The organism is Oerskovia enterophila, from assembly GCF_001692445.1.
Classification (GTDB): domain Bacteria; phylum Actinomycetota; class Actinomycetes; order Actinomycetales; family Cellulomonadaceae; genus Oerskovia; species Oerskovia enterophila.
On sequence record NZ_MAQA01000043.1, the window covers coordinates 1 to 40,690 of the forward strand.

34 protein-coding genes are annotated in these 40,690 nt (G+C 73.6%); 19 read left to right on the forward strand and 15 right to left on the reverse strand.

Features of this window, described 5'->3' with window-relative positions; all coding sequences use genetic code 11:
• Positions 1 to 198: 198 nt before the first annotated feature.
• The 3 genes from OERS_RS15410 to OERS_RS15420 all read left to right on the forward strand — a co-directional run bounded on the left by OERS_RS15410 (position 199) and on the right by OERS_RS15420 (position 2,954).
• On the forward strand, positions 199 to 798 hold the full coding sequence (locus OERS_RS15410; protein ID WP_056649184.1) for a hypothetical protein: 600 nt from the start codon (positions 199 to 201) through the stop codon (positions 796 to 798).
• Between the two features lie 525 nt (positions 799 to 1,323).
• Complete coding sequence (locus OERS_RS15415; protein WP_056649187.1) at positions 1,324 to 1,944, forward strand: DUF47 domain-containing protein; 621 nt, start codon at positions 1,324 to 1,326, stop codon at positions 1,942 to 1,944.
• A gap of 5 nt (positions 1,945 to 1,949) precedes the next feature.
• Positions 1,950 to 2,954 carry an inorganic phosphate transporter gene (locus OERS_RS15420; protein WP_056649191.1) on the forward strand — a complete coding sequence of 335 codons (1,005 nt, stop codon included), beginning with the start codon at positions 1,950 to 1,952 and terminating at the stop codon, positions 2,952 to 2,954.
• A gap of 209 nt (positions 2,955 to 3,163) precedes the next feature.
• On the opposite strand, the gene OERS_RS15425 is transcribed toward OERS_RS15420, so the two are convergent.
• The 5 genes from OERS_RS15425 to OERS_RS15445 form a co-directional block, all read right to left on the reverse strand.
• A complete protein-coding gene (locus OERS_RS15425) occupies positions 3,164 to 4,117 on the reverse strand; it encodes a PDDEXK family nuclease (protein ID WP_068626776.1) in 954 nt (317 codons plus the stop codon).
• Positions 4,118 to 4,593: 476 nt separating this feature from the next.
• Complete coding sequence (locus OERS_RS15430) at positions 4,594 to 5,619, reverse strand: NUDIX hydrolase (RefSeq protein WP_082848671.1); 1,026 nt, start codon at positions 5,617 to 5,619, stop codon at positions 4,594 to 4,596.
• Positions 5,616 to 7,949, reverse strand: a complete 2,334-nt coding sequence (locus OERS_RS15435; protein ID WP_083201519.1) for an RNA degradosome polyphosphate kinase — start codon at positions 7,947 to 7,949, stop codon at positions 5,616 to 5,618. The genes OERS_RS15430 and OERS_RS15435 overlap by 4 nt, the downstream gene beginning before the upstream one ends.
• On the reverse strand, positions 7,946 to 8,944 hold the full coding sequence (gene mshD / locus OERS_RS15440) for a mycothiol synthase (RefSeq protein WP_068626779.1): 999 nt from the start codon (positions 8,942 to 8,944) through the stop codon (positions 7,946 to 7,948). Before mshD ends, OERS_RS15435 begins: the two co-directional genes overlap by 4 nt.
• A 102-nt stretch (positions 8,945 to 9,046) precedes the next feature.
• Positions 9,047 to 10,345 carry an alpha/beta hydrolase gene (locus OERS_RS15445; protein ID WP_068626781.1) on the reverse strand — a complete coding sequence of 433 codons (1,299 nt, stop codon included), beginning with the start codon at positions 10,343 to 10,345 and terminating at the stop codon, positions 9,047 to 9,049.
• Between the two features lie 175 nt (positions 10,346 to 10,520).
• On the opposite strand from OERS_RS15445, the gene OERS_RS15450 reads away from it, so the two are divergent.
• Both OERS_RS15450 and OERS_RS15455 read left to right on the forward strand, forming a co-directional pair.
• Positions 10,521 to 11,834 (forward strand): NAD(P)-binding domain-containing protein, encoded by a 1,314-nt coding sequence (locus tag OERS_RS15450; RefSeq protein ID WP_248948609.1) that lies wholly within the window; start codon positions 10,521 to 10,523, stop codon positions 11,832 to 11,834.
• Positions 11,835 to 12,030: 196 nt separating this feature from the next.
• Positions 12,031 to 13,497 carry an MFS transporter gene (locus OERS_RS15455; protein WP_083201520.1) on the forward strand — a complete coding sequence of 489 codons (1,467 nt, stop codon included), beginning with the start codon at positions 12,031 to 12,033 and terminating at the stop codon, positions 13,495 to 13,497.
• Between the two features lie 238 nt (positions 13,498 to 13,735).
• Here OERS_RS15455 and OERS_RS15460 read toward each other — a convergent pair whose 3' ends face one another.
• On the reverse strand, positions 13,736 to 14,398 hold the full coding sequence (locus OERS_RS15460; RefSeq protein ID WP_083201524.1) for a GNAT family N-acetyltransferase: 663 nt from the start codon (positions 14,396 to 14,398) through the stop codon (positions 13,736 to 13,738).
• 160 nt (positions 14,399 to 14,558) lie between these two features.
• Here OERS_RS15460 and OERS_RS15465 point away from each other — a divergent pair, with 160 nt between their 5' ends.
• Positions 14,559 to 15,413, forward strand: coding sequence for a hypothetical protein (locus OERS_RS15465; protein ID WP_068626785.1), 855 nt, complete (start codon positions 14,559 to 14,561; stop codon positions 15,411 to 15,413).
• Positions 15,414 to 15,673: 260 nt separating this feature from the next.
• Here OERS_RS15465 and acs read toward each other — a convergent pair whose 3' ends face one another.
• A complete protein-coding gene (acs, locus tag OERS_RS15470) occupies positions 15,674 to 17,704 on the reverse strand; it encodes an acetate--CoA ligase (protein WP_082848888.1) in 2,031 nt (676 codons plus the stop codon).
• 357 nt (positions 17,705 to 18,061) lie between these two features.
• Between acs and OERS_RS15475 the strand changes: the two genes are divergently transcribed.
• From OERS_RS15475 to OERS_RS15495, 5 genes are read left to right on the forward strand one after another with little or no spacing between them, the layout of a single operon-like run.
• On the forward strand, positions 18,062 to 19,675 hold the full coding sequence (locus OERS_RS15475; RefSeq protein WP_211268492.1) for an ABC transporter substrate-binding protein: 1,614 nt from the start codon (positions 18,062 to 18,064) through the stop codon (positions 19,673 to 19,675).
• A complete protein-coding gene (locus OERS_RS15480) occupies positions 19,675 to 20,790 on the forward strand; it encodes an ABC transporter permease (protein WP_248948610.1) in 1,116 nt (371 codons plus the stop codon). Before OERS_RS15475 ends, OERS_RS15480 begins: the two co-directional genes overlap by 1 nt.
• The gene (locus OERS_RS15485) at positions 20,783 to 21,604 is read left to right on the forward strand and encodes an ABC transporter permease (RefSeq protein WP_068626789.1); all 822 of its coding nucleotides are present in this window, start codon (positions 20,783 to 20,785) and stop codon (positions 21,602 to 21,604) included. The genes OERS_RS15480 and OERS_RS15485 overlap by 8 nt, the downstream gene beginning before the upstream one ends.
• Positions 21,601 to 22,512, forward strand: a complete 912-nt coding sequence (locus OERS_RS15490; protein ID WP_068626791.1) for an ATP-binding cassette domain-containing protein — start codon at positions 21,601 to 21,603, stop codon at positions 22,510 to 22,512. Before OERS_RS15485 ends, OERS_RS15490 begins: the two co-directional genes overlap by 4 nt.
• Positions 22,512 to 23,174 carry an ABC transporter ATP-binding protein gene (locus OERS_RS15495; protein WP_068626793.1) on the forward strand — a complete coding sequence of 221 codons (663 nt, stop codon included), beginning with the start codon at positions 22,512 to 22,514 and terminating at the stop codon, positions 23,172 to 23,174. Before OERS_RS15490 ends, OERS_RS15495 begins: the two co-directional genes overlap by 1 nt.
• Positions 23,175 to 23,286: 112 nt before the next feature.
• Here OERS_RS15495 and OERS_RS15500 read toward each other — a convergent pair whose 3' ends face one another.
• Both OERS_RS15500 and OERS_RS15505 read right to left on the reverse strand, forming a co-directional pair.
• Positions 23,287 to 24,696, reverse strand: a complete 1,410-nt coding sequence (locus OERS_RS15500; RefSeq protein ID WP_068626795.1) for an NAD-dependent malic enzyme — start codon at positions 24,694 to 24,696, stop codon at positions 23,287 to 23,289.
• A gap of 414 nt (positions 24,697 to 25,110) precedes the next feature.
• A complete protein-coding gene (locus OERS_RS15505; protein WP_082608763.1) occupies positions 25,111 to 25,986 on the reverse strand; it encodes an HAD family hydrolase in 876 nt (291 codons plus the stop codon).
• Between the two features lie 169 nt (positions 25,987 to 26,155).
• On the opposite strand from OERS_RS15505, the gene OERS_RS15510 reads away from it, so the two are divergent.
• The 4 genes from OERS_RS15510 to OERS_RS15525 all read left to right on the forward strand — a co-directional run bounded on the left by OERS_RS15510 (position 26,156) and on the right by OERS_RS15525 (position 30,947).
• Positions 26,156 to 27,790, forward strand: coding sequence for an FAD-dependent oxidoreductase (locus OERS_RS15510; RefSeq protein ID WP_068626797.1), 1,635 nt, complete (start codon positions 26,156 to 26,158; stop codon positions 27,788 to 27,790).
• Between the two features lie 189 nt (positions 27,791 to 27,979).
• Complete coding sequence (ssd, locus tag OERS_RS15515; RefSeq protein ID WP_068626820.1) at positions 27,980 to 28,792, forward strand: septum site-determining protein Ssd; 813 nt, start codon at positions 27,980 to 27,982, stop codon at positions 28,790 to 28,792.
• Positions 28,789 to 30,369, forward strand: a complete 1,581-nt coding sequence (locus OERS_RS15520) for a TadA family conjugal transfer-associated ATPase (RefSeq protein ID WP_139107872.1) — start codon at positions 28,789 to 28,791, stop codon at positions 30,367 to 30,369. The genes ssd and OERS_RS15520 overlap by 4 nt, the downstream gene beginning before the upstream one ends.
• Complete coding sequence (locus tag OERS_RS15525) at positions 30,366 to 30,947, forward strand: type II secretion system F family protein (RefSeq protein WP_068626822.1); 582 nt, start codon at positions 30,366 to 30,368, stop codon at positions 30,945 to 30,947. Before OERS_RS15520 ends, OERS_RS15525 begins: the two co-directional genes overlap by 4 nt.
• Positions 30,948 to 31,216: 269 nt before the next feature.
• On the opposite strand, the gene OERS_RS21605 is transcribed toward OERS_RS15525, so the two are convergent.
• The 4 genes from OERS_RS21605 to OERS_RS15545 form a co-directional block, all read right to left on the reverse strand.
• Positions 31,217 to 31,528 carry a helix-turn-helix transcriptional regulator gene (locus OERS_RS21605; RefSeq protein WP_068626799.1) on the reverse strand — a complete coding sequence of 104 codons (312 nt, stop codon included), beginning with the start codon at positions 31,526 to 31,528 and terminating at the stop codon, positions 31,217 to 31,219.
• A gap of 288 nt (positions 31,529 to 31,816) precedes the next feature.
• Positions 31,817 to 33,094, reverse strand: coding sequence for an RNA polymerase sigma factor (locus OERS_RS15535; RefSeq protein WP_068626800.1), 1,278 nt, complete (start codon positions 33,092 to 33,094; stop codon positions 31,817 to 31,819).
• A 22-nt stretch (positions 33,095 to 33,116) separates the two neighbouring features.
• Positions 33,117 to 33,455, reverse strand: a complete 339-nt coding sequence (locus OERS_RS15540) for a YciI family protein (protein WP_083201525.1) — start codon at positions 33,453 to 33,455, stop codon at positions 33,117 to 33,119.
• Between the two features lie 12 nt (positions 33,456 to 33,467).
• Positions 33,468 to 33,863: a YciI family protein gene (locus tag OERS_RS15545; protein ID WP_056649246.1), complete on the reverse strand. Its 396-nt coding sequence runs from the start codon at positions 33,861 to 33,863 to the stop codon at positions 33,468 to 33,470.
• A 201-nt stretch (positions 33,864 to 34,064) separates the two neighbouring features.
• Here OERS_RS15545 and OERS_RS15550 point away from each other — a divergent pair, with 201 nt between their 5' ends.
• The 4 genes from OERS_RS15550 (at position 34,065) to OERS_RS15565 (ending at position 36,187) form a co-directional block, all read left to right on the forward strand.
• A complete protein-coding gene (locus tag OERS_RS15550) occupies positions 34,065 to 35,006 on the forward strand; it encodes an alpha/beta fold hydrolase (RefSeq protein ID WP_068626804.1) in 942 nt (313 codons plus the stop codon).
• 187 nt (positions 35,007 to 35,193) lie between these two features.
• On the forward strand, positions 35,194 to 35,406 hold the full coding sequence (locus OERS_RS15555; RefSeq protein ID WP_083201522.1) for a DUF4244 domain-containing protein: 213 nt from the start codon (positions 35,194 to 35,196) through the stop codon (positions 35,404 to 35,406).
• A 113-nt stretch (positions 35,407 to 35,519) separates the two neighbouring features.
• Positions 35,520 to 35,837, forward strand: a complete 318-nt coding sequence (locus tag OERS_RS15560) for a TadE family type IV pilus minor pilin (protein ID WP_248948611.1) — start codon at positions 35,520 to 35,522, stop codon at positions 35,835 to 35,837.
• Positions 35,834 to 36,187, forward strand: a complete 354-nt coding sequence (locus tag OERS_RS15565; protein WP_139107874.1) for an Rv3654c family TadE-like protein — start codon at positions 35,834 to 35,836, stop codon at positions 36,185 to 36,187. Before OERS_RS15560 ends, OERS_RS15565 begins: the two co-directional genes overlap by 4 nt.
• A 130-nt stretch (positions 36,188 to 36,317) precedes the next feature.
• Here the strand turns inward: OERS_RS15565 and OERS_RS15570 are convergent, their stop codons facing one another.
• Together OERS_RS15570 and OERS_RS15575 are read right to left on the reverse strand one after the other, a co-directional pair.
• Positions 36,318 to 39,056 carry a DEAD/DEAH box helicase gene (locus OERS_RS15570; protein WP_068626827.1) on the reverse strand — a complete coding sequence of 913 codons (2,739 nt, stop codon included), beginning with the start codon at positions 39,054 to 39,056 and terminating at the stop codon, positions 36,318 to 36,320.
• A gap of 288 nt (positions 39,057 to 39,344) precedes the next feature.
• Positions 39,345 to 40,679, reverse strand: a complete 1,335-nt coding sequence (locus OERS_RS15575; RefSeq protein ID WP_068626809.1) for a M18 family aminopeptidase — start codon at positions 40,677 to 40,679, stop codon at positions 39,345 to 39,347.
• Between the last annotated feature and the right edge of the window lie 11 nt (positions 40,680 to 40,690).

Below are 40,690 nucleotides of genomic sequence, written 5' to 3' on the forward strand. Positions count from 1 at the left end.
GGCTCCTTAGTTGCTGCAAGCAACGATACTCCGTGGTGGTTGCTGAGGGCAATAGTTGCAGGGGGCATCTTTTGGGGGCGTGGTGGGCGCGGTGGTGGAGACGTGCGCACCTGCGCGAGCCCCGCCGTCGGGCCCCGTGCGTACGATCGAGAGGTGAGCGAACAACCGACCCCCACCCACCGCCCGCGCCGCCCCGCGATGCTCGACCCGCGCGACGCCGAGGAGCTGCCCGGGGAGATCGATCCCGCGCTGCGCGACCAGATCGCCCACACGACCGCCGCCGCGATCGTGCACGGCGCCCGCGCGTCCGAGGACCCCGAGGTCGTCGACCGGCTCATCCGCCTCGTCGAGACCGAAGGGCTGGACGTCGTCTCGGGCCTCTGGGCCGACTCGGCCCCCGCGACCCTGCCCGGCGCGCTCTGGCGCCTGTACGTCCTGCGCGAGTGGGTGCGTCGCGACCCCGAGACGGTGACCCTGCGTTACCGGCTCGGCGTCGACGCGGCCCCCGTCCAGGAGGTCGTCGCCGGCGTCGCGAGCCCGCCCGGGCCTCAGGACGTGCGCGAGCTCGCCGACGCCGTGCTCTCGGGCGTGTTCGCGGGCGACCTCGCCGTGGCCCTCGAACGAGCCGCCGCGTTCTGCCGCATCCTCGCCACGGGCGCCGCGTTCGACGCCGACACGCGCGAGGTCGCCGACCCGGGCTCCGCGCTGCGCATGACGCGCGGCGCCTCGTCGCTGCTGCGCACGGCCGAGGAGCTCGAGCATGCCGCCGCGCTCTGGCGGGCCGACAGGCTCGACTGACGCTGCGCCGTCGGGCGCGCGGGCGGTTCCGGTCGGGGCACGCGCGGCGCCCGTGCTCCCGAGGCGTCCCAGACCTCGCCCGGCCTCTGCTCGGGAGGCGCGGCGGTGCTCGCGCGGTGCCGTCACCAGCCGGTTCGGAGGCTCCGGCCGAGCGGGCGTAGGATGAACGACGACGTCGGGTCGCGGTAGCCCCGGGCTCCAACATCAGCCGCTTCGAGCGGCCTTCGCGCCGACAGGCGCTCCCGGCCCGGCGTCGCCCCCCACCACGACGTGAGCACCCTTTCGCCCTGCCTTGACAGGGCTCCTGGGGGCTGCCGTCAGGCCGCCCGAGCGATTGAACGTTCAGGCGACAGTTCGGTTACATTTGACGGGCGTTAGGGATGCGTTAACGCGCACCTCGAGCGCTCCTCACCACAGCGTCACCTTCCAACAGAACACCTGTGACATCCGGGTGGCGATCGCTCTGAGCGGTCGTCATCTCGCCTGTGAAAACCCCACCAGCGTCCAGCCCTTCCGGAGCCTCCCGTGCGCTTGCGCCTCACCCCGCGCGATACCTCGTTCTTCGACCTTCTCGCTGACTCCGCGCAGCACCTGGTCACCGGGGCAAACCTTCTCGCCGAGCTGCTCGGCGCAGACCGGCCCACCCGCAAGGAGCTCGCCAAGAAGCTGGCAGAGACCGAGCACCTGGCTGACGACGCGACGCACACGATCATGCGACGCCTCAACCAGACGTTCGTCACGCCGTTCGACCGCGACGACATCTACGGCCTCGCCTCCGCGCTCGACGACTGCATGGACTACATGGAGGAGGCCGCGGACCTCATCGTCCTGTACAAGATCGACGAGCTGCCCGCGCGCGTCTCCGAGCAGGTCCAGGTCCTCCAGCGCGCCGCCGAGCTGACCGCCGAGGCCATGCCGCGCCTGCGCTCGCTCAACGACCTCGCCGAGTACTGGGTCGAGGTCAACCGCCTCGAGAACCAGGCCGACAAGATCCACCGCAAGCTCCTCGCCGAGCTCTTCGACAACGTCGCCGACCCGATCCTCCTCATCAAGCTCAAGGAGGTCGTCGAGATCCTCGAGCAGGCCGCCGACGCGTTCGAGAAGGTCGCGAACACCGTCGAGACCATCGCGCTCAAGGAGTCCTGAGCTCCGTGGAATTCGCTCTTGTCGTCCTCGTCGTCGCGCTCGCGCTGAGCTTCGACTACACGAACGGATTCCACGACGCGGCCAACGCGATCGCGACATCCGTCTCGACGCGCGCGCTCACCCCGCGCGCTGCTCTGCTCATGGCCGCGGTCATGAACTTCACCGGCGCCCTGCTCGGGACCGAGGTCGCAGAGACCATCGCGACCTCGATCGTCGACCTCCAGGACGTGCCGTCGCACACCGCCCTGGTCGTGGTGCTGTGCGCCCTGGTCGGGGCCATCGTCTGGAACCTCATCACGTGGTGGTTCGGGCTGCCGTCGTCCTCGACGCACGCGCTGATCGGTGGCCTCGTGGGCGCCGGCCTCGCGGGCGGCCTCGCGATCTACGGCGCCTCGATCGTCGACAAGGTCGTCCTGCCGATGATCTTCTCCCCGATCGTGGGCTTCGGCCTCGCGTTCATCGTCATGGTCGGTCTGCTGTGGGCGTTCCGCCGCGCGGCCCCCTCCAAGACGACGCGCCGCTTCCGCCTCGCGCAGACCGTGTCGGCCGCGGCCATGGCCCTGGGCCACGGCCTGCAGGACGCGCAGAAGACCATGGGCGTCATCTTCATGGCTCTCCTGACCGTCGGCTGGGCCAGCCCCGACGAGGGCATCCCGCTGTGGGTCAAGCTCGCCGCCGCGGCCGCGATCTCGGCCGGGACGTACTCGGGTGGCTGGCGCATCATGAGGACCCTGGGTCGCAAGATCATCGAGCTCGACCCGGCGCGCGGTTTCGTCGCCGAGTCGGTCTCCGCGATCGTGCTCTACGTCAACGCGTTCGCGCTGCACGCACCGGTCTCCACGACGCACACCATCACGTCCGCGATCATGGGCGTCGGCGCGACCAAGCGCCTGTCCGCGGTGCGCTGGGGCGTCGCCAAGAACATCGGCATCGCGTGGGTACTGACCATCCCGGCAGCCGCGCTCGTGGCCGCGATCATGTACTGGATCCTGTCGCCGATCCTGCTCTGAGGCTCCGCCTCGCCCGTGCGCGTCGCCAGGACCAGCGTGACCTCGAGGTCACGCTGGTCCTGCTGTTTCCGGGGGATCTGTTGTCAGAAGTGAGCCGGGGGATACCCCGGTGTGCTTCTGACAGCTTTGCTGGTGATGGGGCCTGACCGACGTTGCGCTGCTTGGTTGTCAGAACTGAGCCGGGGGATACCCCGATGAGCTTCTGACAACTACGCGGAAGTCTCCTGCGTTGCCGACCCGAGATGGTGCCGGAGGATGTCGTAGACCCGGTCCGGTTCCAGCCGGACGGCACCAGCGGGGACCCGGACGACGATGTCCCGCCTGCTCGCGTCGAGCTCGGCCGTGCGCAACAGGTCCTCGTACCAACGGTCCGGGTCGCTGTGGCCGATCCCGTCGACCTCGACGACCAACCGACGCCCGTCGCGGAGCCGCCACTCGGCGTCGAGGTAGCGCTGGCGTCCCTGCGAGTCCTTGCGTCGCGCCTGCCGTTCAGGGGCGGGCAGGTCGCGTTCGCGGCAGAACCTGATGAAGTCGATCTCGGCCAAGGACTGCGAGCCGCCGGCGATGTCGACGAGCGAGGTGCGCATGATGCTCCGGAAGCGGACGGCGCCCACCCGATCGAGCTGTTCGAAGAGCTCGTCGGTCGTGGCCAGCCCTTGCTGCACCGTGGCGGCGAGCAGGCCGACCGCGGTGCGTGGGTGGCGTTGCCAGGCGGCCGCGTCGACCGCGGCACGCTGTGCTGTGTGGACGGGGAGGCCGAGGAACGGGCGGATGTCCTCGGGCGCCGGGCGGCGAGACTCGTGGACGACGACGGCGGGGACGCGTGGGGGCCGCGCCCCACGAGCGACGACGATGTGGATCCCCGGCCGAGTCCAGCCCGTCAACCCGCGCATCGACAGTGCGGACCACGAGCCGATGGCGACCGTCCCCTGTGCGCTCAGCACCGCGACCCACCGCCGGGCCGGCTCGGTGACGGGGCCGTTGTGAAGCAGCACGACGTCGCGGGTTGCGAGCGTCCACCGTCTCGCTGCCAGCTGTGCCCTCACGTGGTCCCAGGAGACGCCCAGCCCCCGCAGCTGCGTCCGGGTCACCACTCCCTCCTGGTAGTGGTTGATCCGGTGCAGGCCCGGGACTGACTCCAACGCGTCCGACGTTCCGCTCATGCCGGGGATTCTTGGCGTCCGCGACGTCGGGCGTCAGAGGGCCACCGTCGTCTGTGGACAGAGGACGGTGGGAGTGGGCGGTGCACGCCGTCGAATGGTGCGCTGTCGCCGCTACCGGTTGTCAGAACTCGCCCGGGGTATGGCCCGGCTCAGTTCTGACCACGGGAGCGGGTGAGCCAGGGGTGTTTGGTTGCTCCGCCGCTCGGCGTGAGTTGTCAGAGTTTCCCCGGGGTATGGCCCGGCTCAGTTCTGACAACACAGCGGTGGCTGTCACACGTGCTTGGGTCTCGACCCAGCCTCCGACCCCAGCCTCCGAGCCCCGAGCGCCTGCGCCTTCGAATCGATGAGCCCCCGGGTCCTCGAGCTCCCGGGTCCCCGGGTCCCCGAGTCCGGAGCGCCGAGGCGTCAGAGCGAGCCCACGCCCCAGGTCCTCCAGGCTTCGACACGGAGACCGAGCTCACCACCACCGGCCCGCCTCAGTGCAGCGGCGGCGCGACCTTCTCCGCCGCGAGGACCCTCGGACCCTTGGGCGTGTCCGCGACGTGCGCCACGAGCATCTCGCCCGGCTCCAGGAACGGGTCCCGGGTCGGCAGGGCGTTCGCCACGGGGCGTCGCGAGTGCTGCCCCAGGACGTCGAGCACCGTGGGCAGCACGGGTCGGTGCGTGCAGAGCACCGTCGACCGCTCGGACTCGAGCAGCTCCCGCACCGTGCGGGCGACGCGCGAGGGCGACCGCTCGTGCTGGGCCTCGGACAGGTGGTCGATCGAGATCGTGTCGAGCCCGGCCGCCTGCGCGTAGGGCGCGATCGTCTGCGCGCACCGGTCCCACCGGCTCGTGACCACGGTGTTGACCCCGTAGGCGGCCAGCACCGGGACCAGCGCGACGGACTGCGCGTGGCCCGCGGGCGTGAGCGGCCGGTCCTGCTCGGCCCCGTGCCACGCGGCCCGGGTCACGGCCTTGCCGTGCCGGGCGATCACGACCACGCGGGTCGAGAGGCGACCGTGCGTGTACTCCTCGACGAGGGCGGCGAGCGGCCCGCGGTCGGCCTTGCGCGTCACGCGGCGCGCAGCCTCCTCGACACCGAGCCACTCGGTCGCGTCGATCTCGTCGGGCGACACGGGAGGCACGGGGGCGCGCGCGGCGAGCGGTCCGGCGTCGCGCACGCGCTTGGCCTGCTGCGCGGCCCAGTAGTGCACGCGCTTGACCCGGCCCTCGGGGGTCAGGTACTGCAGGCCGGGCAGCGGGACTCCGAGGATCACGGGCTTGCCCGTCTCCTCGGCCACCTCGCGCACGGCTGCGGTCTGGAACGTCTCGCCCGGGTCGAGCTTGCCCTTGGGCCACGACCAGTCGTCGTAGCGGGGCCGGTGCACGAGCCGCACCTGCAGCTCGCCGTCGCGCACGCGCCACACGAGCCCGCCGGCCGACTCGATCACGGGGGCGTGCGGGACGTGGGTGGGGCCGAGGGTGTCCACGAGCGGGGCGAACGAGGACGGAGAGCTCATTGACCCATGCCCAGACGACGGCGTTGTCGGGTGATGAGGGTGGACTGGATGTCGGTCAACGGGCCGTCGGGTCCGGTCGCGTGCCGCACCCACGTCCCGTCCGCCTGCAGGTGCCACGACGCGGTGCCGCTGTCCATCGAGATGTCGATGAGGTCGAGCAGGTTCGTGATCTGGTCGGGGTCGACGAGCCGCACGAGCGTCTCGACACGGCGGTCGAGGTTGCGGTGCATGAGGTCGGCCGACCCGATGAAGACCTCGGGGCCGGACTCGGGACCGTCGGCGATGGCCGGGCCGCCCGAGTTGGCGAACGCGAAGATACGCGAGTGCTCGAGGAACCGGCCCAGGATGGACCGCACCCGGATGTTCTCGCTGAGCCCCGGCACCCCGGGGCGGATCGCGCAGATCCCGCGGACCACGAGGTCGACCTTCACGCCGGCCTGCGATGCCCGGTAGAGGGCGTCGATGATGGTCTCGTCGACGACCGAGTTGACCTTGAACTTGACCCACGCCTCGCGGCCTTCGCGGGCCGCGACGGCCTCGCGCTCGATCCGTTCGACGAGGCCCGAGCGCACCGAGCGGGGCGCGACGAGCAGGCGGTGGAACCTCGACTGGGGCGCGTAGCCGCTCAGCTGGTTGAACAGGCGCGTGAGGTCCTGGCCGACCTCGGGGTCCGCGGTCAGCAGCCCGAGGTCCGTGTAGAGGCGCGCGGTCTTGGGGTTGTAGTTGCCCGTGCCGACGTGGCAGTAGCGCACGAGCCCCTCGGGCTCCTGGCGGACCACGAGCGAGAGCTTGCAGTGCGTCTTGAGGCCGACGATCCCGTACACGACGTGCACGCCCGCCTGCTCGAGCTTGCGCGCCCAGGAGATGTTGGCCTGCTCGTCGAAGCGTGCCTTGATCTCGACGAGCGCGAGGACCTGCTTGCCGGCCTCGGCCGCGTCGATCAGGGCGTCGACGATCGGCGAGTCGCCCGACGTCCGGTACAGCGTCTGCTTGATCGCGAGCACGTTGGGGTCCGCGGCGGCCTGCTGGAGGAACGTCTGGACCGAGGTCGAGAACGAGTCGTACGGGTGGTGCAGCAGGATGTCGCGCTCGCGGATCGCCGCGAACACGTCGGTCGGGTTGGCGCTCTCCACCTCGGCGAGGAAGCGGTGCGTGGTCGGCACGAACCGCGGGTAGTGCAGGTCGGCGCGGTCCAGGTCGGCGATGAGGTTGAGGCCCGTGAAGTCGAGCGGCGCGGGCAGCTTGTAGACCTCGTCGTCCGCGACGTCGAGCTCGCGCACGAGCAGCTGGCGGATGCGGGGGCTGATCCCGTCGGCGATCTCGAGGCGCACGGGCGGCCCGAACCGCCGACGCAGCAGCTCCTTCTCCATGGCCTGGAGGAGGTTCTCGGCGTCGTCCTCCTCGACCTCGACGTCCTCGTTGCGGGTCACGCGGAACGTGTGGTGCTCGCGCACCTCCATGCCCGGGAAGAGGTGGTCGAGGTGCTGGGAGATGACGTCCTCGAGCGGTACGAACGACGTGGGGCCCTTGTCGGGGTCTGCGGCCTGCGTGCTGGGTGCGGACGGGCGGCCCCGCGAGTCGACCGCGATGAAGCGCGGCAGCAGCGGCGGCACCTTGACGCGCGCGAAGTGCTCCTTGCCCGTCGTCGGGTTGACCACGACGACGGCGAGGTTGAGCGAGAGCCCCGAGATGTACGGGAAGGGGTGCGCGGGGTCCACGGCCAGGGGCGTGAGCACGGGGAAGATCTGCTTGCGGAAGAACTTGTGCAGGCGCTCCTGCTCGCGCGTGTCGAGCTCCTCCCAGCGCAGCAGCGAGATGCCCTCGGTCGCGAGCGCGGGCTGCACCTGGTCGGCGAACACCGCGGCGTGGCGGGCCATGAGCTCGTGCGCGCGCTCGCTGATCGCGTCGAGCACCTGGCGCGGGGTGAGCCCGGAGGCGGCCGTGACGGCGAGCCCGGTCGCGATGCGTCGCTTGAGGCCGGCGACCCGGACCATGAAGAACTCGTCGAGGTTCGACGCGAAGATCGCGAGGTAGCGCACGCGCTCCAGCAGGGGCTGCTCGTCGTCCTCGGCGAGCTCGAGCACGCGCTGGTTGAACGCGAGCCAGCTCAGCTCGCGGTCGGCGAAGCGGTCGGCGGGCAGGGGCTCGGCACTGAGCACCTCCAGGTCGACGGTCCCGGTGACGGGCTCCTCCTCGGCGATGTGCTCGGCGATGTGCGCCGCGAGCTCGGGGTCGAGGGCGGGCCGGGGACGGGCGTCGCGAGGAGCCTCCGGCTGCTGGTCCGGGCGCGCGGGGGTCCGGACGCCGGGACGGACGGTGGAGTCGGTCATGGCTTCATGGTGGCATCACTCGGTGAACTTTGGGTGACGGGATGCACAGTCGGCGGGCCGTACTGCACGTCCACGGTGTCCTTGCCGAAGCCCGCTCCGAGGTAGGTGCGGGTCGCGGCGGCGTTGTCGCCGTCGACGTAGAGGACCGCGCGCTGGAGGCCCTGGCCCGCGAGGTGCGCGAGCCCGACGGCGGTCAGCACCTTCCCGAGCCCCTGGCCCTGGGCGTCGGGGTCGACGCCGACGACGTAGATCTCGCCCTCGCGCGTCGCCCCGGCAGGTGACACGGACGGGTCCGTCGGCACCTTGGTCCACAGGAACCCGGCGAGCGAGCCGTCCTCGCGCTCGAGCAGGAAGAAGCCCTCGGGGTCGAACCAGTCCTCGGCGACCCGGGCGTCGAGGTCGGCCTGGGTCAGGCGGCCCTGCTCGGGGTGATGGGCGAACGCGCGCGCGTTGACGCGGAGCCACGCTGCGTCGTCGGGCCCGGGGCGGAACGTGCGCAACCGCAGGCCCGCCGGGACCTCGGGGCGCTCCCACGTGCCGGAGCGCAGGTCGAGGCCCATCTTCCACAGCTCGCGCACCACGACGAGCCCCGCGTCGGCCGCGAACGCGCGCGCAGCGGGCAGGTCGCCGTGCGCCCACACGTGCAGCGTGCGGCCGTGCTGGCCGGGCTCGCCCGAGCGGGCGGGCAGGGTCGCGTCGCGCTGCGCGGTGCGCAGCAGCATGCGGCCGGTCCGACGGCGGCGCGCGGCCGGGTGCACCACGAGCTCGGCGCTCGCGACGTCGCCCCCGCGGTCGATCTGCGCGTACCCCGTGACGGTTCCCGAGTCGTCGTACGTGACGACGTGCGTGAGGTCCTCGTCGTCGACGCCGAGGCGCAGGAGCGGCTGCTCGGAGAGGGGAGCGACGCCGTCGGACTCGTGCGCGGCGGCGGCCAGGGAGCGGACCTCGTCCGCGGTGGCCGGGTCGAGCGGGCCGATCTCGAGGGGGGAGTGCATGGCTCCATCCCATCACGACGGGCGCACGGTCACCGACTCAGTCGTCAGAACCAGGGCGGGCTGTACCCCGTGCTGGTTCTGACGACTCATCGGTCCGGTCGTTCACGGCTGCGCGAGGTGCTCCGAGACGAACTCCAGCCCGTACGGCAGGCCCGCATGGACCATGGCCCACGTGTGTCCCTGGCCGGGCTCCTCGCGCAGCCCGACGGTCTGACCCCGTGCGGTGAGCGCGGCGGCGAGCCGGCGGTTGGCCTCGCGGTCGAACCGCGGGGCCTCCGTCCCGCCGTCGAGGAAGACCGCGACGGGCGCGGTGAAGTCCATGGTCGGGAGGTAGTGGCTGGGCGAGTTCGCGTCGAACTCCTCCTGCGTCGCGAGCATCGCGCGCCCGCCGTCGCCCGGGTCGCCGTAGGGCTCGAGGGCCATGATCGCGCTGAACGTGTCGAGGTGGCGCAGGCCCAGGTTGAGCGCGCAGAACCCGCCCGACGACGCCCCGCCGATCGCTCGGTGGTCCCGGTCCGGGACCGTCGGGAAGCTCTTGTCGACCCACGGGACCACGACGTCGGTCACGTAGGTCTCGACCTGCGCGCCGCCCGTCGTCGAGTCCAGGCACTCGGTGTCGCGCGGTGAGGGGCCGGTCCCGTTGACGTCGACCGCGACGAGGATCATGGGCTGGACGAGCTGCGCCTCGAGCAGCGTGTCCATGACGTTGGCGCTGTCGGCCGCCGCGAACCAGTCGCTCGGTTGGCCGGGACTGCCGTGGAAGAGGTAGACGACGGGGTAGCGGGTCGAGGTCGACGGGTCGAAGCCCGGCGGCGTGTAGACCCACGTGGTGCCGTCGGCCATGCGCAGGTCCGGGGCCGGCAGCGGCGTCGAGGTCACCGATCCCGCCGCCGACGAGCCCGCGCGCTCCGAGGGCTTGTCGCGATGGCTCGGCGGTGGGTCGACGATCCCCCAGCCCGCCATCGTGGTGCGGAACGCCGCAGCGTTGGGGACGTAGCCCGCGTACGCGTTGACCGCGACCGTCACGGACAGGACCACGAGGAGCCCTGACGCGACCGTCCCGACCCAGGCGCGCCACGCGCCGCGGCGGCCGGGCCTCGCGCTGTCACCGTCACCGTCACCGTCACCGGCGTCCGCGCGTCCGCCGCCGTCGGTGTCGACGGCGCTGCGCGACGCCCGACGCCGCCTGTCCCACACGACGAGCGCGGCGACCAGGACCGCTGCGGCCGCGAGCAGCCCGGCCGTCCACCAGGACGACACCCAGTCGCTGCGTCCCGCGAGCTCGCGCAGCACGGCGGGCGGCAGGGTCGGGGCGGTGTCGGGCTCGGGCAACGGGGCTGCGTCGGCCAGCAAGGACGCACCCGGCAGGGCTGCGCCGGGAAGGACGTGGAACGGGCTCACCCTCCCAGGGTGCCCGCCGCGCACAGGTTCCACCGGGCGAACGCCCAGGTGGCCGCCAAGGTGCACGGGACGTTCACGGACGTTCACGACGTGTCCCCACGCCCGCCGCCGCGCTGTGCGGCGCGTCACGGTCACGGGCCGGATGAGTCCCGCGGCCCGCGCGGTTGGTACGGGTGTGAGCACCTCGTCCGCACCGGCACTTCCGGCACTGCTTTTCGAGCAGCCTCAGCCCGTCGAGCAGTCCCAGCGCGTGCAGTCGTCGCCGGCGGCCCAGCCCGTCGACGTCGACGTCCTCGTGGTGGGCGCGGGGCAGGCCGGGCTCTCGGCCGCGTACCACCTGCGGCGGCGGGGCTTCGTGCCGCTCGGCCTCGACGGGCTCCCGTCGGCCGGGCCCGACGACGGAGCCTCCCCGGGGGACCAACGCACCTTCGTGGTGCTCGACGGGGCGCCCGCGCCGGGTGGCGCGTGGCAGTTCCGCTGGCCGTCGCTCACCATGGCGCAGACGCACGCGGTGCACGACCTGCCCGGCCTGGCCCTGGACCCGGGCGACCCGCGCGAGAGCGCGAGCACCGCCGTCGGGCGGTACTTCGGGGCGTACGAGCAGCTCAACGACCTGCGCGTGCTGCGGCCCGTCGGCGTGCGCGAGGTGCGCGACGATCCCGGGTCTGGCGCGCTGCTGGTCGAGGCGACCACGCCCGACGGACCCGTGACCTGGCGCGCGCGGACGCTCGTGAACGCGACGGGGACGTGGACCAAGCCGTTCTGGCCCTGGTACCCGGGGCGCGAGACGTTCGCGGGCCGGCAGCTGCACACGCACGACTTCGGTGCGGCCGAGGACTTCGCGGGCCGGCGAGTGGTCGTGGTCGGCGGCGGGGCGTCCGCGACGCAGTTCCTGCTCCAGATCGCGCCGCACGCGGCCTCGACCACGTGGGTCACGCGCCGCGAGCCCGTGTGGGTCGGCGGTCCGTTCGACGAGGACCGGGGGCGCGACGCGGTCGCGCTCGTCGACGAGCGCACGCGCGCGGGCCTCGCGCCGGAGAGCGTCGTGTCCGTCACGGGCCTGCCGCTCACGCCCGTGTACGAGGCGGGGATCGCCTCGGGCGTCCTGCGGCGCCTGCCCATGTTCTCGCGCGTGGTGCCCGACGGCGTCGCGTGGGACCCGGGAGTCCGTCCCGACGCCGTGACGCACCAGGGCGCGGACGTGATCCTGTGGGCCACAGGCTTCCGGGCCGCGCTCGACCACCTCGGGCCGTTGGGGCTGCGTGGGCCCGGCGGCGGGATCGTCATGGACGGGCCGACCGTGGTCGCGGACCCCCGCGTCCAGCTCGTCGGGTACGGGCCGAGCGCGTCGACGATCGGGGCGAACCGGGCCGGCCGGGAGGCGGTGCGGTCGGTGCTGCGGGTGCTCGACGGAGCTGCGTCGGTGGTGCCGAGGGGGCTGGTGGCGCCGGTGGAACCGAGTGGTCCGGTGGTGCCGGGGCCGGCGTGAGACTGCCTGCGCCGGCGGACCCTCGTGCTCTGACTGACCGATCCGGTCGTTCGAAGCAATTGGTTGTCAGAAGTGAGCCGGGGGATACCCCGGTGTGGTTCTGACAACAAGGATCGGGTGTCAGAAGTGAGCCGGGGGATACCCCGGTGTGGTTCTGACAACTCAGCGAGGGTGAGGGCGCCGATACGCTTCCGGGGTGACTCCTGAAAGCCTCCCCGGACCCGACGACCTCCCCGCCGGGGCCTCGGCGGGTGCACCGACCGGCCCCCCGGCCGACGTCCCCGTCGACCGCATCCAGCGACGGACCGTCACGGTCCTCGCGGCGAGCCAGGTCTTCGGCGGGATCGGTGTCGCGACCGGCATCTCGGTGAGCTCGCTCATCGCGTCCGAGCTCTCGGGCTCCGACGCGATCGCCGGCCTCGCGCAGACCACGGCCGTCGTGGGGGCCGCGATCGTCGCGCTCCCGCTCTCGCGCCTCGCCGAGCGCCACGGCCGACGGCGGTCGCTCACGTCCGGCTACGTCGTCGCCCTCCTCGGAGCGGCCCTCGCAGCGGCCGCGACCCTGCTCCAGACGTGGCCGCTGCTGCTCGCCGGCATGCTGCTGTTCGGCGCGGGCTCCGCGACGGGACTCGCCTCGCGCTTCACCGCGACCGACCTGGCCCGGCCCGCACGCCGGGCGACCGACCTGTCGGTCGTGATCTGGGCGACGACGATCGGTTCGGTGCTCGGCCCGAACCTCGCCGGAGCGACCGAGAAGCTCGGCCTCCTGCCCGGCCCGGTCGGGGAGCACGGCGCGCACGGCACGTCGGCAGCCCCCCTGCTCGTCGCAGCCCTGGCGTTCGCTGCGGCCGCCGCGTCCGTCTGGCCCCTGCTGCGCCCCGACCCGCTGCACGTGGCGGCAGCGCGGGCCGCCGCGAGCTCGTCCGAGGGGGCCGGCGCCCGTGCCGGGACGCCCGCGACCGGTGCCGACGCTGCCGGGGAGGCTGCGCCGTCGGGCACCGTGGACGCACCGCCCGAGGCGGACATGGTCGCCGCGCCGACCCCCGCGCGCCCCGGCTTCCGCGCCGGGCTCGTGGCCGGGTGGGCCGTGATCCGCGCGTCGGCCACGGCGCAGCTCGCGCTCGTCGCGATCGTCGTGAGCCACCTCGTGATGGTCGGGCTCATGTCCATGACCCCCGTGCACATGGGGCACGGCGGCGCGAGCCTCCAGGTCATCGGGATCGTCATCAGCGCGCACATCGCCGGCATGTACGTCCTCAGCCCGGTGATCGGGTGGGCTGCGGACCGGATCGGGCACGCGCGCGTCCTCGCGGTGGGCGGGATGATCCTGCTCGCGTCGGCCGTGGTCGTCGCGGGCGCGCCGAGCGACGACTCGGCGCGGCTCACGGTCGGGCTCGTGCTGCTGGGCGTGGGCTGGTCGTGCGGGCTCGTCGCCGGCTCGGCGCTGCTCATCGACGCGACCCCCGCGGCGGACCGGACCCAGGTCCAGGGGCTCTCGGACTTCGCGATGAACCTCGGCGGCGCGCTCGGCGGGGTGCTCGCGGGGATCGTCATCGCGGTCTCGTCGTACGGCGCGCTCGCGTGGGGCGCCGCGGTGCTGCTCGTCGCGTACCTCGTGCTGGTCGCGGGGCGGCTCCTGCGCGCGCCGCGCATCGCGGTCTGAGGCGCTGCGCGGCGGGGCCCGCTCGTCCGGGACTCCGGAACCGCGGCGCTACCGGGCTTGCCCCCGTGGCGACGTCTTGAGCGCGGCAGGGAGGTGCTCGGGGCGCCCTTGCCCCGGGCGGTCAGGACCAGCGTGGTGCAGAGGCGTCGCTCGTCCTGACGTGCGTGGTCGGACGTGCTGTGGGCACGTCGTGTCAGGACGAGCCGGAACCCGAGGGCTCCCCGGTCCTGAGGACCCGTCAGCGTGCGCCGAGCTGCTTGTAGAAGATCGTCGTCGACACGAGCGCGCCGCCCGCGACCTTGGCGAACCCCGGGATGGCGCCGACCTCGGACCAGCCCCACCGGCGGTACAGCGACTCGGCGAGGCTGCCCGTCTCGGTGTCGAGCGTCAGGAGCGAGAGCCGCTCGGCCTTCGCGAAGCGCTCGATCGTAGCCATGAGCCCCGGCGCGAACTTGTTGCCGCGCGCCTGGCGGTGGACCAGGAGCTTGACGACCTCTGCGCGGTGGGCGCCGTTGGCCTTGGACGTCAGGGCGAGCGACGCGGTCGCCACGATCCGACCCGCGTCGTCACGCCCGACCCACGTCCGGTGGTCCGGGTCCGCCAGGAACGCCGACCACCACGCCGTCGCCTGCTCCTTGGTCGGGGCCTTGACCCAGCCGACGCTCGCGCCGCCCTGGACGCAGTCGATGAGCACGTCCGCGAGGCACGACAGGTCGGCCGTCCGCGCGGCGAGGCTGTCGAGGAGCGAGAGGCCGGCGGCCGGTGCTGCTGCCGGGCTCGGTCGGCCGGGGACACCCGGGCGACCCGACCGGAGGGTGGTCCCGGCGGTCCCGCCGCGGGCGTTCGAGGAGACGAGTGCGCCACCACCGGGCGCGGGGAAGGTGAGGGGTTCGATCCGCATGGCCGTCACGGTAGCCACGGTGCGTTTCGGCCCCGTGAACGGCAGGGACTCTCCCCGTGTCGGAGGATGTGAGTCCGAGGTCACGTCCGATCCGACGGCTCGTCACCGCGCGCAGCGCGCACTGCGCGGGAAGACTGGGGGTCGACCTTCAGGAGGCCCCGTGTTCCTCAGCCTGCTCGCCGCCGTCGCCGCCGCGATCGGCTACGGCGTCAGTACCGTCATGCAGGCCGTCGCGGCCCGCCGCGCGCAGGGGCTCGCCGTGGTGCGGCAGCCGCTCGTGATCCTCGCGTTCACTGTCGACCTCGTCGCGTGGCTGTTCTCGCTCGTCGCGCTCGACCACCTGCCCCTGTTCGTGGTCCAGGCCGTGCTCGCGAGCTCGCTCGTCGTGACGGTCCTGCTCGCGAGGGTGTTCCTGTCGGTGCCCATGCGGCGGATCGACGTCGCGGCCATGACGGCCATCGTGGCCGCGCTCGTGGTGCTGGGGATCGCGGGCGGGGAGCAGCCCGCGCCCGTGCCGCCCGACTGGTTCACGCCCGTGCTCATCGGGGTCGCCGCGGGTCTCGCGGTCGTCGCGCTGGTCTTCTACAAGGCCGGGACGCCGGTGCTGCTCGCCGTGATCGGGGCCCTCGGCTACTCGGGGGCGGCCGTCGCGGCGCGAGGCGCGCACGCGTCGGGGGACATCTGGGACACGATCTTCCAGCCGCTCGCGATCGCGATCGTGCTGTTCGGGGTCGTGGGGGCGCTCGCGTACCTGCGCTCGCTCGAGCGGGGCAAGGTCGGGACGAACGCCGCGATCCTGTCGGTCGTCGAGGTCGTGGTCCCGGGGGCCGTCGGCATCGCGGTGCTCGGGGACACGATCCGATCGGGCTGGGACCCGGCGGTCGCCGTCGCGGCTCTCGTCGCGCTCGCGGGCTGCGTGGTCCTCGCGACGAGCCCCGCGAACGAGGCGGCCGAGTCGGGGGAGGCGAGCGACGGCGTCGGGCCGTCGAAGGACGAGGCGGCCGAGCCGGCGTAGGGGGCTCTTGTCGAGGCCCGCGGGCGAGGCCACGAGGCCCGACGGCGGAGCGCACCACGTGCGGTGAGCGCGCCTCGTGGGCGGGGCCGAGTTGTCAGAACGTGGCCGGGGAATGGCCCGGTGTGGTTCTGACAACTCAACGGGCCTGCCAGGTCCCCGACGGCGGAGCGCACCACATGAGGTGCCCTCGGTCGAGGCGCATCAGTCCTCCGGCCCCGGTGTGCCCGGCGCGCCGACCAGCTCGGCGCGCCGGGCCGGGCTCAGTCCTCCGAGCCTGCCGGCTTCGCCAGCCCCGACGCGATGAGCGTCATGACGGACGAGTCCGCGAGCGTCGTCGCGTCCCCGACGGTGCGGTTCTCGGCGACGTCGCGCAGCAGGCGGCGCATGATCTTGCCCGAGCGCGTCTTGGGCAGCTCGGGGACCACGAGGATCTTGCGGGGCTTCGCGATGGGCCCGATCTCCTTGGCCACGTGGTTGCGCAGCTCGAGCTCGACGGCCGCGGCACCCGCCGGGTCCGCCGCGCGGGCCGCGTGCTCGCCGCGCAGGATGACGAACGCGACGACGGCCTGGCCGGTCAGCTCGTCCGTGGCGCCCACGACAGCGGCCTCGGCCACGAGCGGGTTCGAGACCAGCGCGGACTCGATCTCCGTGGTCGACAGGCGGTGACCCGAGACGTTCATGACGTCGTCGACGCGGCCGAGCAGCCAGATGTCGCCGTCCTCGTCCTTCTTGGCGCCGTCGCCCGCGAAGTAGATGCCCGGGAACCGGGACCAGTAGGTGTCCTTGAAGCGCTCGAGGTCTCCCCAGATGCCGCGCAGCATGGAGGGCCACGGCTCCGAGAGGACGAGGTAGCCCCCGCCGCCGTCGGGCACCGGCCGCGCGTTGTCGTCGACGACGTCCGCGACGATGCCCGGCAGCGGGACCTGCGCCGAGCCCGGCTTGGTCGCCGTGACGCCCGGCAGCGGCGAGATCATGATCGCGCCCGTCTCGGTCTGCCACCAGGTGTCGACGATCGGCGCCTTGTCGCCACCGATGACGCGGCGGTACCACATCCACGCCTCGGGGTTGATGGACTCCCCGACCGAGCCCAGGACGCGCAGGCTCGTGAGGTCGAACTTGTTCGGGATCTCCTCGCCCCACTTCATGCAGGCGCGGATCGCGGTGGGCGCGGTGTAGAAGATCGAGACCTTGTACTTCTCGATGATCTCCCACCAGCGGCCCTGGTGCGGGGAGTCGGGCGTGCCCTCGTAGATGACCTGGGTCGCGCCGTTGAGCAGCGGGCCGTAGGTCACGTAGGAGTGGCCCGTGACCCAGCCGATGTCCGCGGTGCACCAGTAGACGTCGGACTCGGCCTTGAGGTCGAACACGTTCTTGTGCGTGTACGCGGCCTGCGTCAGGTAGCCGCCCGTCGTGTGCAGGATGCCCTTGGGCTTCCCGGTGGTGCCGGACGTGTAGAGGATGAACAGCGGGTGCTCGGCCTCGACCCACACGGGGGTGTGCTGGACGTCGGCGGCCTCGAGGGCGTCGTGCCACCAGATGTCGCGGCCCTGGGTCCACTCGACGTCCTGCTCGGTGCGGCGCACCACCAGGACGTGCTCGACCGTGGTGGCCTCGGCGCCCTCCTTGGCTGCGAGGGCCTCGTCGACCGCGGGCTTGAGGGCCGACGCGGACCCGCGGCGGTAGCCGCCGTCGGCCGTGATGACGACCTTGGCCTCGGCGTCGGCGATGCGGCTGCGCAGCGCGTCGGCAGAGAACCCGCCGAACACCACCGAGTGCGGGGCCCCGATGCGCGCGCAGGCCAGCATGGCGACGACGGCCTCGACGATCATGGGCAGGTAGATGACGACGCGGTCGCCCGTGGTCACGCCGAGCGCGCTCAGCGCGTTGGCCGCGCGCGAGACCTCGCGCTGCAGGTCCGCATACGTGACGGTGCGGGTGTCACCGGGCTCGCCCTCGAAGTGGATCGCGACGCGGTCGCCGTTGCCGGCCTCGACGTGACGGTCCACGGCGTTGTAGGCGGCGTTGAGCGTGCCGTCGCCGAACCAGCGCGCGACGGGTGCGTTCGACCAGTCGAGCGTCTCGGTGAACGGTGTCTTCCACGACACGAGCTCGGTGGCCTGGCGTGCCCAGAATGCGAGACGGTCGGCTGCGGCCTCCTCGTACAGCGCCGGCCGGGCGTTGGCCTGGGCGGCGAACTCGGGGCTGGGCGGGAAGCTGCGCTCCTCGTGGAGGAGGTTCTCCAGTCCCGTGGACTCGGGCTGCCCGTCGACCTGGTTCTCGGTGGCGGTCACATTCTCAGGCACTCTTACCTCCGGTGCGCATCGACTCTGGTGCGGGGCTCATGACGTGAGATCCCCGCGGCCTGCGAGCGGCCGCAAGGGGTGCGAGACACGTCGAGCGACGGGGCCTGTCCTGCCCCGACTGGGCGAGTCTAGACCCCATCGGGTGACCCGCGTCACTGGTTCTCGAAATGGGCGAGGGTGCTGACAAAAAGGCGAGCGACGTCGTCGGGCCCGCTTGCTCATGCGACAACGTCGCAGGAGTGCCACGATGGCCGGAACCCGAACTACTGACCAGGTGGGCACTCCGCTGCTCGCTGCGAAAGGAACGTCGTGGCGCGATCTCGAGCAGTACGTCCTGTTCTTCCGGTGATCGCCCTGAGCGGCATCCTGGTCCTCACGGCCTGCACGGCACCGGGCGGGAGCGCCGACGGCGCGAGCGCCGCGGGGGCTGACGCGGCGGACGGCGGCACCGGCGGCATCGTGCTCGCCGACGGCTACGAGCTCGGCGGGTACAACCCCGTCGCGGGCTTCGGGGCGGCGGGCGAGGCCAAGATGTACGACGGCCTGGTCCGCCTCACGGGAGGCGAGGGGATGCCGGGGTTCGAGCCCGCGCTCGCCGCCGAGCTCCCCACGGCCAACGACGACGCGACCGTGTGGACCGTGAAGATCCGTCCCGACGTGACGTTCTCCGACGGCAGCACGTTCGGCCCCGAGGACGTGGTCGCGACGTACGAGGCGATCCTCGACCCGGCGTCCGCGTCCGAGGCCAGGTCGTCGTTCGACATGATCGAGGAGGTCGTCCAGACCGGCGACGACACGGTCGAGTTCCACCTCGCGTACTCGTACGCGCCGCTCCTGACGAAGATGCTCATCGGCGTGGTGCCCTCGGAGGCCGTCGCGACGCCGGGCCTCGCGGCCGAGTCCACGCTCAACACCGCACCGATCGGGACCGGGCCCTACACGCTCGTGGACCTGTCCCCGGACCGCGCGGTCCTCGAGGCCAACGAGGACTACTGGGACGGCGCGCCCGAGGTCAAGAAGCTCACGCTCCTCTACGTCCCCGACGACAACACGCGCGCGCAGCGCATGGCCTCGGGCGAGATCGACGGCACCAACCTGCCGCCGCTGCTCGCGAACACGTTCGAGGGCAAGGACGGCATGACGGTCACGGCGCACACCTCGGCCGACTGGCGCGGCCTCTCGCTCCCCACCGACAACCCCGTCGCGGGCGACCCCGCGGTCCGCATGGCGCTCAACCTGGCCGCGAACCGGCAGTCGATGATCGACAACGTCCTGGGCGGGCACGGCCGCCTGGCCGCGACGCCCATCCCCGAGGTCTACGGCGACGCGTACGAGCCCGGCGCGGTCTTCGCCTACGACCCGGCGCAGGCCCAGCAGATCCTGACGGACGCGGGCTGGGTCGAGGGAACGGACGGGATCCGGGTCAAGGACGGGCAGCGCGCGCAGATCGCGCTCATGTACAACTCGGTCGACACGGTCCGCCGCGACCTCGCGCAGGCCTTCGCGTCCGACGCGCTCGCGGTGGGCGTCGAGGTGAACCTCGAGGCGCTGTCCTGGGACCGGATCGACCCGCGCATCAACACCGACTCGACGCTCCTGGGCGGCGGCGACGAGCCGTTCGACCCCGACACGCAGGCGTACGGCGCCCTGAGCTCGGTGTTCGTCCAGCCCGACGTCGGCAGCATCTACGACAACCCGAGCGACTACCAGGACGCGACGGTCGACGCGGCGCTCGAGGTCGGGCGGCGCAGCCTCGACCAGGCCGAGCGTGACGCGGCCTACCGCGAGGTCCAGGACGCGTACATCGACGACCCGGGGTACGTGTACCTCGTGTTCCTCGACCACACGTACGTCTCGAAGGACGCGGGCTGGACCATGTCGGGGCCCGTCCTCGAGCCGCACGCGCACGGCGTGACGTGGGGTCCGTGGTGGTCGCTGCAGTCCTGGACGCGGGACTGATGACCACGGTCCAGGCGGGGCGCGAGGAGCGCCCGGCCGGGCGCCCCGGGCAGGACGCCGGGCAGGCAGGCACGGTGCCCGACGGCGCCTCCCGCCCCGCGCCCGACGACGCACCCTCGGTGCGTGACCTGCGCCGCGGGCGCCACCGCGACATCTGGGCCATGGTGGGGCGCCGCCTGCTCTTCATCGTGCCGGTCACGGCCGCGGTCTCCGCAGGGCTGTTCGCGGCGGCCAAGTACTCGCCGTTCGACCCCCTGGTCGGGTACCTCGGGTCCCGGTACATGACCACGAGCGACGCCGACAAGGCGATCATCTCGGAGCAGCTCGGGTTCGACCGGCCCTGGTACTCGACGTACTGGGGATGGGTCCAGGACCTGTTCGGCGGGGACCTGGGGCTGTCTCGGTCGTTCAACCAGCCCGTCGCTCAGGTCATCGCCGAGCGCCTGCCGTGGACGCTGCTGCTCGCGGGGGCCGCGCTCGCGCTCGCGGTCGTGGTCGCGCTCGCGCTGGGGATCGCGGCGGGCGTGCGCAGCGGCGGGATCCTGGACCGGGGCGTCACGGCGCTGTGCGTCGTGGTGCAGGGGCTGCCGCCGTTCGTCATGTCGCTCGCGGCGATCGCGGTGTTCGCGCTCGCGCTGGGGTGGCTGCCCGCGGCGGGGCTCACGGACGGGGGAGCGGACCCCACGGTCGGGGGCGTGCTGCGCCACCTGGTCCTGCCGGTCGTGGTCCTCGCGATCTCGCAGGTGCCGTGGCTGCTGCTCGCGGTACGCGAGTCGGTCGTGACGTCGAAGGGCGAGGACTTCGTGGCCGGTGCGGTCTCGCGCGGCATCCCGACGCCGACCATCACGCGCCGCCACATCGTGCCGACCTCGCTCGCGCCGTTCGTCAACATCGTGGGCGTCCGGCTGCCCGAGCTGGTCGTGGGCGCGGTCCTGGTCGAGGAGGTCTTCAGCTGGCCGGGCGTGGCGGGCGCGATCGTCACGTCGGCCCGCGACCTCGACATGGCGCTCCTGGCGTTCCTGACGATCGGGACGACGGTCGTGGTCATGGTCGGCTCGCTCCTCGCGGACGTCGTCGTGGCCCTGATGGACCCCCGGGTGAGCACCGATGGCTAGGCGCAACCTGGTGATCGCGGGCTCGGTCCTGGCGGTCGTGGTGCTCTACGCGGTCCTGGTCCCGTGGGTCGCGGGGGTCGACGACCGGGTCACGGACTTCGCGCAGGCCCGCCAGGCGCCGTCGGCGGAGCACCTGTTCGGCACCGACTCGGCCGGGCGCGACCTGTTCGTGCGCATCGCGTCGGGCATCCGGACCTCGCTCGTCGTGGCGCTCCTGTGCGCGCTGCTCGCGACCGTGATCGGGGTCGTGGTCGGTACCGCCGCCGGGTTCTGGGGCGGGTGGCCGGACCGGATCATCATGCGCAGCACCGACGCGGTCAACGCGCTGCCGCACCTGCTGCTCGGGATCGTGATCGTGGCGATGTTCCGCGGCAGCCTCCTCGCGATCGTCCTGTCGATCGCGCTGACCCACTGGACGCAGGTCGCGCGCATCATCCGCTCGGAGATCCTCAGCCTGCGCCAGCGCCCGTTCATCGACGCGGCCGTCCTCGCGGGCGCGAGCCGCCGGCAGGTCGCGGTGCGCCACCTGGTCCCCGCGACCGCGCCGCAGGCCATGATCGCGGTCGTCCTGCTGCTCCCGCACGCGGTGTGGCACGAGTCCACGCTGTCCTTCCTGGGCTTCGGTCTCCCGCCGCACGAGCCCAGCCTCGGCACGCTCCTCGAGGAGGCGCGCAGCTCGCTGCTCCTGGGCGGGTGGTGGACCCTCGTCTTCCCGGCAGCCGTGCTCGTGGTCGTGACGCTCGCGGTCGCGTTCGCGGGCCAGGCGCTGCGCAAGGTCATCACCCCACCCCAACCCTCGGAGCTGAGACTGTGAGCCTGCGCGTCGAGAACCTGACAGTCCGCCTGCCCCTGCCGAACGGCTCGGTCGTGCACGCCGCGAGCGACGTGAGCCTCGACGTCCCGCGCGGCACGGTCACGGCCCTCGTGGGCGAGTCGGGCTGCGGCAAGTCGATCCTGGCGTCGGCCGTCATGGACCAGCTCCCGGCGGGCGCGCGCCGGACCGGCTCGATCACGGTCACGACCCCGCAGGGGGCTCTCGACGTGTTCGCGGGCGAACCCTTCCGGGGCCTGCACGCCGCGCTCGTCCCGCAGTCCGCGGCCACGCACCTCACGCCCGTGCGCACCGCGCGCTCGCAGCTCGAGGAGACGATCGCGACGCTCGGCTCGGTGCGCACGAGCGACGAGCTGGCCGAGCGCGTGGGCCTCGATCCCTCGGCGCTGGACTGCTACCCGCACGAGCTCTCGGGCGGCATGGCCCAGCGCGTGGCCGTCGCGGGGGCGCTCGCAGGCGACCCCTCGGTGATCGTCGCGGACGAGCCCACGGCGAGCCTCGACCGCGCCCTGACCGACCGGATCCTGGGGCTGCTGCGCGAGTGCGCCGACGACGGTGCGGCGGTCCTGCTCATCACGCACGACCTCGCGTCCCTGGTCCGCACGGGCGTGGCCGACCGGCTCGCGGTCATGTACGCCTCGCGCCTCATGGAGACGGGGCCCGCGGCCGAGGTGTTCGACGACCCGTGGCACGACTACACGCGCGACCTCCTGGGTGCGCTGCCCTCGCGCGGGCTGCACCCGTTGCCGGGCTCGCCGCCGCAGCTCACGGACCTGCCCGACGACTGCGTCTACCACCTGCGCCGCCCCGAGACCCGGCAGTCGGGCGGCCCGACGGCCTTGGTCCAGGTCGGCGACCGCGCCTACCGCACGCTGCGCGAGGTGGCCTGATGAGCCTCGAGGCGCGCGGCGTCGTGGCGGGCTACCGCCGCAAGCCCCCGGTCCTGACCGACGTCTCGATCAGCGTCCCGGCGGGCACGATCGTGGGGCTCTCGGGCCCTTCGGGCACGGGCAAGACCACCCTCGCCCGGGTCCTGGCGCTGCTCGACGCGCCGCGCGCGGGGACCGTGAGCATCGACGACCAGGTCGCGACGGGCACGCGGTTCGCGGTCCAGGGGGACCTGCGAGGCACGGTCGCGATGCTCTTCCAGTCGCCGCGCGCCTCGACCGACCCGCGCCTGACGCTCCGCTCGATCATCGCGCAGCCCGCCGAGGTCGCCCGTCGCCCGGTCGACGTCGAGGGGGTCGCGGCGCGCGTGGGCCTGACCCCCGACCTGCTCACGCGCAGGCCCTACCAGGTCTCCGACGGCCAGCTCCAGCGGGCCTGCCTGGCCCGGGCTCTCGCGCAGGAGCCGCGCTACCTGATCTGCGACGAGGCGACCGCGATGCTCGACGCCGCGACCACGGCGACGCTCGTGCGCCTCGTCGAGGCCGAGGCCGCGGCCCAGGGAGTGGGGGTCCTGCTCATCAGTCACGACGAGGAGCTGCTCGCGGCGTGCTGCTCGCAGGTCAGCGCGCTCGCGGACCTGCGGCGGGAGCCGGCCCCGCACTGAGCGGTCCCCGCCCGGGCGGGGCGACCGGGGGAGAGGTGCCCTGCCCGACGACGGTGCGCGGCGCCGTCGGGCACCTCGCCCCGTCGAGGGGTTCAGCCAGGCCGGGCGTCGCTCAGACGGCGGACGCGGCGGCCTCCTCCGCGCGGGCCGCGGCCTCTACGGCGGCGGCCACGACCGTCGTGACCTCGGGGTTGAACACGCTCGGCACGATGTAGGTCGCGTTGAGCTGGTCCTCGTGGATCGTCGAGGCGAGGGCCCGTGCCGCCGCGAGCAGCAAGGTGTCGGTGATCTTGTGTGACTGCGCGTCGAGCAGCCCGCGGAACACCCCGGGGAACGCGAGCACGTTGTTGATCTGGTTCGCGAAGTCGCTGCGGCCCGTGCCGACGATCGCGGCGTGCTGCGCGGCGTCGACCGGGTCCACCTCGGGCGTGGGGTTGGCCATGGCGAACACGATCGAGTCGGGTGCCATGGTCGCGATGTCGTCGCCCGTGAGGATGTCGGGGGCCGAGACCCCGATGAAGACGTCGGCCCCGGCGAGGGCCTCGACGAGCGTGCCGCTCACGCGGCGCGGGTTGGTGCTGATCGCCGTCCAGGCGAGCGCGGGGGACAGGCCCGGGCGGTCGGGGTGGATCACGCCGTCGACGTCGGCGACCACGACGTCGTGCGCGCCCGCGGCCAGGAGCAGCTTGAGGACCGCCGTCCCCGCGGCCCCCGCCCCGGACAGCACGATCCGCACCTCGGCCAGGTCCTTGCCCACGACCTTGAGCGCGTTCGTCAGGGCCGCGAGCGCGACGATCGCGGTGCCGTGCTGGTCGTCGTGGAACACCGGGATGCTCAGCTCGGCGCGCAGGCGGCGCTCGATCTCGAAGCAGCGCGGCGCCGAGATGTCCTCGAGGTTGATGCCCGCGAACACCGGCGCGATGGCCTTGACCGTGCGCACGATCTCGTCGACGTCCTGCGTGTCCAGGGCGATGGGGAACGCGTCGATGTCCGCGAACCGCTTGAAGAGGGCGGCCTTGCCCTCCATGACGGGCAGCGACGCGAGCGGCCCGATGTCGCCGAGGCCCAGGACGGCCGACCCGTCCGTGACGACCGCGATCGTGTTGCGCTTGATGGTCAGGCGTCGGGCGTCCTCGGGGTGCGCGGCGATGGCCTCGCAGACCCGCGCGACGCCCGGGGTGTAGATCATCGACAGGTCGTCGCGGTTGCGGATGGGGACCTTGGACTCGATCTGGAGCTTGCCGCCCAGGTGCAGCAGGAACGTGCGGTCCGAGACCCGGTCCACCGTCACGCCGTGCAGTGCGCGCAGCGCCGCGACGATCTCCTCGGCGTGCGACTCGCCGCGCGTCGCGACCGTGACGTCGACCGTGATGCGCTCGTGGCCCGAGGCCGTGACGTCCAGGGCCGAGACGATCCCGCCCGACTGCTCGATGGCCGTCGTGAGCTCGCTGACCGCGGTGGGCCTGGCCTCGACCTGGAGGCGGACGGTGATGGACGAGGAAACGCTCGGCGCTGAGGTCATGTGGTCAGCGTATTCGCCTGTCGTGCGCGGCCGGTGCACCGGGCGGGTGAGCGGCGGGCTCGGCGTGGCGGTGGCGCCCGCAGAGGCCCCGGACACGGGAACGGCGCCCCCGGAGGGACGCCGTGCTCGCCAGCGGGACGGGGGTTAACAAGCGTGCTGCGAGGGTAGGTGCTGCAACGGGGCGAGCCCGGTCAGCCAGTCCTATGCGGGGACTTCTCGCGCGTGGGTTCCGCCCGTCCCTGATGCTGTTGTCCCTCAGTGATACGCCGCTCCGGGGCGCCGCGCAAGGGGTGGCAGGGAGAACGGGGGAACCTCCACGGGGTGTTCGATCCCGAGCCGGGAGGAGCCGGACAACGGGGACCCCGCGGGTTCGAACAGGCCGCGTGCGGGGCCGTCCTGCGGGCCGGGGCCTCGCTACCCGGAGCGCCCCGAGCGCTTGCGCACCGCGCGCCACACGAGCCAGCCCACGACCGCGACCGCTACGGCCCCGCCGACCACGACCGCGCTCCGAGGCGGCGCGAGCTGGGTGCGCAGCGTGACGGGGCGCACGAAGGTGAGCGTGCCCCAGCCGCTCTCGCCCGCGAGGCGGCGCAGCGTCCGGTCGGGGTTGACCGCGAACCCGTGGCCGACCTCCGCGAGCATGGGCGCGTCCGTGATCGAGTCCGAGTAGGCGTAGGACGCGTCGAGGTCGTAGCCGTTGGCCTCGGCCAGCTCGCGGATCGCGAGGGCCTTGTTCTCGCCGTACGCGTAGAAGTCGATCTCGCCCGTGTAGCGGCCGTCGACGATCTCCATGCGCGTCGCGACGTAGTGGTCCGCGCCGAGCACAGCGGCGATGGGCTCGACGACCTCGGAGCCCGAGGCCGAGACGATCACGACGTCGTGCCCCCGGTCGTGGTGGCTCACGATGAGCTCGACGGCCTCGGCGTAGACGACCGGGTCGATGTACTCGTGCAGCGTCTCCTCGACGATCTGCGAGACCGTGCGCACGTCCCACCCCGTCACGAGCGAGCTGAGGTGCGCGCGCATGCGCTCGGTCTGGTCCGCGTCCGCGCCGCCGACCATGTAGAGGAAGTGCGCGTACGCGCTGCGCAGCACGTCGCCGCGGCTGATGAGCCCGCCCGCGTAGAACGGCTTGGAGAACGCGGCGGTCGACGAGGTCGCGATGATCGTCTTGTCCAGGTCGAAGAACGCGGCGACCTTGCGCGGGCGGGTCTCGCCGGCACCTGGACGGGGAGGCGCCTGGGGCGCGCTGCGCGGACCGGTCTGCGGTGAGTCCTGGGGCTGGGTCACCCGGTGAGCCTATCCGGCGAGCGCACGAGATGTCCCGGTTCGGCAGCGTCGTCGTGCCGCGGCTCCGCGCGGCGTGCCGGGAGTGCGTCGCCCGACGGGATGTCGACGTGCCGCCCGCGCGGTACGTTCGGCCCGGACGGACCGTGGCCCAGCCCCGTGGGAGGCACGCATGATCACGCTCGACGAGCTCCGCGCCATCTCGATCTTCGAGCCCCTCCCCCCGGAGCCGCTCGAGTTCCTCGTCGGTGCGGTCGAGGACATCCGGCTCCTGCCGGGCGAGTACTTCGCGCACGAGGGCGACGAGCGCGCGTTCTTCGTCGTGATCGAGGGACGTGCGGAGATCACGAAGATGATCAACGGGGACGAGCGCGTGATCGGGGTGCGGACCCCCGGCATGTTCTTCGGCGAGGTGCCCATGACGCTCAGCACGAGCTTCCCGGCGAGCGGCCGCGCGACCGAGGCCACGCGCATCATGAAGCTCGACGCGACCGTCTTCTACGGACTCGCGGCCATGGCCCCGGCCGTCCCCGCGCACGTCGCGACGCTCGCGCGCAGCTACCTCGACGCGCTCCAGGCGCACGCGTCGGAGAAGCCCGTGGCCGAGGCGCACGTGATCGGGCCCCGGCTCGACGCGGGGGTCCGGGACCTGGCGACGTTCCTGACGCGCAACCACGTGCCGTTCGACCGGGTCGTGGTGGAGGCGCCCGCCGAGCACCCGGCGGGGGCCGAGCCTGCCCACCCGGTCCTCGAGCTGCGCGACGGTTCGCGGCTCGTCGCCCCGGTGATGCGCGAGGTCGCGCACGCGGTCGGCCTGGCCGTGGAGCCCACCGAGACGGACTACGACGTCGTGATCCTCGGCGGCGGGCCGGCCGGGCTGACCGCGGCGGTCAACGCTGCGGCCGAGGGCCTGCGCCCGCTCGTCGTCGAGAGCCTGGCCCCGGGCGGGCAGGCGGGGACCTCGACCCGGATCGAGAACTACACGGGGTTCCCTTACGGCATCTCGGGGGACGACCTCGCGAGCCGGGCACTGACCCAGGCGCAGCGGCTGGGCGCCGAGATCGTCGTGACGCGCACGGTCGAGTCGATCGACCCGGGCTCGCACCGGGTCGTGCTCGACGGCGGCGACGCGCTCGGGGCGCAGGTCGTGATCGTCGCGACGGGGGTCGAGTGGCGCACGCTCGCCCTGCCGGCCGTGGACCGCTACCTGGGCAACGGGCTGTACTACGGGGCCGCGCGCAGCGACGCCGCGCTCGCCCAGGGGCAGGACGTCTGCATCGTCGGCGCGGGGAACTCGGCGGGGCAGGCGGCGATCTTCTTCTCGCGGCACGCCCGGTCCGTCACGATGCTCGTGCGCGGGGAGTCGCTCGGCGCGAGCATGTCGCGCTACCTGATCGACCAGATCGCGGCCAACCCCGGTATCCAGGTCGAGACCCGCGCGCAGATCGTCGACCTGCACGGCGACGAGGGCCTCGAGTCCCTCGACGTGCTCGACGCGCGGACGGGGGAGAGCGCCCGCCGCGCGCTCTCGGTCGTGTTCGTGATGATCGGCGCGGACGCCGTCACGGGCTGGCTGCCCTCGGAGGTCGCACGCGACTCGCACGGGTTCGTCCTCACCGGGGCCGAGGCTGCGGCCGCGCCGCAGTGGACCGCCGAGCGTCGGCCGTTCGCCCTGGAGACGAGCGCCCCGGGGGTCTTCGCGATCGGCGACGTGCGCTCGGGATCGGTCAAGCGCGTCGCGGCGGGGGTGGGCGAGGGCGGGATGGCGATCGCGTACGCGCACCAGTACCTCGCGCTGGCGCACTGACGGCAGGCTCGTCCACAGGGGCACGGCGGGCGTGGTTGTCCACAGGCCCGACGGCGCAGCCCCCCACGCCCGCTCGTCTCGCCCCAGGATGGTGGTCGGCCCGTGCGGACGGGCCGGCGCGGAGAGGGCCGCGGCCCGCTCGGCGGGCTGACGACCGCCTCCGCGCCCGCGTCGACGGGAGGGGGAGCCATGGGACGGGAAGAAGCGGTCGTGGTGGGAGTCATCGGGGCGTGCGGTGGAGCCGGGGCGAGCACCCTGGCCGCGGCGCTCGCGGACGGGCTCCGGCGAGCCGGACGGCGACCGCTCCTGGTGGACCTCGCGACGCGGGGCGGAGGGATCGACGTGCTCCTCGGGATCGACCACCGGGAGGGTCCGCGCTGGGCGGACCTCCGTGACGCCCGGGGCGAGGTGGACGGCCGGGCGCTCGCGGGTCTGCTGCCGACCTGGTGCGCGGTGCCGGTGCTCAGCGCGCACCGCACCGACCCGGCCGTCCTCGACCAGGGCGTGGTCGTCGACGTGTGCTCGGCCCTCGCGGACGCGTGCGACGTGCTGGTCCTCGACCTGCCGCGCGCGGCGCTCGCTGCGGGAGCGGGCGGAGGTGCCGACCTGAGCACAGGAGCGGCGGCCGGAGCGGGAGCGGATGCCGAGCACGCGGCGCTCGTCGGGGCGTGCGACGCGCTCTTCCTCGTGACCCCGCTCGAGCTGCCGGCGGTCGCTGGCGCCGTCGCGGCCGTCGCGCTCGCGCGCCGCTCAGGAGCCGACCGGTCGATGCGCCTCGTCGCGCGGCGACCCGCTCCCGGGCGGCTCGACCCGTGGGAGGTGAGCGACGTCGTCGGGCTGCCGCTCGCGTGCGTCGTGGGGTGGGACCGGACCCTCGCGGCGCGCGTCGACCGCGGGCAGGGCCCACCCGTCGGTGCGCGGCGCCCCCTGGGGCGCGCAGGACGTGAGCTCGGCGCGCTCGTCACCGCCGGGACGCTCGCCAGGACCCCGGCCGTGGCATGAGCCCGATCGACGACGGCCTGCTGGCCGAGGTGCGTGGTCGGGTCGTCGGCGGGGCCCCTGCCGACGACACAGAGCTCCGGGCGGCGCTGCGCGGCTCGGGGCGCGTGCTCGGCAGCGACGCGCTGAGCGACCTGACCCGGCGCGCACGCGCCGAGCTGTACGGGGCCGGACCCCTCCAGCCCTTGCTCGAGGACCCCGAGGTCACCGACGTCCTGGTCAACTCGCCTGCCGAGGTCTGGGTCGACCGAGGGGTAGGCCTCGAACGTGCGCCCGTGCACCTGGGGAGCGCGGCCCAGGTGCGGGCGCTCGCGGTCCGGCTCGCGGCCGCGGGCGGTCAGCGGCTCGACGACGCGAGCCCGCTCGTGGACGCGCGCCTGCCCGACGGCACCCGGCTGCACGCCGCGATCGCGCCCGTGTGCGAGTCCGGAGCCGTGATCTCGCTGCGCGTCCTGCGCTCGCGGGCCTTCACGCTCGACGAGCTCGTGGGCTCGGGTGCGCTGCCCGCACCGTGGGCCCCGGTGCTGCGGCGCCTCGTGGCCGCGCGCGCCAACATGCTGGTCTCGGGAGGCACGGGGACGGGCAAGACGACGCTGCTCGCCGCGCTGCTGTCCCTCGTGCCGGGGCGCGAGCGTGTCGTGTGCGTCGAGGAGGCGCGCGAGCTCGTGCCCGACCACCCGCACGTCGTCCCCCTGACCGCGCGGCGCCCCAACGTCGAGGGCGCGGGGGCGGTCGACCTGGCGGACCTGGTCCGCAACGCGCTGCGCATGCGCCCCGACCGGATCGTCCTGGGCGAGTGCCGCGGCGCCGAGGTCCGCGAGGTCCTCATGGCCCTCAACACGGGGCACGACGGCGGCCTGGCCACGATCCACGCCAACTCCGCGTCGGTCGTCCCCGCGCGGCTCGAGGCTCTCGCCGCGCTGGCAGGGATGACGCGCGAGGCCGTGGCCGCCCAGGCTGCGGGGGCGCTCGACGTGGTGCTGCACCTGCGGCGGTCCGGGCGGGTGCGGTACCTGGCAGAGATCGGGGTCGCGCGGGCTCTCGGGCGACGGACGGTCGCTGGACGCTCGGTGCGTCTGCTCGTGTCCCACGTCGCGTCGCTCGTGCGCTCGGGGAGCGCGCCCGGGGCCGCGTGGGCGACGGCTGCCGGCGTGCGGGTGGACTCCCGGGGCGTCCCCGATGCGGCCGACCTGCTCGCACTCGTGGGTGCTCGTGGCTCGGGCGAGGCGCCGGGGCAGGTCGCGGCGGTCGTCGCGGCGAGCCGGTTGGCGGCCGACGTGGGGGCGCCTCTCGGCGCAGTCCTCGAGTCGATCGCGCAGGCGCTGTCCGCGGAGTCCGAGGCGCGAGCCGACCGGGAGGCGTCGCTCGCGGGCCCGCAGGCGACGGCGCGCGTGCTGCTGTGGCTGCCCGCCGTCGGGGTGCTGCTCGGCGCGGTCCTCGGGGTCGATCCGGTGGCGACCGCGCTCGGTGGCGGGGTGGGATCGGCGGGTCTGCTGGCCGGCGGGGTGCTGCTCCTGGTGGGGCGCCGGTGGTCGGGTCGACTGGTCGCGCGTGCCAGGGCGGCGGGGGCGCCTCCGTGAGCGTCGACTGGCTGCTCGTGGCGGCGTTGTCGTGCGGGTTCCTGGTCGCCGCGAGCCCGTGGTGCCTCGCACGGGCAGGGGTCCGGGCTCGGCTCGGCGACCTGGCGGTCGCGACGGCTCCGGGGCGAGAGCCGGCGACGGGCGGACCGGTCGAGATCGGTGTCCTGCTCGAGCTGCTCGGGGCGGCGGTCCGCGCGGGGACGAGCGTCCCGCGCGCGCTCGAGGCTGTGGGGCAGGCGGTCGGAGGGCCCGACGGCGTCGCCCTCCACCGTGCCGGGGCTGCGGTCGTGCTCGGGGCAGGATGGGCCGAGGCCTGGTCCGGGTCACCGGCGCGGCTGGACGTGGTGCGCGCGGCGCTGGCCCCGGCCTGGGAGCAGGGGGCCGCGCCGGGGGAGTCGCTGCGCGTGGCGGGCGAGCAGCTCCGGCGTGACCAGCAGGCGGCTGCACGGCAGGCCGCTGCGAGGCTCGCGGTGCACCTGGTCCTGCCGCTGGGCGTGTGCTTCCTGCCGGCGTTCGTGCTCATCGGGCTGCTGCCCGTGCTGCTGTCGTTGGGCGGTGGGGTGCTCGGTAGTGGGTGAGGGGTGGCTGGTGCTGGTGCTGGTGGTGCTGGTGGTGCTCGTGCTGACGTGCGAGCGGTGGCGTCCGTGGGACTGCTGCCGATGCTGCCGTCGCTGGCCGAGCTCGGCGGCGGGGAACGGATGCCGGATGATGGTGCGGACGGTCGTGCCGAGGTGAGCGGCAGGGGCGGTGACTGATCGCAGCCCGGCGCGCGGCGAGCCGAGGACGCGGGACTGGCGGCGTGGTGAGCGAGGCTGGGCTGGCGGCGTGGTAGCTCGAGGGTGGGGCGTCAGCGGCGCCCACGCTGAGAGCCGTCGTCGAGGAGGTCGTCGACGGGACAGCCGAATGCCGCGGCGATGGCGCCGAGGTCGTCGAGCGACCACGCGACCTTGCCCGTGAAGCGCTGCGAGATCGCGCTCCGTGACCGGCCGAGCAGCTCGGCGAGGTCCTCCTGGCTGATGTCGCGCCGGGCCGACTCGAGCCGGATCGCGCCGGCAGCGACCCGGCTGAGCTGTACCCCGTACTCGGAGGGCCGGGGGAGATCGTCGAGCGGCCACGAAGGGTCTTCCGGGTTCGTGTGGGCGAGTGGTCGGGGGAGCATGTGTGCCTCGCAGGGGTGTGTGGGAATCGGGAGTGGTGTTCGACGAGCGGGCCGTGGTTTCGCTGAGCGAACAGCGCTCGCCACAACACTTGGGGGACTCGCCAGACGTTCCTGGACTGCTCGCCGCGGGGTCCTGAACTCGTGGAGTCTCTGAGGCAGCCGGCCACGTGGACGAGGTTCAGCGATGCTGCTGATCGGACGCCACTGATCCATGGTGGCCGGTCAGCAGGCCATGGGTCGGGCTTTCCACAGGGCCAGGGCCAGGGCCACAGGGCCAGTCCGCCCGAGCTAGCCGAGCAAGTCCTCCCGGACCTCCGCGAGCCGCCGCGTCAGATGCTCTCGCTCGGCCGCGTTCCCGCACCGGCCGATCGCCTCCTCGAACGACGCCACGGCCTCGGCGGGTCGGCCCGCCCGCACCAGCAGCTCGGCCCGGGTCGCAGGCAGCCGATGGTTCGTCCGGAGGGACTCGTCGATCCCTTCGAAGCCGTCGATCAGCGCGAGCCCGACGGTAGGCCCCTCGGACTCCGCGACCGCGACCGACCGGGCGAGCCGGACCATGGGTGAGCCCGTGGCCGTCTCCAGCTCGGCGTACAGGTCGGCGATCCCGCCCCAGTCCGTGTCGGTTGCGCGTCCCGCGACAGCGTGCGCAGCGGCGATCGACGCCTGGAGGCGGTACTCGTGCGCGAGGCCAGTGACGCCGTCGGGCACGGAGGCGAGCAGCGCGAGACCCGACGCGATCTCCTCGCCGTGCCACCGCGACCTGTCCTGGTCCGTCAGCAGCACGAGGGACCCGTCCGCAGCCACGCGCGCGTCACGACGCGAGTGCTGGAGCACCAGGAGGGCGAGCAGCGACCGCACCACGGGACGCCCCGGCAGGAGCTCGTCGAGCAGGCGCGCCAAGCGGATCGCCTCGCCGGCCAGGGCCACCCGCAGCACGTCGGGCCCCGTGCCCGGCGCGTACCCCGCGGTGAAGGTCAGGTAGACGACAGAGGCGACATCGTCGAGGCGGTCGTCCAGGCGCTCGGGCGGGGGCACCTCGAACGGGATGCCCGCGGCGACCAGGCGCTTCTTCGCCCGTGTCAGGCGCGCCGCCATGGTCGTGTCCTGGACCAGGAAGAGCCGCGCGATGTCCGGCACGGGCAGGCCCGCGACGAACCGCAGGGTCAACGCCGCGCGCGACTCGACCGACAACGCCGGGTGGCAGCACGAGAAGACGAGGCGGAGCCGGTCGTCGGGCAGGTGAGCGCCGTCGTCGCCCACCCCCGGCGTACCGTCCGTCGCCTCCGCCGCGGACCGCGCCTCGACGATCATGAGCGGCTCCTTCTGGACAGCGACCGCCTCGGCGCGCAAGCGGTCGAGCACGCGCCGCCCGGCCGCGGTGCGCAGCCAGGCGGCGGGGGAGTCCGGCACGCCGTCGACGGGCCACGTCCTCGCCGCAGCCGCGAACGCGTCCGCGAGCGCGTCCTCCGCGAGGTCCGGACGGCGGTAGCGCGCGACGAGCATCGCGAGCAACCGCGCCCAGTGCTCGCGCCACGCCGAGGTGAGCGCGTCGTCGACGAGCGTCATGGGCGCGCGACCGGCGACGAGGTCACAGGTCGTCCACGTCCACGACCGGACGCAGCTCGACCGTGTACTGCGGCAGGAGAGCGACGGCCTCGATCGCGGTGTCGATGCTCGGCAGCACCGCGACGTAGAAGCCGCCGAGCTGCTCGGCGAGCTCGGCGAACGGACCCTCGGTCACGGTCGCCGTGCCCTCCCGGCTGCGGACCGTCGTGGCCGCGGCGACCGTGCTGAGCGCCTCCGCGGCCACGATGCTCCCACGGTTCCTGAGGAACGCGGCGAACTCGTCGTGCTGCGCCATGAACCGCGAACGTTCCTCCGCGGAGGCAGCAGCCCAGACCTGCTCGTCCCCGTACAGCAGGAACATGACCTTCACGGCTCAGGCCTCCGCCCCTGCGGGCGTGGTCACGGCGGCGGCGTCTGCCCCGCCGTGATCCACCGTGGGGCGGATCTCGTACGTGCAGCCGTCGCCCGCGAAGACCTCGTCGATGATCGTCACGAGCCCCGGCAGGTCGTCGCTCACGACCAGGTAGATGCCGCCGATCTGCTCGGCGAGCTCGGTGAACGGGCCCTCGGTCGTCCCGACACCAGGGCGGACCAGGGTCGCCGTCCCGGCGGCCTCGAGCTCGACACCGCCCGAGATCCGGTGGCCCTCCACCTCGACGCGGCGCGTGAACTCCTCGTGCTGGGCCATGATCTCCTCGGCCAGGTCCGGGCGCATGGCGGGCGTGCCGTCTTCCGGGGCGTGGATGAGGACTGCGTACTCGGTGCTCATGATTCCTCCAGGTGAGTGGGTGGTTGGTCCTTCATCTCGATGACGCGTGACCACCGACGGAATCGACAGCCGCTCGCGACCAGTTTCGCCGGTGGCCGCGGGAGGCGCGCGGAGAACAGGACACGGGTTGACCGGTACGGGTCGCACGATGGCGACATGAACTCATCGACAAGTCCCGGTGCCCGATGGAGAGAAACCAATATGCCCGACCCCAGCGACTTCCCCGAGTCGACCCTCGTCCCGGTCAACGGTGTGGAGCTCGAGGTCTTCGAAGCCGGCCGGCACAACGCAGGACGACCCGTCGTGCTGTGCCACGGCTGGCCGGAGCACGCCTACTCCTGGCGTCACCAGGTGCCCGCCCTCGTCGAGGCGGGCTACCACGTCATCGTCCCGAACCAGCGAGGCTACGGCGGCTCGTCCCGTCCGGCCGAGGTGACGGCGTACGACGTCGAACACCTGTCAGGCGACCTGGTGGCGCTGCTCGACCACTACGGATACGACGACGCCACCTTCATCGGTCACGACTGGGGTGCCTTCGTCGTCTGGGGACTGACGCTGCTGCATCCGCACCGGGTCAACGGAGTGATCAACCTGAGCCTGCCGTATCAGGAGCGCGGAGAGCGGCCCTGGATCGAGGTCATGGAAGAGGTGCTGGGCGGTGACTTCTACTTCGTCCACTTCAACCGACAGCCAGGCGTCGCGGACGCCGTGCTCGACGCGAACACCTCCCAGTTCCTTCGCAACCTGTACCGGAAGAACGAGCCCCCCAGAGAACCTCAGCCCGGCATGGCGATGGCGAACCTCGCCAGAGCGCAGACGCCGCTCGGTGAGCCCGTCATGAGCGACAGCGAGCTGGCCGTCTTCGTGTCCGCCTTCGAGTCGACCGGTTTCACGGGCAGCATCAACTGGTACCGGAACCTGGACCGCAACTGGCGCCTGTTGGCAGACGCGGACCCGATCATCCAGCAGCCCGTGCTCATGATCTACGGCGACCGGGACCTGGTCGCGAGGTCCGAGCGGCTGGCCGAGTTCGTCCCCCAGGTCGAGGTGGTCACCCTGGACTGCGGTCACTGGATCCAGCAAGAGCTGCCGGACGAGACCAACCGAGCGATCCTCACCTGGCTGGAGCAGCAGGGGGCCTAGCTTCGAGGGGGCGCCGCCGAGCCGCGCGAGGTCACGACGGCGCCCCGGCGATGCGGGGTATGCACAGGACGCCTCGTGGGGGCGTGTTCCACAACGTCGCCTGCTGTGCGAGCGGGGCGGGGCGCGGGCTCGCCACAGTGGGCGGCACGGCCCACGACAGGTGGGTCACGAGAGCCAGGAGGCACCCATGAAGACCATGTATCGGGCGAGAGCGACCGGAGCGGAGCTGCTCGTCCGCGTCTGCGGCGAGGACCCGGAGGCCGGTCTCGCGACGGCCGAGTACGCGGTGGCGACCATCGCGGCCGTCGGGTTCGCGGGCCTGCTCATCGCGATCCTCAAGAGCGGCGAGGTGCGCGAGATGCTGCTCGGCATCATCCAGCGCGCCCTGTCGATCGGGTGAGCATGGCGGCCGGCAGGGCGGGGGTGTCGCGGGCGGCGACGTCGCTCCGGGGGATGCGGGGGCGGTCGTGGCGTCGGCCCGGGTGGAGGTTCCCGGACCGTGAGGGCGGCACCGTGACTGCCGAGCTCGCCCTCGCGCTGCCCGCGGTCGTCCTCGTCCTGGTGGCCGTCCTCACGCTCGCCGCGGCGGCGAACGCACAGCTCCAGGCCGCCGACGCCGCTCGCGCCGCTGCCCGGGCCGTCGCGATCGGTGAGGACGACGCGGTGGTGCGCGCCGTCGTCGGGCGGGTGGCCGGGGCAGACGCCACGGTGACCGTCTCCCGCGGCGACCTGTGGATCGAGGTGCGGGTCGCCAAGCCCGTGGTCGGCGGTTGGCTGTCGAGCTCGCCGCTCCAGGCGCGCGGGGCTGCGGTCGCGTGGGACGAACCGTGAGGCCCGCCGACCAGGGGTCGGGGACCGTGCTCGCGCTCGGTCTGATCGCGGTCGCGCTCGTGCTGGGGCTCGCGCTCGCGGCCCTGTCGTCCGCGCAGGGCGCGCGAGGGCAGGCTCAGACGGCAGCGGACCTCGCGGCCGTCGCCGGGGCGACAGCCCTCCAGGGAGGCCGGGACGCGTGCCCGACGGCGCACGAGACCGCGGAGCGCAACGGCGCCATGGTCGCGGCGTGCGCCGAGCAGGGCGACGGCGTGGTCAGGGTCGACGTCACCCGCGAGGCGACGGGATGGGCCGGGGCGCTCGGGACGGCGCGGGCCGCCGCACGGGCGGGACCGGCGTCGGCGCGGTGAGAGGCGCCGACGATCGGTGACGTCGAGTGCATGATTCGGCTGCGGCACGCCCGGCGAGTCGCAGCCGAATCACGCACTCGTCGCACGGCTCGGGCCCAGGCCCAGGCCCAGGCCCAGGCCCCGGCCCCGGTCACGCAGGCGCGTACGCGAGCACCGCGTCGAGCAGCCGGACCGCCGCAGCCTTGTCGAGCGGGTTGTTGAAGTTGCCGCACTTGGGCGACTGCACGCACGCGGGGCAGCCGTCCGTGCACGGGCAGCGCGAGATCGCGGCCCGGGTCGCGCGCAGCCACGTCGCGCCCAGGTGGAAGCCGCGCTCGGCGAAGCCCGCGCCGCCGGGGTACGCGTCGTACACGAACACCGTCGCCTGCTCGGTGTCGACGTGCGTCGCGGTCGAGACCCCGCCCAGGTCCCAGCGGTCGCACGTCGCGAGCAGCGGCAGGAGACCGATCGACGCGTGCTCGGCCGCGTGCAACGCACCCGGTGCCGTCTCGGCGTCGATGCCCGCGGCCTCGAGGACCTCGGCCGGGACCGTCCACCACACGGCGGTCGTCGGGAGCGTGTGCTCGGGCAGGTCGAGCGGTTCGGTGCCCAGGATCTGCAGGTCCGGCAGGCGGCGGCGCTGGAAGCTCACGACCTGGCTCGTGACCTCGACCGGCCCGAACCCCCAGCCGATCGGCCCCCACCAGCGCTGGATCGCGGGGTGCGCGGCGTCGTTCGGGGCCGAGCCCCGCGGGACGGACGGCTCGTCGCCCGGGGCGGGCTCCGCCGTCGGGCCGTCGCCCGTCGCGTCGCCCGTCGGGGCGTCGCCGGACGGGGCGGACCCGGCCGAGGCGGGGGTCTCGCTCTCCTGCTCGTCGCGGATCCCGTGGATCGCGATCTCCGTGACCGAGCGCGACCACGTCCCGAAGTCGACGTCCCGGCGCGCGACGAGCGCGATGCCGTCGCGCAGGTCGAGCGTCTCCACGACGTAGCTCACGCCCTGGTGCACGTAGACCGCGCCGTCGTGGACCGAGCCGTCGGCCGAGGCCGCGTCGACCGTGCCGAGGAGGCGCCCCGTGCCGGCCTCGACCACGCGCACGGGCGAGCCACCCGAGCCGCGCAGGTCGGTCATGGCGGCGGCGGACTGGGCATGGGTCCAGTACCACCCGGACGCCCGACGGCGCAGCGCACCTCGCGCGACCAGCACACCCAGGAGCTCGGTCACCGCGGCGGGGTCGCCGAACACGGCGAGGTCGGACTGCCTGAGCGGGACCTCGGCGGCCGCCGCGCACAGGTGCGGCGCGAGGACGTACGGGTTGGCAGGGTCGAACACCGTGGCCTCGAGCGGGGCCGCGAAGATCGCCTCGGGGTGGTGCACGAGGTAGGTGTCGAGCGGGTCCTCGCGCGCGACGAACGCCACCAGGCCGTCGGCTCCCGCGCGCCCCGCGCGCCCCGCCTGCTGCCAGACCGACATGCGCGTGCCCGGCCAGCCCGCGATGAGGACCGCGTCGAGGCCCGAGATGTCGACGCCCAGCTCGAGCGCGTTGGTCGTCGCGAGGCCCCGGATCGCGCCGCTGCGCAGGGCCTGCTCGAGCGCCCGGCGCTCCTCGGGCAGGTAGCCGCCGCGGTAGGCCGCGACCCGGCGTGCGAGCTGGGGCGAGACGACGCGCAGGTGGTCCTGGGTCTGCGTCGCGACGGCCTCGGCCCCACGGCGCGAGCGCGTGAACGCGAGGGTCCGGGCGCCTGCTGCCGTGAGGTCGGCCAGGAGGTCCGCTGCCTCGGCCGTGGCCGACCGGCGCGGGCGCTCGGGTGAGTCGCCGGGCGTCGCGGGCTCGTCGGGGTCGCTCGTCAGGCCCAGCTCGTCGTGGGCCGTGGGGTCGATCAGGAGGGACTCCGCGAGGGCCGCGTCGGCCGCCGGGTCGTTCGCTGCCGCGGCGCGGGCCTGCGCGGCCTCGTAGCCGAGGACCTCGGGAGGTTGCCAGAGCGCGAACGTCTTGCGGCCCGCGGGGCTCGTGTCGGTGTCGACCGTGACGATCTGCTCGGACGGGACCCCGATGAGCCGGCCGGCGCTCGCCGCAGGGTCGGCCGTGGTGGCCGAGGCGACGACGAACGTGAGGCCCCGCGCGGACCCGGTGTCAGGAGCGGGCCGGTCCATACCCCGGCGTGGTTCTGACAACCCCGCCGGTGGCGCGGGCGCGTAGTGCGCCGAGAGCCGGGCGAGGCGTCGCAGCACGAGCGCCACGTGCGCCCCGAACACCCCCCGGTACGAGTGCCCCTCGTCGACGACGACGTAGCGCAGGTTGCGCAGGAACCGGGTCCAGCGCCGGTGGTTGGGCATGAGCGCGAAGTGCAGGAAGTCGGGGTTGGTCAGCACGACGTCGGCGTACTCCTGGACCCACTTGCGCTCCTCGAACGAGGTGTCGCCGTCGCACGTCGAGACCTTGACGTCGTTCGCGCGCGACGCGTCGAGCAGGCGCTGGAGACCGTCGACCTGGTCGGCCGCGAGAGCCTTGGTCGGGCTCAGGTAGAGGACCGTGCCGCGCGTCCGGGCGCTCTCGATCCGGCCGGGGGCCAGGGTCTCGGCCGCGCGGTCCGCGCGCACCGCGGTGAGCGCGGGCAACCAGAACGCGAGCGACTTGCCCGAGCCGGTCGAGGTCGCGAGCGCGACGTGCCGCCCCGACCAGGCGGCCTCGGCCGCCTCGACCTGGTGCGCCCACGGTCGCTCCACGCCCATCGAGCGGTAGCCCGCCACGAGCGAGGCGTCGGCCCAGCCGGGCCAGTCGGCGTGCTGCCCGGGGCGCCCGGGCAGGTGCTCGACGTGCGTCAGCCGGTCGGCGCGACGGCCGCCCGCGAGCAGGACGTCGAGCAAGGCGCCGGGGCGGTCGGACACGGTCGGCAGACCGGTGCTGGTGCTGTCGCGAGCGTCCGGGGCGCCGGACCTCGAGGAGCCGTTCGACGGGCTGGTCGACGCGGCGTCCGGTTCCGGGGGTCGCGACGGGCTGGGCACGTCTCCGAGTCTCCCACCTGGGGCGTGCCGGGCCGAACCGTCGAGCGGGCGCTGCCCCCCAGGACCGCGAGGTAGAACGTCCTGCGCGACGTAGTACGCGAGGGGTTCTACCTCGCGCAGAACGTTCTACCTCGGCGACTCAGGCAGCGCGGCGGCGCGCGTCCTCCGCCCTCAGCCCGCGAACACCTGCCCGATCGCCCGCGACAGGTAGTACGGGTCCGCGACGGCCGTCAGCTCGCGCGCCGAGTGCATCGAGAGGATGGGCGCGCCCACGTCGACCGTCCGGATCCCGAGCCGGGTCGCGGTGAGCGGACCGATCGTCGACCCGCACGGCACGGTGTTCTCCGAGACGAACTCCTGGCTCGGCACGCCGGCTGCCGCGCAGGCCGCGGCCCAGGCTGCCGCGCCGTGGGCGTCGGTCGCGTACCGCTGGTTGGCGTTGATCTTGAGGATGGGACCGCCGCCGGCCAGCGGCCGGTTGGCCGGGTCGTGGCGCTCGGGGTAGTTGGGGTGGACCGAGTGGCCGACGTCGCTCGACACGCACAGCGACCCCGCGAGCGCACGGTGCCGGTCCTCCTCGCCGGCGCCGAAGCCGGCGCTGATGCGCGAGAGCACGTCGGCGAGGAACGGGCCGCTGGCCCCCGAGCGGGTCTCGCTGCCGATCTCCTCGTGGTCGAACGCCGCGAGCACGGCGACGGGCGCCCCGTGCCGCCCACGACGGGCCCCCGTGGAAGCCCCAGACGCCACCTCGAGCAGCGCCGTGAGCCCGGCATGCACCGACAGCAGGTTGTCGAGCCGTCCCGAGGCGAGCAGCTCCTCGTGCGCCCCGAAGATCCGCGGGGCCTGGGTGTCGGCCACGACCAGGTCGTACCCGCCGACGTCCGCGGCTCGCACGCCCGCGTGCTCGGCGAGCAGCGCGAGCAGGTCCGCGTCGGGGGCTCCGAGCGCGCCGAGACCCCACACGGGCTGGGTGTGGCGCTGCTTGTCGAGCGTCAGACCCTCGTTCGCGCTCCGGTCGAGGTGGATCGCGAGCTGGGGGATGCGCAGCAGGGGGCCGGTGCGGACCAGGTGGCTGCGGCCGTCCAGCGTCACGAGGCGCCCGGCGAGCTCGAGCTCGCGGTCGAGCCACGAGTTGAGCAGGGGACCGCCGTACACCTCGACGCCCGCCTGCCACCAGCCCTCGCGGCCCGTGGTCGGCTTGGGCTTGAGCTTGAAGCCGGGGGAGTCGGTGTGCGCGCCGAGGATCGCGAAGGGCGTCGTGGCGCTCGCCCCCGCGGGCGTCGCCCACGCGATGACGGCACCGTCACGCACGACGACGTAGCGCCCCTCCGCGCTCGCGAGCGGCCAGGCGTCGGCCTCGTCGAGCAGCGTGAAGCCCGCCTCGACCGCGCGGCGGGCGACCTCGTGGGCCGCGTGGAACGACGAGGGCGAGGCCTCGACGAACCGGGCGAGGTCCTCAGCATGGGTGCGGGCCTGCGGGGACGGACCCCGCGGGGTGGCGACCACGGGAGAGGCGG

Bases quoted from the DNA above. Each gene is read 5' to 3' on its own strand.
- OERS_RS15410 (WP_056649184.1), top strand. From the start codon at position 199: ATGCTCGACCCGCGCGACGCCGAGGAGCTGCCCGGGGAGATCGATCCC.
- OERS_RS15425 (WP_068626776.1), bottom strand. From the start codon at position 4,117: ATGAGCGGAACGTCGGACGCGTTGGAGTCAGTCCCGGGCCTGCACCGG.
- OERS_RS15430 (WP_082848671.1), bottom strand. From the start codon at position 5,619: ATGAGCTCTCCGTCCTCGTTCGCCCCGCTCGTGGACACCCTCGGCCCC.
- OERS_RS15435 (WP_083201519.1), bottom strand. From the start codon at position 7,949: ATGACCGACTCCACCGTCCGTCCCGGCGTCCGGACCCCCGCGCGCCCG.
- mshD (WP_068626779.1), bottom strand. From the start codon at position 8,944: ATGCACTCCCCCCTCGAGATCGGCCCGCTCGACCCGGCCACCGCGGAC.
- OERS_RS15460 (WP_083201524.1), bottom strand. From the start codon at position 14,398: ATGCGGATCGAACCCCTCACCTTCCCCGCGCCCGGTGGTGGCGCACTC.
- OERS_RS15480 (WP_248948610.1), top strand. From the start codon at position 19,675: ATGACCACGGTCCAGGCGGGGCGCGAGGAGCGCCCGGCCGGGCGCCCC.
- OERS_RS15485 (WP_068626789.1), top strand. From the start codon at position 20,783: ATGGCTAGGCGCAACCTGGTGATCGCGGGCTCGGTCCTGGCGGTCGTG.
- OERS_RS15495 (WP_068626793.1), top strand. From the start codon at position 22,512: ATGAGCCTCGAGGCGCGCGGCGTCGTGGCGGGCTACCGCCGCAAGCCC.
- OERS_RS15500 (WP_068626795.1), bottom strand. From the start codon at position 24,696: ATGACCTCAGCGCCGAGCGTTTCCTCGTCCATCACCGTCCGCCTCCAG.
- OERS_RS15510 (WP_068626797.1), top strand. From the start codon at position 26,156: ATGATCACGCTCGACGAGCTCCGCGCCATCTCGATCTTCGAGCCCCTC.
- ssd (WP_068626820.1), top strand. From the start codon at position 27,980: ATGGGACGGGAAGAAGCGGTCGTGGTGGGAGTCATCGGGGCGTGCGGT.
- OERS_RS15520 (WP_139107872.1), top strand. From the start codon at position 28,789: ATGAGCCCGATCGACGACGGCCTGCTGGCCGAGGTGCGTGGTCGGGTC.
- OERS_RS21605 (WP_068626799.1), bottom strand. From the start codon at position 31,528: ATGCTCCCCCGACCACTCGCCCACACGAACCCGGAAGACCCTTCGTGG.
- OERS_RS15535 (WP_068626800.1), bottom strand. From the start codon at position 33,094: ATGACGCTCGTCGACGACGCGCTCACCTCGGCGTGGCGCGAGCACTGG.
- OERS_RS15540 (WP_083201525.1), bottom strand. From the start codon at position 33,455: ATGTTCCTGCTGTACGGGGACGAGCAGGTCTGGGCTGCTGCCTCCGCG.
- OERS_RS15545 (WP_056649246.1), bottom strand. From the start codon at position 33,863: ATGAGCACCGAGTACGCAGTCCTCATCCACGCCCCGGAAGACGGCACG.
- OERS_RS15550 (WP_068626804.1), top strand. From the start codon at position 34,065: ATGCCCGACCCCAGCGACTTCCCCGAGTCGACCCTCGTCCCGGTCAAC.
- OERS_RS15555 (WP_083201522.1), top strand. From the start codon at position 35,194: ATGAAGACCATGTATCGGGCGAGAGCGACCGGAGCGGAGCTGCTCGTC.